The sequence below is a fragment of the Acidimicrobiia bacterium genome (genome assembly GCA_036271555.1).
Classification (GTDB): domain Bacteria; phylum Actinomycetota; class Acidimicrobiia; order IMCC26256; family PALSA-610; genus DATBAK01.
On record DATBAK010000044.1, the window covers coordinates 1 to 44855 of the forward strand.

The following is a 44855-nucleotide window of genomic DNA, read 5'->3' on the forward strand; positions in this document are numbered from 1 at the left end:
CGACCAGACCGCCTTCGGCGAGCCGACGCGTCCAGTAGCCGAGCATCCCGGTGGGAAACGTCCTGCCGCAGACAACAACGCGTGCGTGGCCAGGTGGCGCTGCGAGCTGCGCTTCGACGACAGCGTTCAGCGTGAGATAACCGAGGACGTCCGTCCCATCCCAGCGCTCGTATCCCGGCTCCGCGACAATGCGCGTCGGCTTCGCGTCGGGATGAAGATCCGTCCAGGTCTCCAGCCACTCGATGCGCGTCAGCCCGTGGCCAGCCAATCCCCGCTCCTCGGCGGCGATAAAGTGCGCCGCGAGCACCTCGACGTCCTCGCCGCAAAAACCGAGTGCCGCTAGGCGCGAACGGGCTTCGTCGGGCGTCACTAGCCGACGAGCGGCAACGTGCGCGTGAAGCCGCCGCTGCGGCTTGCGTCGAGCCCTCGAGCGATCTCGAAGATCGCCTCCGAGATCTCCGATGACGGGTCCGATACGACAAGTGGCACACCCGAATCGCCGGCTTCCCGCAAACGCACATCGAGCGGAACGGAGCCGAGCAGCGGCACACCAAGCTCGGTCGCGAGCCGCTCGCCTCCACCGGAGCCGAAGACCTCAGACGTCATGTTCTCGATCACTCCGAGCACGCGCATGCCGGTCTTCTCGGCCATTGACGCCGCGCGCACCGCAACTTCCTGGGCGAGCAGCTGCGGAGTCGTGACAACGACCGCTTCGGCGCGCGGCAGCAGCTGCGCGAGCGACATCGAGACATCGCCGGTTCCTGGCGGCATGTCGACGACGAGGACATCCAACTCGCCCCAGTGCACGTCGGAGAGGAACTGCTCGAGCGCCTTGTGCAGCATCGGGCCGCGCCACACGACGGGTTGGTCCTCACGCGCGAAGAAGCCCATCGAGATGAGCGTCACGCCGTTCGCATCCGGCGGCACGATGACATCGTCGATGACGGTCGGTGGCCGGTCGATGCCGAGCATGCGCGGCATCGAGAAACCCCAGACGTCGGCGTCGACCGCGGCGACCTTGTGGCCCGCCTGCGCGAGCGCGACCGCGAGGTTGGTGGTGACCGACGACTTGCCGACGCCGCCTTTGCCCGACGCGATCGCGATGACGCGCGTGCGGGAGTCGGTGAAGGGGTTCGTGCGTGCGGACCCGTCGGCGGGCGCCCCGCCGCCCTCGGCCCGCAGTCGCTGCGCGAGCGCCTGGCGCTCCTCGTCGGTCATGACCGTGAAATCGAGGTCGACGCCGCCGACGCCATCGAGCGCCTCGACCGCGCCGGTGACCCGGCTCGTGATCTCGTTCCGCAGCGGGCAGCCGGCGACGGTGAGCGCCACCGTGACCTTCACCCGGTCACCCGCGAAGCCGATCCCCCGCACCATGCCCAGGTCGACGATCGAGCGGTGGATCTCCGGATCCTCGACCGGTCGCAGGGCCTCGATGACTTGGGCCTCGGTCGGCATGGGGCGGCTCCGTGGGGGCCCGGGGATTTGCACTACGGACGTAGGTAGAATACCCGCATGCCCCCGGCGGCCCTCAGTCCGGACGAGTTCGGCGCCGCCGTCGCGGCGGTCACCTCGGCCTTCGGCGACCCCACCCGGCGCGACATCTTCGTCCTCGTGCGCGCGCACCCCGCAGGTCTGCGCGCGGCCGAGGTCGCGACCCAGTTCTCCCTCCACCCGAACGTCGCGCGCCACCACCTCGAGAAGCTCGCGTCGGGCGGCTACCTCGTGGTCCAGCTCTCCCGGGGCGAGACCGCGGGCCGGCCGTCGAAGGTCTACCGGGCCGCCGACCTCGACACGCACCTGAACTTCCCGCCCCGCCGCGACGACCTCCTCGGCACCCTGCTCGCCCGGGCGCTCGAACGGCTGCCGCGCGACGAGGCCCAGGCGCTCGCAGAGGAGGTCGGCTACGAGTACGGGCGCGGCCTCGCCGCGAACATGGAGCCCGGCGACGGCCATCGCTCGGTGAAGGCCGCGGTCGCGTCGGTCGCCGACGCGCTCACCGCGCACGGGTTCGCCGCCCACGCCGAAGCGCGCGGCGGATCGCTCACGCTCGTGTCGGAGCACTGCCCGTTCGGCGAGGCCGCGCAGCGCTATCCGCACGTCCTCTGCGCGGTCGACACCGGCATGGTGCGCGGCATGCTCGAAGGTCTGTACGGCGAGACGCAACCCCACATCGAGGAGTCGCGTCCCGACGGCGGCACCCACTGCGTCACCCGCGTGTGACCCGCGCCTACCTCGACCACGCCTCCACCTCGCCGCTGCGCGCAGTCGCGCTGGAGGCGATGCTCCCGTTCCTCGCGGAGCACCACGGCGATCCGGGTCGCCTGCACGCCGAAGGCCGCGCGACGCGCGTTGCGCTCGAGGACGCGCGCGAGCAGGTCGCCGCGTTCGTCGGCGCGCGACCGCGTGAGGTCGTGTTCACGGCGTCGGGGACCGAGGCGATCAACACTGCGATCTTCGGCGCGCTCGCGCGCGGGCGCGAGCAGGGCCGCCAGCACGTGGTCACCACCGCGGTCGAGCACTCGGCGGTGCTCGAAGCGGTGCGCCGCGCGAGCGACGACGTCACCGTGATCGGCGTCGATGCGCGCGGTCGCTTCGACGCGGCCGCCGTCACGGCGGCCGTGCGACCCGACACCGTGCTCGTGTCGCTGCAGCTCGCGAATCACGAAGTCGGCACGATCCAGCCGATCGCGGAGGCCTGTGCTGCCGCGCGTACCCAGGGCGCGCTCGTGCACGTCGACGCGTGCGCGGCCGTCGGTCACCTGCCCTTCGCCTTCTCCGCCCTCGACGCCGACCTCGCGTCGATCACCGCGCACAAGCTCGGGGGTCCGAAGGGCGCGGCGGCACTGCTCGTGCGGCGCGGTCTGCGGCTCGACCCGTTCGTCGTCGGCGGCGCGCAGGAACGGGCGCGGCGCGGCGGTCTGGAGAACGTGGCCGCGCTCGTCGGCTTCGGGGCCGCGTGCGTCGACGTGACCGACCGTCTCCACGACGAAGCCCGCGCCGCGCGCGCGTTGATCGAACGGGCCGCGAGCGTGCTCGACGTCGTCGGCGCGACGCGCTTCGGTGACGTAAGCGAAGCGGGCTCGCTTCCCAACGTCCTCTGCTTCGGCGTCACCGGCGTCGAGGCCGAGCCGATCCTCCTCGCGCTCGACCAGCACGGCGTCGCCGTGCACTCGGGATCGGCGTGCTCGAGCGAGCTGCTCGAGCCGTCGAGCGTGCTCGCGGCGATGGGCGTCGACGCCGAGCACTCGTTGCGGGTGTCGGTCGGATGGAACACGACCGAGGCCGACGTCGACCGCTTCGTCGACGCGCTCCCCGGCATCGTCGACCGCTTCCGCGCCCTCCGCACCGAGGCCTCGTTGTAGTGGTACTGCGTTGTCGGCGTATAGCCGAACAACGCAGTACCACTAACGGGCGCTCGGCTCAGTCCGTGCTCCACTGCGACTCGAGGCGGCGGTCGGGAATCAGCCACACCAGCGCGACGCCGACGAAGATCGCGACGGCGATCCACCGGTCGACGAAGGCGAGCGGGATCGAGAGCGCGTAGGCAACGGGCGACAAACGCCCCTTGAGGTCGCGGCCGATGCGCGCCTGCACCACCGAGTCGGGCCCTTGGTCGCGCACGATCGCGCGCATGAGGATGTAGAACGCGATCGCCGCGCAGAGGAGCACGACCCCGTACGCGGCCGTCGGCACCTTCGCGAGGTGGTGAGCGCCCATCCACTCCGTGAAGTACGGGAACAGTGAGAGCCAGAACAGCAGATGCAGGTTCGCCCAGAGGATCGCGCCATTCACCCGCTTGGTCAGCTGGAGCATGTGGTGGTGGTTGTTCCAGTAGATGCCGAGCATCACGAAGCTCAGCACGTACGTGAAGAACCCCGAGAGCACGGCGTGCAGCGAATCCCACGTCGCGCCATCGGGCTTCTTGAGCTCGAGCACCATCACCGTGATCGCGATCGCGATGACGCCGTCACTGAACGCCTCCAGCCGACCCGTGCTCATCCGGGGATGATACGGAGACTCAGGCGCGCTTCGCCGCGAGCAGGTTCAACGCGGATCCCGCGCGGAACCACTCGATGTGCTCTTCCGACATCGAGTGCGTCGTCGTGATCTCGTCGTTCGTGCCGTCGGTGTGGTGCAAGACGACGGTCACCGGGCGAGCGGGCGCGAGATCGGCGAGCCCGACGACGTCGACGGTGTCGTCGACGCGCACCTTGTCGTAGTCGTCGACATCGGCGAACCACAGCGGGAGGACGCCCTGCTTCTTCAGGTTCGCCTCCGCGATGCGCGCGAACGACCGCGCGATCACCGCGCGTCCGCCCTGCGCGCGCGGCTCCATCGCCGCGTGCTCGCGCGACGAGCCCTCGCCGTAGTTCTCGTCGCCGATCGCGACCCACTGGATGCCGTCGCCGCGGTACGCCTTGGCCAGATCGGGCAGCGGCACGATCGCACCCGCGCTCCCCGCGCGCTCGTCGACGCCCTTGCCCGTATCACCGGGCACGAACGCGTTGTTCGCGCCGATGAACAGGTTCCCGGAGATGTTCGTGAGGTGACCTCGGTAACGCAGCCACGGACCCGCGGGCGAGATGTGGTCGGTCGTGCACTTCCCCACCGCCTTGAGCAGCACACGCAGACCCTGGAGATCCTTGCCGTCCCAGGCCGGGAACGGCTGCAGGAGCTCGAGCCGCTCGGAGTCGGGACGCACGATCACGGCGACCGTCGACGGGTCGCTCGCCGGCGCGAGGAACCCGGACTCGCCGGGGTCGAATCCCTTCGCGGGCAGGTCGTCGGCGTGCGGCGGCTCGAGCTTCACCGCGGTGCCGTCGGGCGCGGTGAGCGTGTCGCGGGTGAAGTCGAAGTCGAGGCGGCCGCCGAGCGCGAGCGCGACCACGGTCTCGGGCGAGCCGATGAACGACAGCGTCGCCGCGTTGCCGTCGTTGCGCGCCGGGAAGTTGCGATTGAACGAGTTGACGATCGTGTTCACCTCGCCCTTCACGATGTCGTCGCGCTGCCACTGCCCGATGCACGGGCCGCACGCGTTCGCGAGCACGGTCCCGCCGATCGCTTCGAGGTCGTCGAGCAGACCGTCGCGTTCGATCGTGGCGCGCACCTGCTCGGAACCGGGCGTGATCATCAACGGCGTCTTCACGCGCAGACCCTTTGCCGACGCCTGACGCGCGACGTGCGCGGCGCGCCCGATGTCCTCGTACGACGAGTTCGTGCACGAGCCGACGAGCGCGGCCGAGATCTCGATCGGGTAACCCTCCTTCTCCGCGGCGGCGCGCACGTCGGAGATCGGACGGTCGAGGTCGGGGCTGTGCGGACCGACGAGGTGCGGCTCGAGCTCGTCGAGATCGATCTCGATGACGCGGTCGTAGAAGCGCTCGGGATCGGCGTCGACCTCGGGGTCGTTGCGCAGGAACTCCGCGACGTGGTCGGCGAGATCCGCGATCTCCTCGCGGCGCGTCGCCTTGAGATAGCGCGCGGCCTGCAGGTCGTAGTGGAACAGCGAGCAGGTCGCGCCGATCTCCGCGCCCATGTTGCAGATCGTCGCCTTGCCCGTCGTCGAGATCGACTCCGCGCCGGGACCGAAGTACTCGACGATCGCGCCGGTGCCGCCCTTCACCGTGAGGATGCCCGCGACCTTGAGGATCACGTCCTTCGACGCGGTCCATCCCGACAGCGAGCCCTTGAGGTGCACGCCGATGAGCTTCGGCACGCTCGTGTTGAACGGCCAGCCCGCCATCACGTCGACCGCGTCGGCGCCACCGACGCCGATCGCGATCATGCCGAGCCCGCCCGCGTTCGGCGTGTGCGAGTCGGTGCCGATCATCATCCCGCCGGGGAACGCGTAGTTCTCGAGCACGACCTGGTGGATGATCCCGGAGCCGGGCTTGTGGAAGCCGATGCCGTACTTGGCCGACACCGAACGCAGGAACTCGTAGACCTCCGAGTTCACGTCGAGCGCGGCCTTGAGGTCGATGTCGGCGCCGACGCGCGCCTGGATGAGATGGTCGCAGTGCACGGTCGTCGGAACCGCGACCGTCGGCATCTTCGCGAGCATGAACTGGAGCAGCGCCATCTGCGCGGTCGCGTCCTGCATCGCGACGCGATCGGGTCGGTAGTCGCCGTACTCCGCACCGCGCCCGAGCCCGATCGTGTTCGGATCGTTGGCGTGTGCGAAGAGCACCTTCTCGGCGAAGGTCACCGGACGCCCGAGCCGTTCGCGCGCGATCGCGACCCGTTCGGGCAGCCGTGCGTACACACCCTCGATGAGACTGGTCGGGGTGCTCGGACCGACGTTCGTTGCTTCAGCCATGACGTCTCCTCACTCTCTGGTCGCGCTCGCTGCGCTCGCCGCTCGTGACGCCTCCGCATCCGACCGTGGCCGCGCCGCTCGCTTCGCTCGTGCGCTCTTGCGAGAGCGACTCTTCATTGCAGGCTACGACCCGTTCACGAGGCGAAGGCCCGGGGCCTCGCTGGTCGCTTCGACGAACGGGAAATCGATCTCGAAGGTCGTGCGGTGCGCGGGATAACGATGCTCGGACACGACGACCGGCATGCCGTCGCGCGCCGTGGTGACGCGCCGACACGCGAGGACCGCGGCGCCGCGCTCCAGCCCGAGCAGCCGCACGTCGTCGTCGCCCGCGAGGTCGGCGCCGATGAGCTGGGTCGCGGAGCCGAGCTGCGTGCCGCGCGCGGCGAGCAGCTCGTAGAACGGCGCGCGCTGCGCGTCGTCGCGGCTCAGCTGCGCGCCGAGCGCGCCCGGCAGCCAGACGGTGACGAGCGCGAATGGTTCGCCGTCGGCGAGCGTGAGCCGGCGCACGCGCAGCACCTCGGCGCCGGCTTCGAGGTGCAGTGCCGCCGCGATCGCCGCGGTCGAGGGCTCGAAGCCGAACTCGAGCACGCGCCGCTCGGCGGTCGCGCCCGAGGCCTCGAGCGCGGCTTCGACCGTCGTGACCCGACCGAGCACCTGGCACACCGGGTCGAGGGCGACGAACCAGCCCGCACCGCGCCGGCTCGTGACCAGTCCCTCGCGGCGCAGCTCCTCGAGCGCCCGGCGGACCGTGACCCGGCTCACGCCGAAGCGCCCACCGAGCTCGGCCTCGCTCTCGAGCGCTCCCCCCGCGCCGTACGCGCCGGCGGCGACCGCGGTGCGCAGATCGGCGGCGACCTCGAGGTACCTCACAACTTGTATCTTATCTGTCTGCCGTTACCCAAGACAAGCTCGCGTCACGGAGGGCGACGCGTGCGAGCCCGACCAAAAACTCAGTGCGGCTGCCAGGCGTCGGGGTCCTTGGCCAGGCGGGCGATCGCGGCGGGGAGCTTGCTCGCCGCGAGGTCGGCCAGGGTCACCGTCTCCAGCACCGCCCGCAGATTGGCACGCAGCGCCACCCAGACCTCCGGGAGCCGGGTCGCCGCGCCCGGATATTCGAGCGCCTCGGGGCGCGTCCCCCGCACCGCCGCGAGCGGGCCCTCGACCGCCCGCAGGACCTCGGCGACGGTGATCTCCGACGCCGGCCGGCCCAGCATCGATCCGCCCTCGGGCCCCCGCAGCGTCCGCACCAGGCCCGACGCGCGCAGCTCGCTCAGGATGTTGTCGAGGAAGTTGCGCGGGATGTCCTGGGAGGCGGCGAGCGCCTCGGCCTTGATCGGATGGTCCGCGGGGGCGGCGGCGAGCTCCGCCATCGCCCGCACCGCGTAGTCCGCCTTCGCCGAGATCCGCACGGCCCAAATCTCCCACGCGGAGGCGCCACCGTGCCGAGCGCGACGGCAGTGGTTCGAGCCGCACCCCTTGACCCACCAAGTCGACTTCTTCTATGTTGTCGATCGTTCTAGTCGACTAAGACCCAGGGACGGGCCTCGTGCATCTCGATCTCGGTATCGCATTCGCCGGACTCATCGTCGGCTTCGTGATCGGACTCACCGGTGTCGGCGGCGGCGCGCTGCTCACGCCGGTGCTCGTGCTCTTCTTCGGCATCACGCCCGCGGCCGCGGTCTCGAGCGACATCGTCGCCTCGCTGATCCTGAAGCCGATCGGCGGATCCGTGCACATGAAGCGCGGCACCGTGAACCTCAAGCTCGTCGGGTGGCTCGCGATCGGTTCCATACCGGGCGCGCTCGCGGGCACGTACACGCTCGGTCACCTGCACGGACCGGGCGTCGACAACTTCATCAAGACGACGCTGGGTTGGGTGCTCGTCACCGCCGCGGTCGCAATGCTCGTGAAGGGTCTCATCGAAGCGCGACGCAAGGTCGAGCCGCTGGCGCCGGGCACGATCGCGCTGCGCGCGGTGCCGACGATCACGATCGGTCTCGTCGGCGGCTTCATCGTCGGCATGACGTCGGTCGGCTCCGGCTCGCTGATGATCGTGCTGTTGATGATCCTCTACCCGCGCATCTCGATGCGCGAGCTCGTCGGCACCGACCTCATCCAGGCGGTGCCGCTCGTCGGCGCGGCCGCGATCGGGACCGCGTTGTGGGGCAACCTGCAGGTCTCGCTCGTCGGCTCGCTGCTGATCGGCGCGATCCCCGCGGTATGGCTCGGCGCGCACGTCTCGTCGAAGGGTGCCGACCGCTTCATCCGGCCCGTCATCGTGCTCGCGATGTCGATCTCGGCGCTGAAGCTGCTCGGTCTCACGAACACCGAGCTCGGCATCGTCGTCGTCGCCGGCACCATCGTGATGCTCGGCGCGTTCGGGTTCATGCGGTTGCGCGCGAACCGCAACGAAGTGCAACGCGCGTCCGACGCGCACTTCGCGACGAGCTGACGCGCGCTACGTCGGCGTCGGCGTCGGCGCGGGTGCGTCGGCGATGGGGATGACCGCGCGCACGGAGTCCGGAAGGTTGCCGGCCGCGAGGTCGGCGAGTGTCACCGAGCCGATCACTGCGTGCATGCCGGCGCGCATCGCGATCCACACGTCGGCGAGCCGTTCCGCGGCGCCGTGGTACGCGAGCTCTTCGAGCGGGACGCGCTGTACCGACGCGAGCGGACCTTCGACCGCGTTCAGGATCTCGGCGACCGTGATCTCCTCCGCGGGACGCGCGAGTCCGTAGCCGCCCTCCGCGCCGCGCTGCGCGATGACGACTCCGGCGACGCGCAGCTCGCGCAGGATGTTCTCGAGGAACTCGAGCGGGATGCCCTGCGCGCGTGCAAGCTCTTCGCCCTTCACGAGCCGGCCCGACGCGGCCGCGAGCTCCGCCGCCGCGCGCACCGCGTAGTCACTCTTCGCCGAGATCTTCACGGTCGTCCCCGCTCTGGGCCCTCGCGGCGGCCGCTTGACCGCGCTCCGTCCATACAATATGTTGTCGATCAACATAGTTGTATATCGGCGGCGGGGTCGAGAACAACCCCTCCGGCCCCGGGAGGTCTTGTTCGTCATGTCCACGTCACGAACCCGGATGCGGGTACTGATTCCCGTCGTTGCGCTCGCGCTGCTCGCGGCGGCCTGCGGCAGCAGCGGCTCGAAGCAGCCGGCCTCGGACAACACCGGCGGCGGGGGCGAGAAGGTCACACTCCGACTCGGCTACTTCGGCAACGTCACGCACGCGCCGGCCATGGTCGGGCTGCAGGGCGGCCAGTTCGCCAAGGCGCTCGGCTCGAACGTCACGCTGAAGACGAGCGTGTTCAGCGCCGGCCCGGCTGCGGTCGAGGCACTGTTCGCCAAGAGCATCGACGCGTCGTTCGTCGGCCCGAACCCGGCGATCAACGCCTACGCCCAGTCGAAGGGCTCGGCGATCCGCATCGTCGCGGGCACCGCGTCGGGCGGCGCGTTCCTCGTCGTCAACAAGGACATCAAGAGCGCGGCCGACCTCAAGGGCAAGAAGATCGGATCGCCGTCGCTCGGCAACACCCAGGACGTGTCGCTGCGCTACTGGCTGAAGCAGAAGGGGCTCTCGACCGACGTCAACGGCGGCGGCGATGTGCACATCGTCCCCGGCCCGGACAACGGCACGGTCGTCACCGAGTTCCAGACCGGCGCGATCGCCGGTGCGTGGATGCCCGAGCCCTACGCCACGAAGATGGTGCAGGCCGGCGGCCACGTGCTCGTGAACGAAGCCGACCTCTGGCCCGGCGGTAAGTACGTCACGACGCTGCTCATCGTGCGCACCGACTTCCTCAAGGCGCACCCCGACGTCGTGACGAGCCTGATCAAGGGCCTCTCGGCGTCGATCGACGAGATCAAGAGCGACCCGTCGACCGCGGCCGGCCTCGTGTCGAAGGGCATCGAGACCGCGACGTCGAAGCCGATCAAGACGAGCCTCGTCACCGACTCCTTCAAGAGCATCCAGTTCACGCTCGACCCGATCGCGTCGAGCCTGCGGAGCGACGTCGACCACGCGGAGGCGCTCGGCATCCTCAAGCAGACCGACCTCACGAGCATCTTCGACCTGACGCTGCTCAACAAGTTCCTCGCGTCCGAGAACCAACCCGCGGTGTCGTCGTGAGCACGGCCGGCGTCGTCGAGCGTCCGAGCGTGAACGGCGCCGCGCCGCAGGTCGACGCGGCGCCGGCCATCCGGATCGACAACGTCTCGAAGGCCTACGGGCACTCGGGCAACGCGGTCGTCGCGCTCGACCGGCTGTCGTTGACGGTCGCGCCGGGCGAGTTCGTGTGCCTCGTGGGCGCGTCGGGATGTGGCAAGAGCACGCTGCTCAACATCGTCGCCGGTCTCGACTCGCCCACGCAGGGCACCGTGTCGGTTGCGCTCGGGCGCCCGGCGTTGATGTTCCAGGAATCGGCGCTGTTCCCGTGGCTGTCGGTGCGCAAGAACATCGAGCTCGCGTTGCAGCTGTCGAAGGTGCCGAAGCGCGAGCGACGGGCCCAGGCCGAGGCGCTGCTCGAGATGGTGCACCTCGGCGGTTTCGCCGACAAGAAGCCGCACGAGCTCTCGGGCGGCATGCGCCAGCGCGGCGCGCTCGCCCGCGCGCTCGCGCAGCGGGCGCAGGTGCTCCTGATGGACGAGCCGTTCGGCGCGCTCGACGCGATGACGCGCGACATCCTCCACGACGAGCTCGACCGGCTCTGGAAGGAGAACGGGCTGTCGGTGCTCTTCGTCACGCACAACGTGCGCGAGGCCGTGCGCCTCGGTGACCGCGTCGTGCTGCTGTCGAGCCGGCCCGGGCGGGTCGTCGCCGAGTTCGACGTCGACATCGAACGCCCCCGCCGCATCGACGCGGCCGAGATCGCGAACGCCGCCGCGACCATCACCGACCGCCTGCGCGAAGAGGTGCGCCGTCATGCAGATTGATCTGCGTCCCGAGACCAAGGGCACGCACCTCGAACGCGAGCTCGCAGGTATCGATGCGCTGGAGCTCTCGGTTCCCGCCGCGCCGAATCACGCGAAGGCGATCTGGTCGGGACTGTGGCCGAAGCTGCTCGCCGTCGCGATCTTCCTCGGTGCGTGGCAGGTCGTGGTGTGGACCCATTGGAAGCCGTCGTACGTGCTCCCGGGTCCGGTGCCGAGCTTCAAGGCGTTCTTCGACAGCCGCACGTTGCTGCGCCGCGCCGCGACCGACACGCTCGAACGTGGTGTCGTCGGCTTCGCGCTCGCGATCGTGATCGGCACCGTCATCGGGATCGCGACCGCGAGCTCGCGCGTGCTGCGATCGGGCATCGGCTCGATGATCACCGGCCTGCAGACGATGCCGTCGATCGCGTGGTTCCCGCTCGCGATCGTGCTCTTCGGCCTCAGCAGCTGGGCGGTGCTGTTCGTCGTGATCCTCGGCGCGGCGCCGTCGATCGCCAACGGTCTGCTCAGCGGTTTCGACAACATCCCGCCGATCCTGCTGCGCGCGGGGCGCGTGCTCGGCGCGCGCGGCTGGTCGTCGCTACGGCACGTCGTGATCCCCGCGTCGCTGCCGAGCTTCGTCGGCGGACTGAAGCAGGGCTGGTCGTTCGCGTGGCGCAGCCTGCTCGCAGGTGAGCTCATCGGCGCGGCGCCGGGATCCCACGCGCTCGGTCAGGTGCTCGACGCCAACCGGAACCTCAACGACTACACGGGCATCATGGCGACGATGATCGCGATCTTCCTCGTCGGCGTGATCCTCGACGCGCTCGTGTTCGGTCAGCTCGACCGCGTCGTGCGCAAGCGCCACGGCCTCATCGACGCGTAATTTCGGGTCGCGCTCGCTGCGCTCGCCGCTCCTGACGCCTCAGCCTCCAAGTCGGGCCGCGCCGCTCGCTTCGCTCACGCGCTCAGGCGGGAACCTCTGAGGTCGCGTGACCGATCAAGACCGCTCGACCTCTTCGACGACGACGGTCTTCATCGTGTCGCCGACCTCGGTCGCCTGCGCGACCTCGATGCCGGAGGTGACGTAGCCGAAGAGGCTGTAGAGCTTGTCGAGCTTGCGCTGGCAGTCGTCGATGCAGATGAAGAACTGCGAGCCGTTCGTGTTCGGTCCCGAGTTCGCCATCGCGACCGCGCCGAGCGTGTACTCGGCCTTCACGGGCTCGTCGGCGAACTTGTAGCCGGGACCACCGCGACCGCTGCCGTCGGGGTCGCCACCCTGGATGACGAACTCGGGCACGACGCGGTGGAACGTGAGACCGTCGTAGAAGCCCTTCCGCGCGAGGCCGACGAAGTTGTTCACCGTGTTCGCGGCGAGCGTCGGGTCGAGCTCCATCACGATGACGCCGCGATTCGTGGTGATCGTGACCTTGTAGTTCTTCGAGCCGTCGATCTGGTACTCGGGCTGGTCGGGCACGCGGATCTCCTCGTTCGGGACGGTCCGGAACTTAACCGGCAGTCGTGGTCGTGGTTGCACCGGCGGGCGCGTTCGCCGCCTGTTGTGCGGCCTGCAGCTCGGTGCGTACCTCGGATACCTCGGGCCCGTTCGGTGCGAGCTGGATGTACTTCTGCAGCAGCGGGATCGCGCCCCTGGGATCGTTCATGAACCGCGAATGCACGAGACCATCGAACGCCCACGCGTCCGCGTACTTCGGACCGACGCGGTGCGCGATCGCGAGCTCGTGCAACGACTCCGCGATGACCTGCTGGTGGTCGCTCGCGTTCGTCACGCCCTCCGAGCTGAGGCCGTAGATCCAGCCGATGTACGTCGGCGGTTCCGGTTGGTTCGGCTCGAGTCGTTCGGCGGCGGTGTATTGCTTCAGGGCGTCGACGAAATCGGTCGACAGCAGCGATCGCGCGTACTGGATGCGCGCGCTGTAGTCGTTCGGATGGTCGATCGTCGCCTGCTTCAGCGTCGCCTCGCTCTGTTGTGCGCTGGTCGTCGGCACGCCGCCGGTCACCGTTTGGCCGGGCGTCCGCTGCGAGATCGTGAGACCGAGCACGACCGCGGCGGCGATGGCGAACGCGACCATCGCGCCGATGATCAGCACGCGGCGACCGGCGGGGACCGACTCCGCCTCGGGCAGCGCATTCACCTGCTCGCCGTCGAGCGCGCGCAGAACCGCGGCGGCGCGCGCGGTGTAGTCGCCGTGGAGACGCGCGTAGGTCTCGTCGTCGACATTGCCGGCGTCGCGCTCGGCCTCGAGGTCCTCGAGCGAGCGGATCAGGAACTCGCGACGCGACTCGAGCTCGTCGCGCGCCTCGACGGTGTCGGTGGCGTCGGTCATGACTGCTCCCGGGCGCGCGCGACGACGGCCTCGTCGGCGCCGGTCGCCGCGAGGCGGGGCTGGCGCGACCAGCGCCGCAGCGCGAAGCCGAGGCCGACCGCGCCGAGGAAGAGCACGACGAGCGGCCCGACCCACACGATGAGGCCGATGCCGTTGCCGTCGGGCGACAGCAGGATGTACTGCGTGTAGTGGTCGACCTCGGCGGCGCGGATCTGCGCGTCGCTCTCCCCCGCCGTGATGCGACGCTTGATGTCGGAGCGGATCGCGACCGCCGCCGTCGACTGACTGTTCGCGACCGACTCGGACTCACACGTCGGGCAGCGCAACTCCGACGCGAGGCGCGCGGCGCGCGCCGACGGCGAGTTGCTCGGCCGCGACCGCGCGAACGTGATCGCGAGCACGACGACGACGAGCACCGCGAGCACGATCCACGGGCCGAACGTCTTGAGGCGACGCGAGTCCATTCCTCAGACTCGCTGCGCGACGGCGAGCATCTCGTCGAGGTCGGCGACGCTGACCGGTGACCGGAACAGCGCACGGACCACACCCTGCGCGTCGACCATGTACGACTCGGGCTGACCGGTCGTACCGAAGTCGATCGACGCCCGCCCCTGCGGGTCGGTGACGAAAGTCCACGGGTCGTGGTGCTGCGAGACGTACTGGCGCGCAGCCGACGCGGTGTCGTCGCGCACGATGCCGATCATCTCGAAGTTCGGATCGGCCTTGTGCTCGGCGTAGAACTGTGCGAGCGCGCTGTGCTCCTGATTGCACGGGATGCACCACGAGTTCCAGAAGTTCACGAGGAAGACCTTGCCTTGCAGACCGGTCGAGCTCACACGCGCGCTGCTGGTGAGCGAGGGCAGGTCGAACTCGGGCACGGGCTTGTCGAGGAGCTTGCCACCCTTGAACGACGGGTCGTTGTGCACCTGACTCGCGAGCAGTACCGCGAACGCGACGAGCATGACGCCGACGCCCAGCGAGATCCACCGCAGCGCGTGCTTCTTCCTCACAGCGCCCATGCGCTCGCGCCTTCGGCTGCACGAGGAGCCGGTCTCCGGGTCACGACGTCACGCCTGCGAGGTCGCCGGTGTTCTCGGGCGCCTCCGGCGGCGCGGCGACCGCCTCGGGCTCGCGCCGCGTCGGGCGGCGGATCGTGCGCTTCTTCATCGGCACGAGCGCGATCGCGGTGCCGAGCCCCATGACGAGGCCACCGATCCAGAGCCAGATCACGAGCGGATTGACCGCGACTCCGATCGTCACCCGCCCTTCCGACGGGTTCGACACGAGCGTCAGGTAGAGGTCGCGCAGGATGCCGGTGTGCACCGACGGCGTGCCGATGCCGCCGTCGACGTTCGGGTACGAGGAGATCGCGGGCTCGTACACACCGAGGCTGTGGCCGCCGTCGAAGACCTGCACGCGCGCCGCGACGGTCGTCTTCTGACCGGTCGCGCTCGTGCTCGAGCCGAGGTACTTCACGCGGTAGCCGGCGACGGTCGCGGTCTCGCCGCGCTGCAGGCTCACCTCGCGACGGGTCGCGTAACCCGACGAGACGCCGAGCGCGATCGCGATGATCACGACGCCCGCGTGGACGATCAAACCGCCGTAGAGGCGCGGGTTGCTCCGCACGGTGTTGACCAGCGCGCGCGGCGGCGCCTCCGCGAACGCCTTGCGGCGCGTGCGCACCGAGAGGAGGAGATTGCGGCCGATCCCCGCGAGCGCGAACGCGCCGAGACCGAACGACACGATCTGCGCGACGCCGTGCGCGCCGAAGAGCAGCGTGACGATCATCGTCGCCACACCGATGTACGCGGGCACGAGCAGGCGGCGGCGCAGCACCTCGCCGCTCGTCGCGCGCCACGGCAGCGCGGGCGCGACCGCCATGAGGAACAGCAGCGCGATGCCGATCGGCACGACAAGTCGGTCGAAGTAGGGCTGCCCGACCGAGAGTTGCCGGTCGGCGATCGCCTCCGCGAGCAGCGGGAACACCGTGCCCATCAGCACGACGAACGCGAAGCCGGTGAAGAGCAGGTTGTTGGCGAGGAACGCGGCCTCGCGCGACACCGGCGAGTCGATACGGCCGGGCGCGTGCAGCTTGTCGGCGCGCCACGCGATGAGCCCGAGACCGACGGCGACGACGACGCCGAGGAACCCGAGCAGCGACGGCCCGATGTTCGACTGCGAGAACGCGTGCACCGAGTTGATGACGCCCGAGCGCGTGAGGAACGTGCCGAGGATCGTGAGCGAGAACGTCGCGATCACGAGTGAGAGGTTCCAGACTCGCAGCATCCCGCGTCGTTCCTGCACCATGAGCGAGTGGATGAAGGCGGTCGCCGTCAACCACGGCATGAACGACGCGTTCTCGACCGGGTCCCACGACCAGTAGCCACCCCAACCGAGCACCTCGTAGCTCCACCACGCGCCGAGCACGATCCCGATCGTGAGGCAGCCCCACGCGATGAGCGTCGAGCGGCGCACGTCGGCGAGCCAGCCCTCACCGAAGCGGCCGGTGACGAGCGCGCCGACCGCGAACATGAACGGCACGGTCATGCCGACATAGCCCGCGTAGAGGATCGGCGGGTGGAACGCCATGATCACGTTGTTCTGCAGCAGCGGGTTCGGTCCCGCGCCGTTCGCGGGCACGAGCCCCGACATCACGCGGAACGGGTTCGCAGGCCCGAGCATCAACCCGAAGAAGAAGAGCGCGACGCAGTAGCCGGTGATCGTGGCCCACGCGACGAGCGGGTCGGTACCGCGCTTGCGGAAGAGGATCGTCACGACGACGAGGTAGGTCGAGAGGATCAGCGACCACAGCAGGATCGACCCCTCGAGCGCGCCCCACAACGCGGTGATCGTGAACAGCCGTGGCGTCGCGTTGGCGACGTTGTCGGCGACGTACTTGAGCGTGTAGTCGTGGGTGTTGAGCGCCCACTCCATCACCGCGCACGCAACGACCGACCCACCCGCGATGCCGAACACGTAGCGCCGACCGACCGCGATGAGGCGTGCGCTCTCGGCGCGGATGCCGGCGACGAGCGTGACGATGCCGAGCAGGCACGACGCACCGCCGACGCTCAGCGCCGCGTAGCCGAGCGACGCCCTCACGTGGACGCCTGCGCCGGGCAGCTCTTGTTCTTCGCCTCCGCCGCCTCGTCGGCCGCCTTCTGCTTGGCCGAATACTCGGCGCCGTGGCGGATCAAGAGCTGGTCACCAACGAAGGTCGTGCCGCTCCAGTGCCCGTCGACGACGACGGGCGCACAGTCCTTGAACAGCGCCGGCGGGCTGCCGTCGAGGTCGACCTGCGCGTGCGCAGCGCCATCGAACATCACGAACCGCACGCCGGTGTCGCCGAGCTTCTTGATCGTCCCGCGCTGCACCTGCCCGGCCATACGGAAGGTCTTCGTGCCCTCCTGCGAGCGGTGCGCGACCGCGTAGCCAACCGGGCGCAGATACACGATGTTCGACGCGAGTCCGCCGATGAGCAGCCACGCGACGATCGCGACGCACACGACCGTGGCGACGACGTAGCGGGCGCGGACCGTGCGGCGCGGTTTCGGCGCGACGACCTGCGGGTCGTCGTCGGTGAGCGTCATCCGTGTCCCGCGCCCTCGGTGGGCTCGACCGTCCGCCGCGCGCGCCGCAGCCGCGTGAGCAACCAGGCCGCGTACCCACCGACGACGGCGGCCGTGAGCCCGTATCCCGCGCCGACGTAGCCCCAGTAGTTCGGCATCAGACGGTCTCCATCTGGATCCCGGCGTGCGCGTCGACGCCCTCTTGCGCGAGCCGCTCCGCGATCGCCTGCGCGATCTCGCGCTCCTCGAGGCCCTCCTCGAGCTCGAGCAACGACATGCGCCGCACGACGAGGTACGCGTAGAGCAGCGTGAACGCGGCGACCGAGATGAGCAACGTCGTCGCCATCGAGCCGTGGATCTCGACGTGCATCTTGTTGTTGAACACGGTCCCCTGCTGGTGCAGCGTCGTGAACCAGTTCACCGAGAAGTGCACGACCGGCACGTCGACGAACGCAACGAGCGCGGCGATCGCGCTCCGCTTCGCGCGCTGGTCGGGGCTCCCGCCGGCACGGCGCAGCGTGAGGTAGCCGAGGTAGAGGAAGAAGAGGATCGCGGTCGTCGTCAGGCGCGCGTCCCACGCCCACCATGCGCCCCAGATCGGCTTGGCCCAGATCGACCCGACCGCGAGGCACAGCCCGGTGAAGAGCACGCCGACCTCGGCCGAGGCGCCGGCGAGCAGATCCCACGTGATCGAGCGCGTCCTCGGAAGGAGATAGAGGATCGACGCGATCGCGGTGACCCCGAACGCGAGGTACGCGACCCACGCCGACGGCACGTGGAGATAGAGCAGGCGTTGCGCGTCGCCCTGGTTCACGTCCGGCGGTGCGACGACGAGCGCCATCACCGCGGTCACGCCGAGCGCGGCGACGACCGCTCCCCCGAACCACGGCACCTTTCTCATGCGGCTTCGACCTCCGGCGCTCGAGCCGGACGGCGAGCCAACGCGCAGAGCCCGACCGCGCCTTCGGTCTGCGCCTGGCTCTTCATGAATCCTCCAGCAGCGACCCGAAGGTCAGCACACCCATCGTGACGTACAGGACCGCGAACACGGCCAGAAGCTGGACCCACGGCCAGGCCTGCGAGGTCGTGCCGTCGAGCGCGGTCTCGAACGCCCGGGTTCCACCGATCATGACCGGTGCGAGGACCGGCAGGAGGAGGAGCGGGATCAACGTCTCCCGCTGCCGCAGGCCACCGGCCAGCGCGCCGTAGACGGTACCGGCCGCGGCGATGCCGGCGGTCGCGGCCACCGCCGCGGGGATCAGCGCGATCAGCCCGACCACCGACACGTCGTAGAGCAGGAACACGCCGAAGGCGAGCACGACCTCGAGCGCGAGCAGCTGCACCGCGATCGCGGCGGCCTTGCCGAGGAACACGGCCGCCGCGTCGATGCCCGCGAGGCGGAGGCCGTCGAGCGCCCCGTTCTCGGTCTCGACGGTGAACGCCCGCGAGATCGCGAGCAGCGCCGACAGGAGGACGGTCACCCAGAACAGGCCCGGCGCGACGCGCGGCAACAGGCCCCTGCTCGGGTCGAGCGCGAAGGCGAAGAGGAGCAGCACGATCGTCCCGAACGCCGCGATCTGCTGCATGGCGACGCGCGATCGCATCTCGATGCGCAGGTCCTTGCCCATGACGAGGGCGCTCTCGCGCCAGAACTCGCTCACGCTTCCCGCTCCTGGCGCCGACGGCGCCGGGGCGCTCGGGCCCCGCTCGCTTGGATCGGCATGCGGACGCGGCGCTCGCCGGTTCGGGCTCGCTCGCTCACACGGCCGCCTGCGCGGCGCCGGAATCCGGCACCGCGTGGAGTGGCGCGCTCGTCGGGATCGCGCGTCCCGCGACGATGCGGACCTCGCGTGTCGAGATCGCACGGGCGCGGCCGAGCTCGTGCGACGCGATCACCACGGTGCGACCCTCGGCGGGTGCGGCCGCGATCACGCCGTCGAGCAGCTCACGGCCGCCGGCGTCGAGACCGGCGTGCGGCTCGTCGAGGAGGAGCAGGCGCGGGTCGCGCGCGAGCGCGATCGCGACCGCGAGCCGGCGCTGTTGCCCGGCCGACAACCGCCGGTGCACGACCCCCGCGACACGGGTCAGCTCGAGCCGGGCGAGCGCCTCGTCGGCGGCCGCGACGGGCCGGCGCGCGGCGCGCGCCGCGAACCGCGCGTTCTCGGCCGTGGTCAGGTCGTCGTAACAGAACGTCTGGTGGCCGACGAGCGCCACGTCGCGCCGGACGCCACGGCGGTCCTGCGCGAGGTCGTGCCCGAGGACGGTCGCGGCGCCCGACCGCAGCGGCAGCAGCCCCGCGAGCAGGCGCAGCAGCGTTGACTTCCCGGCGCCGTTCGGGCCCGAGAGCAGGACGATCTCACCCTCGTCGACGTCGAGATCTGCGCCGGCGAGTGCGGGAAACCGGTCCAGCAGGCACACGGCCGAACGGATGCACACGACGGGCAACGCGGCCCTCCGGGGCCTGGGGGCAATACCGCACGAGTGTACGAACGCGTACGCCGGGGCGGCGAACCGCCGGAGCCCCGACCTGGTCCGGAACGCGCACGACGCGCCGATATCCTCGATTTGATGCGCAGGACGGCCGCCAGCGTCGGGCGGATGCTGGTGACGGTTGGGGTGCTGATCCTGCTGTTCGTGGCGTACCAGCTCTGGGGCACGGGCTACTTCACCCAGCGGGCGCAGCGCGACCTGCGCCACCAGTTCGAGCAGGAGCTGAACGACAACCCGACCGTCGGCAGCAGCACGACGAGCGCACCCCCGTCGACGACGGGCGTCGCGCCCACGACGACCGCACCGGCCACGACCGCTGCGAAGGTCGTGCAGGTGCTCCAGGAGGGCGGGCCGGCCGCCCGGATCCGGATCCCGAAGATCGGCGTCAACGACATCGTCGTGCAGGGCACCGCACGTGACGACCTCGCGAAGGGTCCCGGCCACTACCCCGCGACGCCGTTGCCGGGCCAGATCGGAAACGTCGCGATCGCGGGCCACCGCACGACCCACTCGAAGCCCTTCTACAACCTGAACGAGCTGGTGCCCGGCGACGACATCATCATCGACACCCTCGGCTACGGCACGTACACGTACCGCATGTACGAGCAGCTGATCGTGCCGCCGAGCGACGTGAGCGTGGTCGCGCCCACGAGCGACGCCGAGCTCACGCTGACGACCTGCAACCCGCGCTACTCCGCGCGCCAGCGCCTGGTGGTGAAGGCGCGGCTCGTCGTCAACCGCAGCGCGCCCGCGCGCGTGTCGGTGCCCGTGAAGGTCGTCTCGCCGGTGCGGAGCTCGGGCGACAAGAAGACGTCGCTCGCCGACAGCCTCTCGGGCGACATCTCGTCGCGCACGCCGACGTTCATCTGGGGAACGCTCACGGTGCTGCTCGGGCTGCTGTGGTGGTGGCTCTATCGCCGCTTCCGCCACCCGCTCACGTGGCTCGGTGGCGTGCTGCCGTTCCTCGTGGTGCTGATCGCGTTCTACGTGTACCTCGAACGGCTCCTGCCCGCGAACTTCTAGTGGCGGAGCAGGCGCGCGGTCGGCAACGAACCGCGGAGTCGCTCCGTGCCGGGACGAGCGAGAATGCGACCATGCGGTCGGAGCAGGCGCGCGGTCGGCAACGAACTGCGGAGTCGCTCCGTGCCGGGACGAGCAAGCATGCGACCATGCGGTCGGAGCAGGCGCGCGGTCGGCAACGAACCGCGGAGTCGCTCCGTGCCGGGACGAGCAAGCATGCGACCATGCGGTCGTGATCGCGTTCGAGGACGTCGAGATCGCGCAGCGCCGGCTGGCACCGTTCGTTCACCGAACGCCGGTGATGACGTCGCACTCGCTCGACGAGTGGCTCGACACGAACGCGTTCCTGAAGTGCGAGCATCTGCAGCGTTGCGGCGCGTTCAAGTACCGCGGCGCGACGAACGCAGTGCAGTCGCTGGCTCCCAACGTCGCGGCGCGCGGCGTCGCCGCACACTCGTCCGGCAACCACGGCGCCGCGCTCGCGCTCGCGGCCCGCACGCGCGGCATCCCCGCGCACATCGTCGTGCCGCGCACCGCGACGCGCACCAAGCGCGACGCGATCGCGGCCTACGGCGCGCACGTCGTGCTGTGCGAACCGACGCTCGCGGCGCGCGAAGCGGGTGTCGCCGCCGTGATCGCGGAGACGGGCGCGGTCGAGATCCATCCGTTCGACCACGACGACGTGATCGCGGGCGCGGGCACCGCCGCACTCGAGCTCGTCGACGACGTGCCGGGCCTCGACATCGTGATCGCACCGGTCGGCGGCGGCGGTCTGCTGTCGGGCACCGCGATCGCGGCCCATGGACGCCGCCCCGAGCTGCGCGTGATCGGCGCGGAGCCGGCTGCGGCCGACGACGCGGCGCGTTCGCTGCAAGGCGGCGCGATCGTGCCGCCCGACCCGCCCGCGACGATCGCCGACGGGCTGCTCACGGGGCTCTCGGCACGGACGTTCGCGGTGCTGTCGGAGCACGTCGAGACGATCGTCACCGTGAGCGAGGCCGAGATCGTCGCCGCGATGGACGTCGTCTGGCAGCGCACGAAGCAGCTCATCGAGCCGAGCGCGGCGGTCGCGGTCGCGGCGGTGCGGGAGGGCGACTACGCGGGTGCGCGCGTCGGCATCATCCTCAGCGGCGGCAACGCCGATCTCGCACTCGCGGCAGGTTGAAGGCGGGCGTCAGCCGTCGCTCCCGCCTTCGTCGCCTCGACCGCGCTCCCACTCCTCGAGCATCCGGTCGAGCTCCGCGGAACGGCGGTCGGTGATGACGCGCTGCGCGGCGTCACGCGGGGTCTCGGGCTCGGGCGGCGCGTGACGGCGTGGACGACGCGGCGCCTGCGGTTGCGTCGCGCTCATCTCGCGCGGCGGACGTCCGAGGAACACCCAGCACAGCGCACCGATGATGAAGAGGACCACGACGATGCCGATCCACAAGATCTTCGGCAGGTTCCGCACCCGGTTCTGATCGACCGTGATCACGTCGTACAGCGCCCACAGCCAGAACAGCAGGAAGCCGACGAAGAGCAGATCCATGCGGCGAGAATAGGCGCGAGCGCCCAGCCGGCGAACGGCTCGCGCGTGCCGGATGGGGCGATTCGACCCGGTTCAGCGGCCTTCGAAGCGCGGTGTCCGCTTCTCGGCGAACGCCGCCATGCCCTCCTCGAGGTCGTGCGACGAGAACGCCGCCGCTTCGAGGGCGCTGACCTCCGCGACGGCCTCGGCGCCGAGCGCGGCCTGCGCGGCAACGAGGTTCAGCGCCCGCTTGTGGCCCTGCACCGTCAGCGGCGCGAGCGCCGCGATCTCGGTCGCGAGCTCGCGTGCCGCGGCGATCGGATCGTCGGCGGTGCGTTGCACGAGCCCGATCATCGTCGCTTCGGCCGCGTGCACGCTGCGTCCCGTCAGCAGGAAGTCGCGCGCCGCGCCCTGACCGACGAGCACCGCGAGGCGCGTGATGTTCGTCGGGCTCAGCAGGATGCCGAGGTTGCCGCCGGGAATCGCGAGTCGCGCGCGCGGGCCGGCGATGCGCAGGTCGCACGCGACCGCGAGCTGCATGCCCGCGCCGATCGCGGGACCGTGGATCGCCGCGATCACCGGCGCCGGGTAATCGACGATCGCGTCGAGCACGAGCTCGAACGCGGGACGGAACGTGTCGGCCCCGCGGCCGCCGCCGTCGGCGAAGCGCGTGCCGAGATCGGCACCCGCGCAGAACGCGGTGCCCGCACCGCCGATGACGACGGCGCGGAGACCGGCATGCTCCGTGAGCGCGACGCGCAGCTGTTCGCAGTGCTCGGCGTCGAGCGCGTTGCGGCGCTCGACCCGGTCGATCGTGGCGACGCCGACGCGCCCGTCGACCTCGAAGCGGATCACGCGCTCACGACTCGTCGATGAGCGCGATCAGGTCGCCTTCCTGCACGGTCTGGTTCGGCTCGACGTGCAGCTCACGGATCACGCCGGGCACCTCGGCCACGACGGGGATCTCCATCTTCATCGACTCGAGGATCACGATCTCGTCGCCCTCGGCGATCATCTGACCCTCGTCGACGACCACCTTCCAAACGCTGGCGGTGATCTCCGCTCGAACCTCGTGCACGATTCAGGACGCTACCCGCGAACCGCAATTCGCTCCCACCTCGCAGACCGGAGGCCGAGCTTGCGAGGCCGACCAGAGAGCTCAAACCGGCAGGACGCCGTGCTTGCGCCAGGGGCGGTCGACGCGCTTGCCGGCGGCCACGCGCAGGCCGCGCGCGATCGCGGCGCGCGTGTCGGCGGGGTCGATCACGTCGTCGAGCTGCGCGTGGCCCGCGGCGACGTACGGATCGATGTTGGCGCGGATCTCCTCGGCGAGCTCGAGCCGCTTCTGCGCGCGCTCCTCCTCGGGCACCGCCTCGAGCGTGCGGCGGTGGATGATCGCGACCGCGCCGTCGGGTCCCATCACCGCGATCTCCGCGGTCGGCCACGCGACGATGTAGTCGGCCTCGTACGCGAGCCCGTTCATCACGAAGTAGCCGGCGCCGTAGCTCTTGCGCATCACGACGCTGACCTTCGGCACCGTCGCCTCCGACACCGCGAAGAGCATCTTGGCCCCGTGCCGGATGATCCCCTGCTTCTCGACCGCGGAGCCGACGATGAAGCCGGGCACGTCGTGCAGGAACACGAGCGGGATGTTGAACGCGTCGCACAGCCACACGAAGCGCGCGGCCTTGTCGGCCGCGTTCACGTCGAGCGCGCCGCCGAGCACCATCGGCTGGTTCGCGACGACGCCGACCGGCCCGCCACCGATGCGCGCGAACCCGGTCACGATGTTCTTCGCCCACTCGGGTTTCATCCAGAGCACGTCGCCGTCGTCGGCGATCGCGGTGACGACCTTGCGGACGTCGTACGCGCGCCGCGGCGCGGTCGGCACGATGTCGTAGAGCTCCTCCACGCGGCGGTCGACGGGGTCGGTGCACTCACGCACGGGCGGCGACTCGCGGTTGTGCTGCGGGAAGAACGAGAGGTAACGGCGCACGGTCGCGAGGCACTCGCGGTCGTCGGCGACCTCGAGATCGGCGACACCCGAGATCTTCGTGTGCACGCCCGAGCCGCCCATCTCGTCCTCGGTGACGTCCTCGCCGACCGCGGCCTTCACGAGATGACGGCCGCCGAGCGCCATCGACGACGTGCCCTTCACCATCGGCACGAAGTCGGCGAGCGCGGGGATGTACGCGGTGCCTGCGGCGCAGTGCCCGAGCATCGCCGCGACCATCGGCACGACACCGCTCATCGCGACCTGCTCGCGGAACAGGTCGCCGGTGCCCGCGAACGACGAGCCACTCGTGGCCTGAATCCGCGCGCCCGCGGAGTCGAGCAGCCACACCATCGGCATGCGCTTGCCGACCGCGTGCGCGCGCAAGCGTTTGATCTTCTCCTCGCCGACGCGCCCCATCGAGCCGGCCATCACGGTGAAGTCGTACGCCGCGACCGCGATCGGACGACCGTCGATCATGCCGATGCCCGTGACCGCGCCGTCGGCCGCGAGGTAGCGGTCACCGAGCCCCGCGTCCATGTGATCGGCGAGCAATCCGTACTCCACCCACGAGCCGGGATCGAGGAGGAGTTCGAGGCGCTCGCGCACGGTGAGCTTGCCGAGCGAGTGCTGCCGCTCGACGCGGTCGGCGCCGCCCATTCCCTCGGCGCGCGTCTTGCGCTGCACGAGGTCGTCGACGAGCGGCCCCCACTCGTGCTTGTTGGTCGCGCTCGCGCCCTCGGGAGTCGTGCTCAACGGCCTTTCCACTCCGGTTTGCGCTTCTCCGCGAACGCGGCGACACCCTCGGCCGCGTCCTCGGAGCTCGTCGTGACCGTGAGCATCGTCTGGAGGTACGCGAGCGCGGCGTCGGAATCCGGCTGTTCGAGCACGCGGTAGAAGGAATCGCGACCCCAGCGCATGATCAGCGGCGACTTCGACGCGAGCGTCGCCGCGAGCTCGTCGACCGCGCCGTCGAGCGCGTCGACGGACACGACGCGCGTCACGATGCCGAGGCGCTCAGCTTCGCGCGCGTCGACGCGGCGGCCCGTCATCATGAGCTCGAGCACGCGCTTTGGCGGCAGCGTGCGCAGCAACGGCACGGTGATCATGTACGGCCAGAGCCCGACGTCGATCTCCGGGGTGCCGAAGATCGCGTCGTCGGCGGCGACGATGAGGTCGCACGCGCACGCGAGTCCGAACCCGCCCGCGAGCGCGTAGCCGCGGACGCGCGCGATCGTCGGCTTGCCGAGGCCGTACATCGTCCGGAACAGCTCGGCCAGCAGACCACGAGCGTCGTGCGCCGCGGCGGGACCGGCGTTGTCGGCGATGCCGCCGAGATCCGCGCCCGCGCAGAACGCGCGATCGCCGGCGCCGGTGAGCACGACGACGTGCACATCGCCGTCGTCACGCGCGCGCCGCATCGAGTCGAGCAGGCCCTGCATCACCCCGAACGACATCGCGTTGCGGCGCTCGGGTCGGTCGATCGTGACCCGGGCGATCGCCCCGTCGACCTCGTAGCGAACCTCGGTCATCGGCGCGCATCGTACGGTCACCGTCCCCGAGACGCGAACAGCAGGAGCGGAGCGAGCACGCGACCTGCCCACTCCCATGCCGCGTCACGGAGCGGCGAGCGTCTGCGGGCCGGGTATCCCGGCCCGCAGCGAGCGCGACCACAAAGATGGCTCCGTGTCGTTCCTCGGGCTCGTGGTGCTCGTCGCGGCGATCGTCCCCCTCGTCACCGGCGGCAGCTACCGCCGGCTTGCCGACGCGCCCTGGCGCGGGGGCGGACTGCTCGCGCTCGGCCTCGGCCTCCAACTGCTCCTCGACACCGGCCTCGTCCCGAAGTCGGCGTGGCACAGCGTCGGCTTCGGCATCCTCGTCGCGTCGTACGTCGTGCTCGTCGGCTTCTGCGGGGGCAACATGCTCGTGCGGGGCATGGCCGTCGTGCTCATCGGCGTCGCGCTGAACGGCTTCGTCATCACGATCGACCAGGGCATGCCGGTGAAGATCCCGCCGGACTGGCAGACGTCGAGCCCGGTCGGCGCGACCGTGAAGCACCATCCGCGCGCAGCGGGCGACCACCTGCTCGCGCTCACCGACGTCATCGTGCTGCGCAAGCTCGACGCGGTGATCTCCTTCGGCGACCTCATCATCGCCTTCGGCCTCATCGACGTGACGTACTGGGCGAGCCGGCGCACCCGGCGGGCGCGCACCGGTACACCACTCGCCGAGAAGCACGCCGACGCGACCCCGGTCGTGCGCGAGGTGCTCGAGCTCCCGGCCCTCCCGACACCGACACCGACACCGACACCGACATCGCCGACACCGACACCCGCACCGGCACCGGCGCGGCGACCCGATCGGACGCGACCGCCGCGCCCCGTGCGCGTCCGTCAGCCCGCGCGTGTGCCGGCCGAATCGGCTGCGCCTCCCGAACCGGAATCGGAGCCGGCCACCCGCTCAGGCGCGGGCGGCTCGATGTCGGCGATCAAGGAGGCGCTCGAGCGCCTCGAGCGCCCGTAGGTTGTAGACGTACCCGGGGCTCGAATACAGGGCCTCGAGCGCGGCGCCGGAACGGTCGGCGTCGCCTCCGGTCAGATCGTCGAACGCACTCGCGACCTTCAGGGTCTGACTGGCGATCGCGACGGGCGCGTTCGACCCCCGCGTCTCGCGCGCGCCGCGCGGCTCGCCGGCGACGATCTCGGCGGCCGACTGCAACGGCTCGATGCCGCGCATGAGCGCGGCGGTGACCGCGGCGACCTCGCCGGCGTCGGCGCGGGTGCCCGGGGCCGGCTCGTCGAGCGTGACCTGACCGATGTGGTGCAGCCGCGCCGCGGTCTCGAGCGTCTGGAGGTGCGCGTCGTCGAGGTCGAGCTCGCGTCCGATCGCGGTCGCGAGCTCCGTGACGCGTTCGGCGTGACCGTCGGGCACGAGTCCGCCGAGCTCGGGAGCCATCGCGAGCGCCTCGATCGTCTGGCGATAGGTCCGGTTGATCGACGCGAGCCGGTCGAACGAGTACCACGTCGCGAGCAACGGGATCGAGAAGAGCAGCGGACCCCAGACGCCGAGGTCGCCGCGCCCGTTGACGCCGCTGTAGCCGATCGCCATCAGCACCGTGCACGATCCCAGCGCGGTCCACGCGACGTTTCCGCTGCCGACCAGCCCGCTGTGGCGGTGGGTGACGAAGCGCAAGAGCTCGTCGACGAGCAGCGCGGCGACGACCGTGACGACGAGCGCGCCGAGTACCGCGCCGAGGTGTGCGCGCGCACCGAAGAGGTGGCGCGCGACTCGGAAGGCACCGAGCGCGCCGGCGGCGACGAGGACGCGCCAGACGCCGATCGCCACGCGCGACGCGAGCGCACGTGGTTCCTCGCGCACCACGACTGCGACCAGCTCGGCGCCGAGCACGAGCGCGACGACCGCGAGTGGCGGGAAGCAGGTGACGATGACGACGAGCACCGCGTACGACAGCGGCAGGCCGGTTCCGTCGCCCAGTCGCAGCAGCAGCAGCTCACCGAGCACGACGCCCGCGGCGAGCAGGATCGCGCCCGCGGCCGTCGAGTGCGGCTGCGCGATGCGCACGGTCACCGAGGCGACGATGCTGCCGGCGCCGGCGACGCCGACGCGATCGCGCGTGTTCATCGCGCCCGCTCGCCCGCGTCGTCGAGCAGGTCGCCGAGGCCCGCCGATCCGAGGCCGGCGCGCGGCGGTGCGACCTCCCAGTCGGGTTGCGGCGTGACGGCTTCGACCGGACGCACGACGCCGCGTCGCTCGAGCACGCGGATGAGCGCGGCCGTGCACTCGGGGTGGAACTGCGTGCCCGACTTGTCGAGGAGCTCCGCGATCGCGACCTCGGTCGGCAGCGCGAGACGATACGAGCGCGTCGACGTCATCGCGTCGAACGCGTCGGCGACCATCACGATGTAGGGCTCGATCGGATGCTTCGCGTGATCGGGTTGGTACACGGTGTGCGAACTCAGCGACGACTGCGCGACCGGCGCGAGGAAGTCGATGTGCGAGAGCATCTGCGCGGAGACGGCTTCGTGCATCCGCACGCGGGCGAACTCTTCCGCCGTCAGCTTGCCCGGCTTGTTCAGGAGATGGTTCGGCACGACGAGCTTGCCGATGTCGTGCATGAGCGCGGCGAAGCGCAGTCGTTCGAGGCGCGCGGGCGTGAAGCGCAGCTCCTCACCGATCAGCCGCGCGTACTCGGCGACCCGTTCGGCGTGGCCCGCGGTGTAGCGGTCCTTGGCCTCCAGCGCGCGCACGAGCATCTGCACGGTGTCCTCGTTCGCCGCCTTCACGTCGAGGTACGACGCGAACGTGTCGCGCGCGACGAGGATGGGGACGACGAGGAGCACGACGACGGCGGGACCGACGTCGAGGTACAGCCGGCCGAGGCAGACACCGACGAACGCGAACGGAACCGCCTGCGCGAGCGAGGGCCCGAGGCCGTGCGCGAGCTCGCGTACGGGTCGACCTTCTTCGACGACGTACGAAGCGGCGAGCAACGTCCAGTTGATCAGCACGAATGCGATCGTCGCGGGTACCGCGGCGACCAGCGCGGCGGGCATCTCGGTCGCGGGCCAGTGCGGCATCGCGTCGAACACGAGCGCCGACGCGGCGTACGCGAGCGCGAAGACGCCCGCGTTGAACGCGATCCAGCCCCGTTTCCCCCGCCGCAGGTTCGGCAGGTACAGCGCGCTCGACACGCCGACGAGCAGCGGACCGAGGAGCGAGCCGTCGTGCGCGAACACGACGATCGCGGCCGTGCAGATCATGAGGCTCGCGCTCACGGCGACGCCGTTCGGCAGCACCACGCCGCGATGCTCGCTGAAGACCATGAGCGCGCCGAAGAGCACGAGCGGGAGCGCCGCCGGCGCGGGACGCAGCAGCGCGCACACGACCGCCGCGACGATCCCCGCACCGAGCACCGCCGCGGTGAGCCCGCGCAGCTGCGAGGGGAAGGTCGACACTGAGCTCTTCTCGGGTTGCAACGTTGCCTCCGGAGGGAGGCGGCAGGGCCTCGACGGGCGGTTGCCGGCTCAGCGACGCGACCAATTCGCGCCGCCGGCGAGCAGCACTGCCATGAGACTCGAAGCCATGACCGTCAAGCGGACTTTGGTCCTCTTCACCAGGTACCTCCCGAATTCGTTCGGCGTCCCGCCGCTTCGCTGTTCCGGCGGACTGCTTCGCTTCGCTGAGGTGGTGAGTCGTTCGTCCGCCCGGCTCGAGACCCTGCCGTCTGCTTCCGGACGCGTGCGTTCCCTGGCTGCTGCCTCCCCTGACTCCCCGAGCCGGCTGGTCGGGTGAGTCACATCAGTCTCACCAGCAACAGGACGGGACGCAAGGGGCGAACCGACACATTGGCGCAGCGCGCGAACCCGCCCACGGAGGGCGAGCCGCAGTGGTGATCCGCCGGCCGAATGCCGCGCTCCGCCGCCGGACCGGCCGTAGTGTCGCCACGATGGGTGACGACGCGGACGCCGACGCGGGCACGCTCGACACCGATGGCCCCGAGCCACTCGACCTGATCGCCTTCGAGCGCGAGCTGTGTCGGCTCCCGGACGTGTCGGTGGCCCGGCTCGTGGCCGACGACGTGGGCCGCATCATCGAGGCCCACATCATCGCGGCGCCGACGAAACACCCGAAGCAGATCGTGCGCGACGTGCAGTCGGTGCTGCTCGCCGAGTTCGGCGTCGAGCTCGACCGCAAGGTCGTCTCGGTCGTGCAGCTGGGCGACGCGGATCTCGGCGGGGCGCCCGGCGACGACCGCAGCGGCCCGGCGCGGCCGTCGATCGTGTCGATCCAGGGCGAGACCAACGGGCTGCGGAGCCTCGTGCGGGTGACGCTCGGCGACGGCGACGGCGAGGCCATCGGCAGCGCGCAGGGCTCGATCGCGACGACCGCACGCCACCGGTTGGTCGCCGACGCGACCATCGACGCGCTGCGCCGGCTCGATCCCGCGGCCGAGTGCCTCGATGTCGAGCACGCGCAGGTCGTGCGCGTCGGCGCGTCCGACGTCGCGGTCGTCACCATCGTCTTCGTCGTTCCGCCGAACGAGCAGGTCGTGTCGGGATCGGCGATCGTGCGCGCCAACCACGACGCCGACGCGGTCGCGCGGGCGGTGTTGGACGCCACCAACCGGCGGCTCCCGCACTTCGATTCATAATTTCTGGTCGGGCTCGCAGGCGGCGCCCTCCCCGACGCCTCCGCCCCACGCCGAGGTCGCGCGGCTCGCTCCGCTCACGCGCTGTGACAGGCACGCCGGTCCGCGGCGCCCTGCGAAACGTGGGGAGCGAAGGAAATAACGTCGCGACCCGTGGCTCCCGTCGCGACGATCATCTCGTTCCGCCTCGGCGGCGACGACGGCGTCGCGGTGGAGGCGCGCAAGTGGTCGGACGCGCTCGACGGCTTGGGCTTCGACGTGCGCAGGGTCGCGGGCGAGCTGCGCGGCACGATCGAGGCCGACGATGTCGTGATCCCCGACCTCGGGATCGGCGGCGGTGAGCCGGCTCGCGCCGACGTCGCGGCGGCGATCGCCGGCAGCGACCTCGTCGTCGCCGAGAACATCTGCTCGCTGCCGATGAACGCGAAGGCATCGCTCGCCGTGGCGGACGCGCTCGTCTCACACCGCGGCCGGGTCGTCTTCCACCATCACGATCTGCCCTGGCAGCGCACGACGTTCCGCGATCTGGAGGCCGTGCTGCCGCCGCGCGTCGAAGGCGCGCTGCACGTCACGATCAACCACCGCTCCCGGCGCGAGCTCGAAGCGCGCGGCTTCGCCGGCGCGGTGACGATCCACAACCACTTCGATCTCGACGCGGAGCCGGCCGACGCGCAACGCGAGTCGGTGCGCACCACGCTCGGCTTCGGCCCCGACGACCTCGTGCTGTTCCATCCCGCGCGCGCGATCCCGCGCAAGAACGTGCCCGGCGGTGTGCGCTATGCCGCGCAACTCCAGCGCGTGCTGCCGGATCGGCGCGTGCGGTACTGGCTGTCGGGTCCCGCGGAGGACGGGTACGAGGACACGCTCGCGCGCGTACGCGAACGCAGCACGGTGCCGATGACGCTCGGCCGCGTCGAGCGCGCCGCCGACGCGTACGCGGCGTGCGACGTGGTGGTGCTCCCGTCGACCTGGGAGGGCTTCGGCAACCCGACGATCGAGACGATCGCGGCGCGCCGCCCGCTCGTCGTGCACCGGTATCCCGTGCTCGGCGAGATCACCGCGTACGGGCTGCGCTACTTCGACCTCGACGACGCGGCGCCGCTCGCACGCTTCGTCCGCGCGCCCGACTCGGGGCTCCTCGATGCGAACCTGCGCCGCGCGCGCGCCAACTTCTCGCTCGTCGATCTCCCGGCCGCGATCGAAGCCGCGTTCGTCGCGCACGGATGGCGGGCGTGGTGAACGAGGATCCGGTCCTGCGGCGCCGGGCGCGCGTCGCGAAGCTCGTGCAGATCGCGCAGCGCGCCGGTTACGGCTGCCTGCTCGCGGCGATGGTCGTCTTCGGCATTGCGGCCGCGACGAGCTTTCCCCACTGGGCGGTCACGACGTGCGTGGCCGCGCTCATTGCCGCGTGCGTGATCCTGCCGGTGCCGATCGTCCTCGGCTACGGCGTGCGCGCCGCGCAGCGCGACGAGGACCGGGCCGCCCGCGGGCTGCCCCCACGCCGCGGCCACTGACCTCGCCGGTCGCACTCGCTGCGCTCGCCGCTCCGGCCGCCTCAGCCTCCGGGTCGGACCCGAATCCGCCGGCGTCGCGCCGCGACCCGTCCGTTCCCGCGCCGGCGAACCGCAGCCGTACCATCGCCGCATGCGCTACCGGCGGTTCGGAAAGAGCGACCTCATCGTCTCCGAGGTCGGCCTCGGCACCTGGACGTTCGCAAGCGACTGGTGGGGCAAGGTCGACGATGCCGACGCGGTGATCGCGGCCGCGCTCGACGCGGGCGTCACGTTCATCGACACCGCGCCGGTCTACGGCGCGGACGGCATCGGCGAATCGATGCTCGCACCGTGGCTCGGCAAGCGCCGCGACGAGCTCGTCCTGACGACGAAGTGCGGCTACGACCTGCGCGCCGAGCGCAAGGGCGGCGGGCAGAACGAGCGCGCGCAGGACTGGAAGCCGACCGCGGTGCGCACCCAGCTCGAGGACTCGCTGCGCCGCCTGGGCACCGACTACGTCGACCTGTACCAGCTGCACAACGCGCGCATCGACCCGATCCTCGACGACGACCTCTGGGCCGAGCTCGAGGAGCTGCGCGGCGAAGGCAAGGTGCGCGAGCTCGGCGTCGCGCTCGGGCCCGCGATCGGTTGGATCGACGAAGGCGTGCGCGCCGTCGACGACCGGACGATCGTGTCGCTGCAGACCGTCTTCAACATCATCGAGCAGGAGCCCGGACTCACGTTCGCGAAGCGACCGCGTGTCGCGGCCGGCGAGTGCGGACTCATCTCGCGCGTGCCGCACGCGTCCGACACGCTCACCGGCAAGGTCACGCCCGACACCAAGTTCGAGCTGCCGGACCATCGCGCGCACCGCAACCGCGACAACATGCTCGACAACTTCGAGAAGGTCGACACGCTGTCGTTCCTGTGGGCGCCGGAGACGGGTCGCACGATCGGTCAGGCCGCGATGGCCGGCATCCTCGCGAACCCCGCGTTCACGACCGTGTTGCCGACGGTCGTGAGCGTCGACGAGATCGAGGAGTACGCGGCGGCGTCGGAGCTCCCGCTCACCGACGACGAGCGGCGCGCGACCGACGAGCTGTTCGCGCGCAACTTCGACCACGAAGATCGCTACGTGATGCCGATGAAGTCGAGCATCGGTAGCTGACCGAGCGTGATCCACCACCGCCGGGGTCTCCCCGACGACTGGGACGCGATCGCGCGTGAGCACCTCGGCGCGTGGGACGACTTCTCGCGCGACGAGCAGGAGCGGCTCGCCGGCATCGCCGACTGGCTGCTTCACCACAAGGACTGGGAGGCCGCGCACGGCTTCGCACTCGACGACGCGATGCGTACGACGATCGCGATCGAAGCCGCGGAGCTCGGACTCGAGCTCGACACCGGCTTCTACAGAGAGGTCGGCGCGATCGTGGTCCATCCGCGCACATTCGTGAACCGCGCGCCGCACGCGGGCCCGGCGGGAACCGTGAGCGAGGAGCTCGTCCCCGTGCTCGGTGAGGCGCACGACGCGCGTGGCGCGGTGCTCGTCGCGTGGGACTCGGTGCGCGACGCCGCGCGCAATCCTGGGCGCGGGCGAAACGTGGTGTTCCACGAGTTCGCCCACAAGTTCGACATGCTCGATGGCAGCCTCGACGGCACGCCGCCGCTCGCGAGGAAGGACCTGCTCGCGCGCTGGGTCGCGGCGTGCACCGACGCGTACACAGCGCTGCGCCAGGGCCGATCTCGCGACCCGATCGATGCCTACGGCGGCACGAACCCGGCCGAGTTCTTCGCCGTGGCGACCGAGACGTTCTTCGACGCGAGCATCGCGCTCGAGCGTGAAGAGCTCGCGGTGTACGAGGTGCTGCGCGACTTCTACCGCCAGGACCCAGCCGAGCGCGCGCGGCGCGCCGTCAATCCTCCGCGGTGACCAAACAGAATTCGTTGCCTTCGGGGTCGCGCAGCACCTGGTAGCTGCCGTTCGACTCCGCGACGACACCGCCGACGGTCGTCGCACCGAGCGCGACCGCGGACGCGGTCGAGTCGACGAGCTCGTCGACGAGCAGGTCGACGTGCACGCGATTCTTCGTCACCTTGCTCTCGGGGACGGGCTGGAACGCGACGCGCGCGCCGTTGGGCGTGCGCGCGAGCGCGACCCACGTGGCGTCCCGGTACGCGACACCGACCCCGAGCAGCTCACCCCAGAACTGGGCGAGGCGCTCAGGGTCGGCGCAGTCGAACACGATCGTCGAGAGAACCGGAGTCGCTCCCGTCACGCGTCAGGAGCGGCGAGCGCAGCGAGCGCGACCGTCATCAGCGGCCTCGGCGGGCGGCGCGTGCGTCGCGGGCCCGGCGGGCCTGGTCGGCTTCGCGACGCAGCTCGGTCGATCGCGTCTTGGCGTACAGGAGGGCGAGCATGTCCTTACTTCCTTGCATTCGGGGGGACTTCGGTGGGTGACACCGCCATGGAGGTTACACCGGTGTCGCGCTCCATTGCAACCGGTAAACGGCGTACGATGGTGTCGTGAGTCGCACCCCGGATCCGGTGCTCCCGAGCGAGCTCGAGCTGCCGCTCGCCTTCGTGAACACGCTCGACGTCGAGGACGCCGTCGACCGCTTCGGCAGCCCGGCCGCGCTGCGTTCGTGGCTCATCGATCGGGGCCTGATCGGGTCGGATGCCCGGGTCACCCGGCGGGACCTCGGGCTCGCGATCGAGCTGCGGGACGCGCTGCGGCACGCCTTGATCGCCCATGCGGGGATCGACTCGTCGACGCACGAGGTTGCCGGCGTCAACCGCACGCTCGCCCGCTTCCCCGTCGGCGTACGGGTCGACGAGACCGGCTCGCCGCAGCTCGAGCCGCGCGGGGCCGGCGTCGCGGGCGCGCTCGGAAGGGTCGTGTGCGACATGAACGCGGCGCAGAGTCGCGGCACGTGGGACCGACTCAAGCTCTGCCCGGCGGAGGACTGCTTGTGGGCGTTCTTCGACGCGTCGAAGAATCGCTCGCGCCGCTGGTGCTCGATGAACGTGTGCGGCAACCGCACGAAGACCCGCGAGTACCGACGTCGCCGCGCCGCGCATGCTCACGCGGCCGAAGGCACGAGCGGAGCGAGCGTCGAGGTTCGCCGGCGGGTGCCCGAATCGACGACCCGGGAGGGAGCCGGCGAAGAAGCGAGCGAATAAGGTCCGGTCCATGCGCCTGCCGGCCGAGCAACGCCGCCGCCAGCTTCTCGACGTCGCCCTCGACATCTTCGCGGCGCGCGGGTTCCACGCGACGTCGATGGACGAGGTCGCGACGGCCGCGGGCGTCACGAAGCCGGTGCTGTACCAGCACTTTCCGTCGAAACGGGCGCTGTACGTCGAGTTGCTCGAGGACGTCGGCACCCAGCTCCTCACGCAGCTCGCCAGCGCGACCGACCGCGCGACGACCGGACGGCAGCGCGTCGAAGAGGGATTCGGCGCGTACTTCCGCTTCGTCGACGAGAACCGCAGCGCGTTCCGGTTGCTGTTCGGCGCGTCGGTGCGCAACGACCCCGAGTTCTCGGCGGTCGCCGATCGCTTCATCGACCGCGCGGTCGGCGCGATCTCGACGCTCATCCAGATCCCCGTCTCCGGCGAGCACCGGCTGCTCCTCGCGAACGCGCTCGTCGGGATCGCGGAGGCGACGAGCCGGCGTTCGCTCGCGCGCGGTGAAGGTGTCGACTCGGCGCGGCTGGCGGCCTGGATCGCCGAGTTCGCGTGGTTCGGCCTCCGCGGCGTGCGCGCCGGCGACGACGTCGCGTCGTCGATGCCCGCGCCCCGCTAGTTCGCTCGAACCTTCGCCCGCTGCACCCCGGGTCGCGGACTCGCACGCTCGCGCTCGCGCGTTCCGCGGCGTGAGTAGTGAGCCGGGACCGGGCCTAACGCTTCAGGCGGATGCCGCGCACCGCGTGGTCGGGGCCCTTCTCGAGCACGAGGCGCGCGCGTGAGCGCGTCGGCTCGATGTTCTCACGCAGGTTCACCGCGTTGATCTCGCGCCAGATCGCGTCCGCGACCGAGCTCGCCTGCTGCTCGTCGAGCGCGGCGAAGTGGTGGAAGAACGACTCCTCGTCGGCGAACGCGGTCTCGCGCAACGTGAGGAAGCGTTCGCGGTACCAGCGGCGGATGTCGTCCTCCGCGGCGTCGACATAGATCGAGAAGTCGAAGAAGTCGGACACGAAGCGCTCCTCGGGGCGAGCGCGCGTCGACGGCACCTGGAGCACGTTGAGCCCTTCGACGATGACGATGTCGGGCGAGCACACGACGATCTCGTCGCCTTCGACCACGTCGTAGACGAGATGCGAGTACACGGGCGCGACGACGCGCCGCTCCCCCGCCTTCAGGTCGGCGAGGAACCGCATGAGCGCACGCAGGTCGTAGCTCTCGGGGAAGCCCTTGCGCGCGCCGAGGCCGCGCGCGTCGAGCACGGCGTTCGACAGGAGGAAGCCGTCGGTCGGGATGAGGTCGACGCGCGGGTGATCGGGCCAGCGCGCGAGCAACGCCCGGAGCACGCGCGCGATCGTGCTCTTGCCGACCGCGACGCTGCCCGCGATTCCGATGATGAACGGGACGCGATCGGCGTGGCGTCCGAGGAAGCGGTTCGTGACCGCGAACAGGTCGCGCGACGCGGCGACCGAGAGGTTCAGCAGCCGCGACAGCGGCAGGTAGATGTCGACGACCTCTTCGATCGGCATGCGCTCGACAACGCCGCGCAGCTCGTCGAGGTCGGCGTCGTCGAGCGTGAGCGGCGTCGCGGATCGCAACGCGCGCCACTCGTCCCGGTTGAACTCGAGGTACGAACGCGACTCGCCGGTCACGGGATCGGGGGCCATGGCGAGTGAGCGTAAACCGGCGCCGCAACGGGCGTTTCGCGGGCGATTCCATCCGCATGGGGTTTCCGCGCCGTACACGAGGCATGCACGACGTTCAGCGGTTCGAGATGACGACGCACGATCGTTCGTCGTCGGTGCCGCCGGGCTGACGCCGCGCGTCGCATCGGAAACCTCCCAGGGATCGTGCCGTCGTCGCGCGCCGACGAAGGCACGGCTCGGTTCGACGCGTCCCCCAACCCCCATTGAAGGGAATCAACACATGAACGTCCGCAGAGCTCTTCTCGCGTCGCTGGCAGCCGGTGCGCTGTCGGGTGGCGCGTTGTTCGCGGTGGCGGCACCGGCCGGCGCCGCGACCGCGTCCTACGAAGCCAACCTCGCGTCAGTCAACAACTCGGGCGCGTCGGGCACGTTGATGCTCACGCTCAACGGCGACCAGGCCACGATCACCGAGCAGGCCAGCGGGCTTGCGGCGACGTTCTCGAACGCGCCGTACCCGCACGTGCAGCACATCCACATCAACGGTGCGGGCACGTGCCCGACGACCGCGGCCGACACGAACGGCGACGGCGTGATCAGCACGACCGAAGGCGCGCCGGCGTACGGACCCATCGGCACGACCCTCTCGACGAGCGGCCCGACGACGCCCGCCGCGGGCACGACGCTGAACATCGCGCCGAGCGGCGCGACGATCAACTACAGCCGCACGTTCACCCTCGACGCCGCGACGGTCGCCGCGATCCAGGCGAACAAGGCCGTCATCGTCGTGCACGGACTCGACCCGAGCACGCTGACGACGAAGGCTCAGGGTGAGAAGAGCGACCTCGTCCCGTCGTTGCCGCTCGCCGCGACGTCGCCCGCGCTGTGCGGCGTGCTCGCGGTGTCGCAGACCGCCGCCGGGAACGGTGGCGTGGCGACCGGTGCGGGCGGCACGTCCGGCACCGAGGACACCGGCCTGTTGATCCTGGGCGGGTCGATGATCGCCGGTGCGGCGATCGTGTTCGGCAGCCGGCGCTACGCGCTCAAGAGCAACTAGTCGCCGGCTCGATCGGAGACTCGATCATGTTGTCGAAGCTCCGCGGATTGCGGCCGTCGCGTCATGCGGCGGCCGCAATCGCGCTGGTGTTGCTGATCGGAGGAATCGTGGTCATCGGTGTTGCGGTCCACGCGCAGCGTTCTGCGCCACAGCCGTCGAAGCGCGCCGCGGGTTCACTCGTCGACCTTCCGACGACGACGTCGATGCCGCGCCGAGCGACGACGACACCGACGGCATCCGCGCCCACGACGACGGTGCCCGCCGTGCACGCGCTCGCGCCGTCGGTGCCGACCGCCATCACCGTCCCGAGCATCGGGGTGCACAGCTCGCTCGTCCAACTCGATCAGAACGCCGACGGGAGCGTGCAGGTACCGACGAGCTTCCACGTCGCGGGCTGGTACCGGCGCAGCGTCACGCCCGGGCAGATCGGTCCGACGATCATCCTCGGCCACGTCGACTCGAAGGCCGGGCCCGGCATCTTCTACCGGCTCGGCGCGCTCCATCCGGGCGATCGCGTCACGGTGAACCGCGCCGACGGATCCGTCGTCACCTTCGAGATCACCGGCGTGCGCGAGTACCTGAAGACCCAGTTCCCGACGCTCGCCGTGTACGCCGACACGCCGGTGCCGACGATCCGGCTCGTCACGTGCGGCGGCACCTTCGACCGCGCGACGGGGCACTACCTCTCGAACATCGTCGCGTACGGGCGGGTCGTATGACCCCGCGACGCGCGCTCGTCGCAATGACAACCGTCGCCGCGCTCGCGCTCGCGGGTTGCGGCAGTACGGCATCGTCGTCGAGCGCGCCTTCGTCGCACGCGACACCGGCGTCGGCATCGGCAGGCGGCCCGTCGGCCCAGACCCGCATGATCTGCGCGACCGAAGCGCAGCACGACCTCGCGGCGACGCTCGGACTGCAGGCGGCGAACGTGTCGACGCCGACGTGGCGCGCGGACGTGTACTCGTGCGCGTACCGCTACGCGAACGGATCGTTCACGCTCTCGGTGCACCAAGCGGCCGACACCCGCGCCGCGCACTCGACGTTCACCGCGCTCGGCGCGCAGCTCACGCGCCGCACCGCGCTGGAAGGCCTCGGGGACGACGCGGTCACGACGGCGAACGGCTCGGTCCTCGTGCAGAAGGACGACGACGTGCTGCTCGTCGACATCCGCGCGCTGGCATCGCGATTCGGCGTGCCGCCCGACACGCGCGCCAACGCGGCGATCAGCATCGCCGCGACGATCATGGGCTGCTGGACGGGATCATGAACACACCACGGATCAAGGCCCTCATCGCCGCGGTCGGACTCACGATCGCCGTCGCCGCCTGCGGGTCCGGTGCGGGGTCGTCGTCGTCCGCGCCTTCACCGAGCAGCACCGCGACGACCGTCATGCCGGTTTCGCCGACGACCGGCCGCGACGCGGGCGCGGCCGCCACGATCACGATTCACAACTTCAGCTTCGGCGCGCCGGTGACCGTGACGGCGGGCGCCACCGTCACCGTGCACAACTCCGACTCCACGACCCACTCGCTCTCCGCCGACGACGGGAGCTTCGACGCCGGCGCCAACGTCCCCGCGGGCCAGACCCACACGTTCACGGCCCCCACGAAACCGGGACGCTACGCATTCCACTGCAACTTCCACGCCGAGATGCACGGCACGCTGATCGTCACCTCGAAGGCGGCGTGAACACGCAGAACTCGTTGCCCTCGGGATCCACGAGAACAACCCACTCGCGGTCGTCGGCCTTGGGCAGCACGACGCGTGCGCCGAGCGCGACGAGCTCGTCGACGGTGCCGAACACGTCGATGTGCATGCGGTTCTTCACGGTCTTGGGCTCGGGCACGGGCACGATCCAGATGAGCGGTCCGGTGCCCGTCGGGTCGACGATCGGGACCGGCCACTCGCGGGGCCGCACCCAATCGGGTTCCTCGGGATCGACCGCTTCGACCCGCCGCTCGTAGCCGAGGGCGGTGCACCACCAGTCGGCGAGCGCCTGGTGATCGCCGGCGTCGAGACACAGATCCTTGAACCGTGCGGCCATGCCCCGGACGCTACGCCCGCCCCGACCTGGGCTTTCGCGGATCTGATCGAGAACGGTGACGCGCGCGCGTCACCGGGATCGATCAGTTCGCCGGAACTTCGCGCCCCTACAGTGCCCGCCGTGAAGCTCGGGGATGTCGCCAACGCGGGCGCGCAGGAACACGGCAAGCCGCTCGACGGCGTGCGGGTGCTCGCGGCCGAGCAGATGCAGGCGCTCCCGTACGCGACGCAGATGCTGGCCCGCCTCGGCGCCGAGGTCGTGAAGGTCGAGCACCCGGTGCACGGCGAGTCGGGCCGCGGCTCGACGCCCGCGATGACCGACCCGGAAGGCCGCGCGGTCGGCGCCACGTACCTGCGGAACAACCTCGGCAAGCGCAGCGTCGGACTCGACCTGAAGTCGGCCGACGGCCGCGCGCTGTTCCTCGATCTCGTCGCCAACTTCGACGTGGTCGCCGAGAACTTCAAGGCCGGGACGATGGACCGGATGGGCCTCGGCTACGACGTGATCGCGGCCCGCTACCCGCGCGCGATCTACGTGTCGATCTCGGGCTTCGGCAACTCGGTCGAGACGCCGTACCGCGACTGGCCCGCGTACGCGTCGATCGTCGAGGCGATGTCGGGCATCTACGACTACAAGAACCCTGACTCACCGCCGGTGACGATCCCCGTCGGCGCGCTCGGCGACATTTCGTCCGCCCTCTACGCCGTCATCGGCATCCTCGCCGCGCTCCGCCATCGCGAGCACACCGGTCGCGGGCAGTACGTCGACATCGCGATGCTCGACGCGATGGTCGCGATGACCGACGTCGTCACGAACTTCTGGTCGATGGGCGTGCGCCCGGAGCCGGGCAAAGGGCTGGAGCTGATCTGCGAGGGCTTCCGTGCGTCCGACGGCTACGTCGTGATGCAGGTGGTACGCGAGCACCAGTTCGAGAAGCTCGCCGACCTCGTCGGCAAGCCCGAGTGGAAGACCGATCCGCGCTTCGCGACGCGCGCGGGATGGATGCCGAACCTCGAGACCGAGATCCGTCCGGGCATCGAGGCATGGACGTCGACGCGCACGAAGCTCGACGCGACACACGAGCTCACCGCCGCGGGCATCGTCGCGGGACCGAGCAATCACGCATCCGACGTGATCGCCGACCCGCACGTCGCGGCGCGCCACATGCTCGTGGAGGTGCCGCGCACCGACGACGGTCCCGACGTGCTCGTGCCCGGAAACCCGGTGAAGCTCTCGAACGTCGCCGAGGGGCCGGAGACGCGCGTGCCGTGGGTGGGCGAGCACACCGACGCGGTGCTGCAGGCAGAGCTCGGCCTCGCCGCCGCCGAGATCGAGCGGCTGCGCGCCGCCGGCGTGGTGACCTGACCCGCGGTTGAGCCGATCCGGCCGGACGGGCGTGGCGGCGTGACCCACCCGTAACATCGGCGTCCGTATGGACTTCGACTTCACCCCCGAGCAGCAGGCCTTCGCCGACGAGGTGGATCGCTTCCTCGACGAGCACGACGATCCCGACGTCTTCGACCTGACGCGAGAGAACATGGCGCAGATCGTCGACACGCCCAAGCGGCGCGCCTTCATGCGCACCATGGGCCAGCGGGGCTTCCTCGGCATGACGTGGCCGAAGGAGTTCGGCGGCACCGAGGGCGAGGGCGTCTACGAGTATCTGCTGAACGAACGGCTCGCCGGTCGCGGAGGCCCGCAGATCGGCAAGGGCGTCGGCATCATCGGCAAGACGCTGATCGCGCACGGCAACGACTTCCTCAAGCAGAAGTTCCTGCCGATGATCCTCAACAACGACGTCGAGTTCGCGGTCGGCTACAGCGAGCCCAACGCAGGCTCCGACGCCGCGTCGATGCGGCTCAAGGCCGAGCGCGCCGAACGCGACGGCCAGAGCGGTTGGGTGCTCAACGGTCAGAAGACGTGGACGACGTCCGCGCACTTCGCCGAGTGGTACTGGCTCGGCACCCGCACCGACCCGAACGACAAGCACCGCGGCATCACGTTGATGCTCGTGCCGCTCGACCAGCCCGGCGTCGAGATCCGCGCGATCTGGACGATGGGCGACGAGCGCACGAACGAGGTGTTCATCGACGACGTGTTCGTGCCCGACGAGTACGTCGTCGGCGAGGTCGGCCGTGGGTTCCAGTACATCTCACAGGCGCTCGATCTCGAGCGCTTCACGATGTTCACGATCTCGCCAATGCAGCAGCGGCTCGACCTGCTCTGCGACTACGTGCGCGACACGGTGCGCGACGGCAAGCCGCTGCGCGACGATCCGGTCATCCGTCAGCGCCTCGCGCGACTGATGACCGAGATGGAAGTGGCGCGCGTGCTCGGGCTGCGGGTCGTCGACGCGTCGATGAAGGCCGAGACGGTTCCGGGCGCGCCGCCGCCGACCGTCGAGTCGTCGCAGTACAAGCTCTACGCGACCGGACTCTCGCAGCGGCTCGCCGACGCCGCGATGGACATCGGCGGGCCCGGCAGCCAGCTGCGCGTGAAGACGAAGGACGCGCCGATGGAGGGCCGCTCCGAGTCGACGTATCGGTACACGGTGATCGACACGATCGGCGGTGGCGCGTCGGAGATCCAGAAGAACGTCATCGCCCGCCGCGGTCTCGGGCTCCCGAAGAACTTCTAGGTCTCGGTGTCGGACTCGATGCTCGGCGGCATCACCGTGCTCGACCTCGCGACCGTCGGTCCTGCGGCGCGCACCTCGCGCTGGCTCGCCGACTACGGCGCGCGCGTCGTGAAGATCGGCGCGCCACCCGCCCAGCACGGCGTGCAGATCACGCCTCCGTTCTATGCGTACGCGGGACATCGCGGCATGCAACGCGCGCTGCTCGACCTCAAGACGCCGGCGGGTGTCGACGCGTTCCTGCGGCTCGCGGCGAACGCCGACGTCGTGATCGAGAGCTTCCGCCCCGGCGTGATGGATCGACTCGGCATCGGCTACGACGCCGTGAAGACCGTGAGCCCGCGTGTCGTCTACTGCTCGACCACCGGCTACGGGCAGGACGGGCCGCACGCGCAGTGGGCCGGTCACGACCTCAACTACCTCGGTATGGGCGGCTACCTCGACTGCACCGGTCGCGATCCGAGCGGTGGTCCCGCGCTGCCCGGCGCGACGATCGGCGACGGCGCGGGCGGCGGCATGCACGCGGTGATCGCGATCCTCGCCGCGCTCGTTCAGCGCGCCGCGACCGGTGAGGGCGCGTACCTCGATGTCGCGGTCGCCGACGGAGTGGTCGCGCTGATGTCGCTCGCGATCGACGAGTACCTCGCGACCGGCGAGGTGCCGGGCCCGCGACACGGGCTGCTCACCGGTCGCTTCGCGTGTTACGACGTCTACGAGTGCCGCGACGGACGCTGGCTGACGGTCGCCGCGATCGAGCCGCGGTTCTGGGCGAACCTCTGCCGCGCGCTCGGTTGCGAGCAGTGGAGCGCGCACCAGACCGACGACGATGCGCAAGACACGATCCGCGCCGACCTGCGCGCCGCGTTCGCGCAGCGCGATCGCGACGAGTGGGTGAAGGCGCTCGGACCGGCCGACACGTGCGTCGCGCCCGTCTCGTCGATTCCCGAGGTCGCAACCGATCCGCACCTGACCGCGCGCCACGTCTTCGTCGACGCCGAGCGGGTGAGCGGTCAGCCGGACCACGAGACAGAGCTCCGTGCCGACCGGAGTGAGGACGCGACCGTGCGATCGCGCGACGACGGCGACTCGTTGCGGCAGGTCGGCTGGGTGCTCGCGGGCATGGACCGCGGACAACAGTCGGTCGTGCGCGAGCCGACGGTGAGCGATACCGACGCGCTGCTCGTCGACGCCGGACTCGACGCCGCGACCGTCGCACAACTTCGCAGCGAAGGAGTGATCGCGTGAGCAGGCAGTGGTCGACCGCCGGAGACGCGGCCGAAGGCGCGAGCGGAGCGAGCGTCGAGGCTCGCCCGCGCGCGTGCCAGCCGGCGAGCCGAAGCGGCGTCGGCGAAGGAGCGAGCGCATGAGTACCGATCTGCCCGCCGACGTCGAGGCCCTGATCGGCGTCGTGCAGTACGAGGAACGCGGCGAGTTCCCGGTGGAGCGGGGCTACATCTGGACGACGTGCGCGTCGGTCGAGAACGGGAATCCACTGTTCTGGGACGATGCCGTCGCGCGGGAGATCACCGACGGCCCGATCGCGCCGCCGACGATGCTCTCGGTGTGGTTCCGCCCCCATCACTGGGCGCCGAACCGCGACGAGCCCGGGCTCCCGCTGCAGGTGCACTTCGACCTGAAGGCGCGCTTCGAGCTCCCGGAAGCGGTGATGAGCGACAACACGATCGTGTTCCACGAACCGGTGCGACCCGGCGACGTGATCACGAGCCGCCAGATCCTGCGCTCGGTCAGCGCGCCGAAGACGACGAAGCTCGGTACCGGCCGCTTCTGGATCATCGACGTCGAGTACCTGAACCAGCGGGACGAGATCGTCGGAGTGGAGTCGTACACCGGCTTCGGCTATCGGAGGAACGCATGACGACCGCGACGCGCGCCCGCCGGCTCACCGACGTGAAGGTCGGTGACGTGCTGCCCGACCTCGCGTATCCCGTCACCGCGACGACGGTCGTGCTCGGCGCGCTCGCGAGCCGCGACTGGCGACCGATGCACCACGACCACGACTTCGCCGTGAACCGCAACGGCACCCAGGACATCTTCCTCAACACGCCGAACCAGGCCGCGTGGTTCGAGCGCTACCTCACCGACTGGAGCGGCGCGACCGGCCGGCTCGGGCGCGTGAAGTTCCGCATGAAGGGATCGGTGTTTCCCGGCGACACGATGGTGCTGCGCGGCACCGTCGACGACGTGACGACCGACGACGCGGGATGCGGCTGGGCCAGCGTGAGCATGACGCTGTCGGTCGACGACGACGTGAAGACCGAGTGCACCGCGCGCATCGCGCTGCCGGTCTCGGAATCCGACAACCCCTGGACGCGACGCGGCGACGCGTGGCGACCGTAGAGAGGACGAGCGCACGATGGATCTCGACCGCACACCCGAGCAGGAGATGCTCGCCGAGCTCGTGCGCGGCGTCTGCGCGACCTACGCACCGGTCGACACCGTGCGCGCGCTCGAGGACGA

Annotated in this window: 52 protein-coding genes; 25 read left to right on the forward strand and 27 right to left on the reverse strand. The window is 70.6% G+C overall.

Translation table 11 applies throughout. The features are described 5' to 3' along the window. Positions 1 to 370: Ldh family oxidoreductase (locus VH914_11460; GenBank protein ID HEX4491814.1), on the reverse strand; the 370-nt coding region annotated here is incomplete at its 3' end. Beyond that, positions 370 to 1455 carry an Mrp/NBP35 family ATP-binding protein gene (locus tag VH914_11465; protein ID HEX4491815.1) on the reverse strand — a complete coding sequence of 362 codons (1086 nt, stop codon included), beginning with the start codon at positions 1453 to 1455 and terminating at the stop codon, positions 370 to 372. The genes VH914_11465 and VH914_11460, both read right to left, overlap by 1 nt. Before the next feature lie 57 nt (positions 1456 to 1512). Here VH914_11465 and VH914_11470 point away from each other — a divergent pair, with 57 nt between their 5' ends. Together VH914_11470 and VH914_11475 are read left to right on the forward strand one after the other, a co-directional pair. After that, on the forward strand, positions 1513 to 2220 hold the full coding sequence (locus VH914_11470) for a helix-turn-helix domain-containing protein (protein HEX4491816.1): 708 nt from the start codon (positions 1513 to 1515) through the stop codon (positions 2218 to 2220). Then, entirely contained in the window at positions 2217 to 3362 is a 1146-nt protein-coding gene (locus VH914_11475; protein ID HEX4491817.1) for a cysteine desulfurase family protein, read from the forward strand. Before VH914_11470 ends, VH914_11475 begins: the two co-directional genes overlap by 4 nt. Positions 3363 to 3420: 58 nt before the next feature. Here the strand turns inward: VH914_11475 and VH914_11480 are convergent, their stop codons facing one another. The 4 genes from VH914_11480 to VH914_11495 all read right to left on the reverse strand — a co-directional run bounded on the left by VH914_11480 (position 3421) and on the right by VH914_11495 (position 7725). Continuing rightward, on the reverse strand, positions 3421 to 3999 hold the full coding sequence (locus VH914_11480; protein ID HEX4491818.1) for a TMEM175 family protein: 579 nt from the start codon (positions 3997 to 3999) through the stop codon (positions 3421 to 3423). Positions 4000 to 4018: 19 nt separating this feature from the next. Beyond that, on the reverse strand, positions 4019 to 6316 hold the full coding sequence (locus VH914_11485) for an aconitate hydratase (GenBank protein ID HEX4491819.1): 2298 nt from the start codon (positions 6314 to 6316) through the stop codon (positions 4019 to 4021). Between the two features lie 123 nt (positions 6317 to 6439). Further along, positions 6440 to 7186: a GntR family transcriptional regulator gene (locus VH914_11490; GenBank protein ID HEX4491820.1), complete on the reverse strand. Its 747-nt coding sequence runs from the start codon at positions 7184 to 7186 to the stop codon at positions 6440 to 6442. An 80-nt stretch (positions 7187 to 7266) separates the two neighbouring features. Continuing rightward, positions 7267 to 7725: an Rrf2 family transcriptional regulator gene (locus VH914_11495; protein HEX4491821.1), complete on the reverse strand. Its 459-nt coding sequence runs from the start codon at positions 7723 to 7725 to the stop codon at positions 7267 to 7269. Positions 7726 to 7862: 137 nt separating this feature from the next. On the opposite strand from VH914_11495, the gene VH914_11500 reads away from it, so the two are divergent. Then, complete coding sequence (locus VH914_11500) at positions 7863 to 8768, forward strand: sulfite exporter TauE/SafE family protein (protein HEX4491822.1); 906 nt, start codon at positions 7863 to 7865, stop codon at positions 8766 to 8768. 6 nt (positions 8769 to 8774) lie between these two features. Here the strand turns inward: VH914_11500 and VH914_11505 are convergent, their stop codons facing one another. Then, positions 8775 to 9242, reverse strand: coding sequence for an Rrf2 family transcriptional regulator (locus VH914_11505; GenBank protein HEX4491823.1), 468 nt, complete (start codon positions 9240 to 9242; stop codon positions 8775 to 8777). A gap of 157 nt (positions 9243 to 9399) precedes the next feature. On the opposite strand from VH914_11505, the gene VH914_11510 reads away from it, so the two are divergent. From VH914_11510 to VH914_11520, 3 genes are read left to right on the forward strand one after another with little or no spacing between them, the layout of a single operon-like run. Next, positions 9400 to 10446: an ABC transporter substrate-binding protein gene (locus VH914_11510; GenBank protein ID HEX4491824.1), complete on the forward strand. Its 1047-nt coding sequence runs from the start codon at positions 9400 to 9402 to the stop codon at positions 10444 to 10446. 29 nt (positions 10447 to 10475) lie between these two features. After that, entirely contained in the window at positions 10476 to 11249 is a 774-nt protein-coding gene (locus VH914_11515) for an ABC transporter ATP-binding protein (GenBank protein HEX4491825.1), read from the forward strand. Then, entirely contained in the window at positions 11239 to 12114 is an 876-nt protein-coding gene (locus VH914_11520; protein HEX4491826.1) for an ABC transporter permease, read from the forward strand. Before VH914_11515 ends, VH914_11520 begins: the two co-directional genes overlap by 11 nt. 114 nt (positions 12115 to 12228) lie before the next feature. On the opposite strand, the gene VH914_11525 is transcribed toward VH914_11520, so the two are convergent. The 10 genes from VH914_11525 to VH914_11570 form a co-directional block, all read right to left on the reverse strand. Beyond that, positions 12229 to 12705, reverse strand: a complete 477-nt coding sequence (locus VH914_11525; GenBank protein ID HEX4491827.1) for a peptidylprolyl isomerase — start codon at positions 12703 to 12705, stop codon at positions 12229 to 12231. Positions 12706 to 12736: 31 nt separating this feature from the next. Continuing rightward, on the reverse strand, positions 12737 to 13576 hold the full coding sequence (locus tag VH914_11530; GenBank protein ID HEX4491828.1) for a hypothetical protein: 840 nt from the start codon (positions 13574 to 13576) through the stop codon (positions 12737 to 12739). Then, entirely contained in the window at positions 13573 to 14040 is a 468-nt protein-coding gene (locus VH914_11535; GenBank protein HEX4491829.1) for a cytochrome c-type biogenesis protein, read from the reverse strand. Before VH914_11535 ends, VH914_11530 begins: the two co-directional genes overlap by 4 nt. Positions 14041 to 14043: 3 nt before the next feature. Continuing rightward, positions 14044 to 14595, reverse strand: a complete 552-nt coding sequence (locus VH914_11540) for a redoxin family protein (protein ID HEX4491830.1) — start codon at positions 14593 to 14595, stop codon at positions 14044 to 14046. Between the two features lie 40 nt (positions 14596 to 14635). Next, positions 14636 to 16678, reverse strand: a complete 2043-nt coding sequence (locus VH914_11545; GenBank protein ID HEX4491831.1) for a heme lyase CcmF/NrfE family subunit — start codon at positions 16676 to 16678, stop codon at positions 14636 to 14638. Then, positions 16675 to 17166, reverse strand: a complete 492-nt coding sequence (locus VH914_11550) for a cytochrome c maturation protein CcmE (GenBank protein HEX4491832.1) — start codon at positions 17164 to 17166, stop codon at positions 16675 to 16677. Before VH914_11550 ends, VH914_11545 begins: the two co-directional genes overlap by 4 nt. After that, a complete protein-coding gene (gene ccmD, locus VH914_11555) occupies positions 17163 to 17303 on the reverse strand; it encodes a heme exporter protein CcmD (protein ID HEX4491833.1) in 141 nt (46 codons plus the stop codon). The genes VH914_11550 and ccmD overlap by 4 nt, the downstream gene beginning before the upstream one ends. Continuing rightward, positions 17303 to 18046, reverse strand: coding sequence for a cytochrome c biogenesis protein CcsA (ccsA, locus tag VH914_11560; protein ID HEX4491834.1), 744 nt, complete (start codon positions 18044 to 18046; stop codon positions 17303 to 17305). Before ccsA ends, ccmD begins: the two co-directional genes overlap by 1 nt. Positions 18047 to 18128: 82 nt before the next feature. Next, a complete protein-coding gene (locus VH914_11565; GenBank protein ID HEX4491835.1) occupies positions 18129 to 18806 on the reverse strand; it encodes a heme exporter protein CcmB in 678 nt (225 codons plus the stop codon). A 97-nt stretch (positions 18807 to 18903) separates the two neighbouring features. Then, positions 18904 to 19563, reverse strand: a complete 660-nt coding sequence (locus VH914_11570; protein HEX4491836.1) for an ATP-binding cassette domain-containing protein — start codon at positions 19561 to 19563, stop codon at positions 18904 to 18906. Positions 19564 to 19713: 150 nt separating this feature from the next. On the opposite strand from VH914_11570, the gene VH914_11575 reads away from it, so the two are divergent. Both VH914_11575 and VH914_11580 read left to right on the forward strand, forming a co-directional pair. After that, positions 19714 to 20658, forward strand: a complete 945-nt coding sequence (locus tag VH914_11575) for a class E sortase (GenBank protein HEX4491837.1) — start codon at positions 19714 to 19716, stop codon at positions 20656 to 20658. Between the two features lie 229 nt (positions 20659 to 20887). Next, positions 20888 to 21820, forward strand: a complete 933-nt coding sequence (locus tag VH914_11580; GenBank protein ID HEX4491838.1) for a pyridoxal-phosphate dependent enzyme — start codon at positions 20888 to 20890, stop codon at positions 21818 to 21820. 9 nt (positions 21821 to 21829) lie between these two features. Here VH914_11580 and VH914_11585 read toward each other — a convergent pair whose 3' ends face one another. From VH914_11585 to VH914_11605, 5 genes are all read right to left on the reverse strand, one after another. Further along, a complete protein-coding gene (locus tag VH914_11585) occupies positions 21830 to 22183 on the reverse strand; it encodes a PLD nuclease N-terminal domain-containing protein (GenBank protein ID HEX4491839.1) in 354 nt (117 codons plus the stop codon). Positions 22184 to 22255: 72 nt separating this feature from the next. After that, positions 22256 to 23017 (reverse strand): enoyl-CoA hydratase-related protein, encoded by a 762-nt coding sequence (locus tag VH914_11590; GenBank protein ID HEX4491840.1) that lies wholly within the window; start codon positions 23015 to 23017, stop codon positions 22256 to 22258. Between the two features lie 4 nt (positions 23018 to 23021). Beyond that, on the reverse strand, positions 23022 to 23243 hold the full coding sequence (locus VH914_11595; protein HEX4491841.1) for a biotin/lipoyl-binding carrier protein: 222 nt from the start codon (positions 23241 to 23243) through the stop codon (positions 23022 to 23024). A gap of 78 nt (positions 23244 to 23321) precedes the next feature. Then, positions 23322 to 24911, reverse strand: a complete 1590-nt coding sequence (locus VH914_11600; protein ID HEX4491842.1) for an acyl-CoA carboxylase subunit beta — start codon at positions 24909 to 24911, stop codon at positions 23322 to 23324. Next, positions 24908 to 25687 (reverse strand): enoyl-CoA hydratase-related protein, encoded by a 780-nt coding sequence (locus VH914_11605; GenBank protein ID HEX4491843.1) that lies wholly within the window; start codon positions 25685 to 25687, stop codon positions 24908 to 24910. The genes VH914_11600 and VH914_11605 overlap by 4 nt, the downstream gene beginning before the upstream one ends. Before the next feature lie 154 nt (positions 25688 to 25841). Between VH914_11605 and VH914_11610 the strand changes: the two genes are divergently transcribed. After that, positions 25842 to 26678 (forward strand): DUF5317 family protein, encoded by an 837-nt coding sequence (locus VH914_11610; GenBank protein HEX4491844.1) that lies wholly within the window; start codon positions 25842 to 25844, stop codon positions 26676 to 26678. On the opposite strand, the gene VH914_11615 is transcribed toward VH914_11610, so the two are convergent. Further along, the gene (locus tag VH914_11615; GenBank protein HEX4491845.1) at positions 26616 to 27797 is read right to left on the reverse strand and encodes an HD domain-containing phosphohydrolase; all 1182 of its coding nucleotides are present in this window, start codon (positions 27795 to 27797) and stop codon (positions 26616 to 26618) included. The genes VH914_11610 and VH914_11615 overlap by 63 nt on opposite strands. Next, positions 27794 to 29131: an HD domain-containing phosphohydrolase gene (locus tag VH914_11620; GenBank protein ID HEX4491846.1), complete on the reverse strand. Its 1338-nt coding sequence runs from the start codon at positions 29129 to 29131 to the stop codon at positions 27794 to 27796. The genes VH914_11615 and VH914_11620 overlap by 4 nt, the downstream gene beginning before the upstream one ends. Positions 29132 to 29622: 491 nt before the next feature. Here VH914_11620 and VH914_11625 point away from each other — a divergent pair, with 491 nt between their 5' ends. The 5 genes from VH914_11625 to VH914_11645 all read left to right on the forward strand — a co-directional run bounded on the left by VH914_11625 (position 29623) and on the right by VH914_11645 (position 33747). Beyond that, a complete protein-coding gene (locus VH914_11625) occupies positions 29623 to 30327 on the forward strand; it encodes a hypothetical protein (GenBank protein ID HEX4491847.1) in 705 nt (234 codons plus the stop codon). 150 nt (positions 30328 to 30477) lie between these two features. Continuing rightward, entirely contained in the window at positions 30478 to 31563 is a 1086-nt protein-coding gene (locus VH914_11630; GenBank protein ID HEX4491848.1) for a glycosyltransferase family 4 protein, read from the forward strand. Further along, positions 31557 to 31838: a hypothetical protein gene (locus VH914_11635; GenBank protein ID HEX4491849.1), complete on the forward strand. Its 282-nt coding sequence runs from the start codon at positions 31557 to 31559 to the stop codon at positions 31836 to 31838. Before VH914_11630 ends, VH914_11635 begins: the two co-directional genes overlap by 7 nt. A 130-nt stretch (positions 31839 to 31968) precedes the next feature. Next, positions 31969 to 32985, forward strand: coding sequence for an aldo/keto reductase (locus VH914_11640; protein HEX4491850.1), 1017 nt, complete (start codon positions 31969 to 31971; stop codon positions 32983 to 32985). 6 nt (positions 32986 to 32991) lie between these two features. Then, positions 32992 to 33747 (forward strand): M90 family metallopeptidase, encoded by a 756-nt coding sequence (locus tag VH914_11645; protein HEX4491851.1) that lies wholly within the window; start codon positions 32992 to 32994, stop codon positions 33745 to 33747. Here the strand turns inward: VH914_11645 and VH914_11650 are convergent. Continuing rightward, positions 33731 to 34093, reverse strand: coding sequence for a VOC family protein (locus tag VH914_11650; protein HEX4491852.1), 363 nt, complete (start codon positions 34091 to 34093; stop codon positions 33731 to 33733). The two genes, VH914_11645 and VH914_11650, sit on opposite strands and share 17 nt — an antisense overlap. Before the next feature lie 248 nt (positions 34094 to 34341). Between VH914_11650 and VH914_11655 the strand changes: the two genes are divergently transcribed. Together VH914_11655 and VH914_11660 are read left to right on the forward strand one after the other, a co-directional pair. Further along, on the forward strand, positions 34342 to 34998 hold the full coding sequence (locus tag VH914_11655; protein HEX4491853.1) for a CGNR zinc finger domain-containing protein: 657 nt from the start codon (positions 34342 to 34344) through the stop codon (positions 34996 to 34998). Between the two features lie 10 nt (positions 34999 to 35008). Then, the gene (locus VH914_11660) at positions 35009 to 35620 is read left to right on the forward strand and encodes a TetR/AcrR family transcriptional regulator (protein HEX4491854.1); all 612 of its coding nucleotides are present in this window, start codon (positions 35009 to 35011) and stop codon (positions 35618 to 35620) included. Positions 35621 to 35714: 94 nt separating this feature from the next. Here VH914_11660 and coaA read toward each other — a convergent pair whose 3' ends face one another. Next, positions 35715 to 36665 carry a type I pantothenate kinase gene (gene coaA / locus VH914_11665; GenBank protein HEX4491855.1) on the reverse strand — a complete coding sequence of 317 codons (951 nt, stop codon included), beginning with the start codon at positions 36663 to 36665 and terminating at the stop codon, positions 35715 to 35717. A 259-nt stretch (positions 36666 to 36924) separates the two neighbouring features. Between coaA and VH914_11670 the strand changes: the two genes are divergently transcribed. From VH914_11670 to VH914_11685, 4 genes are read left to right on the forward strand one after another with little or no spacing between them, the layout of a single operon-like run. Continuing rightward, a complete protein-coding gene (locus VH914_11670; GenBank protein HEX4491856.1) occupies positions 36925 to 37698 on the forward strand; it encodes a hypothetical protein in 774 nt (257 codons plus the stop codon). 26 nt (positions 37699 to 37724) lie between these two features. Next, a complete protein-coding gene (locus tag VH914_11675; protein ID HEX4491857.1) occupies positions 37725 to 38417 on the forward strand; it encodes a class F sortase in 693 nt (230 codons plus the stop codon). Positions 38418 to 38440: 23 nt separating this feature from the next. After that, the gene (locus VH914_11680) at positions 38441 to 38965 is read left to right on the forward strand and encodes a hypothetical protein (GenBank protein HEX4491858.1); all 525 of its coding nucleotides are present in this window, start codon (positions 38441 to 38443) and stop codon (positions 38963 to 38965) included. Next, positions 38962 to 39387, forward strand: a complete 426-nt coding sequence (locus VH914_11685; protein HEX4491859.1) for a cupredoxin domain-containing protein — start codon at positions 38962 to 38964, stop codon at positions 39385 to 39387. The genes VH914_11680 and VH914_11685 overlap by 4 nt, the downstream gene beginning before the upstream one ends. Here the strand turns inward: VH914_11685 and VH914_11690 are convergent. Further along, positions 39368 to 39742 carry a VOC family protein gene (locus VH914_11690; protein ID HEX4491860.1) on the reverse strand — a complete coding sequence of 125 codons (375 nt, stop codon included), beginning with the start codon at positions 39740 to 39742 and terminating at the stop codon, positions 39368 to 39370. The genes VH914_11685 and VH914_11690 overlap by 20 nt on opposite strands. A 120-nt stretch (positions 39743 to 39862) precedes the next feature. On the opposite strand from VH914_11690, the gene VH914_11695 reads away from it, so the two are divergent. The 5 genes from VH914_11695 to VH914_11715 all read left to right on the forward strand — a co-directional run bounded on the left by VH914_11695 (position 39863) and on the right by VH914_11715 (position 44735). Beyond that, positions 39863 to 41107 (forward strand): CaiB/BaiF CoA-transferase family protein, encoded by a 1245-nt coding sequence (locus tag VH914_11695; protein ID HEX4491861.1) that lies wholly within the window; start codon positions 39863 to 39865, stop codon positions 41105 to 41107. Positions 41108 to 41174: 67 nt separating this feature from the next. After that, positions 41175 to 42380: an acyl-CoA dehydrogenase family protein gene (locus tag VH914_11700; GenBank protein ID HEX4491862.1), complete on the forward strand. Its 1206-nt coding sequence runs from the start codon at positions 41175 to 41177 to the stop codon at positions 42378 to 42380. Positions 42381 to 42386: 6 nt separating this feature from the next. Beyond that, positions 42387 to 43622, forward strand: a complete 1236-nt coding sequence (locus VH914_11705; protein HEX4491863.1) for a CaiB/BaiF CoA-transferase family protein — start codon at positions 42387 to 42389, stop codon at positions 43620 to 43622. 118 nt (positions 43623 to 43740) lie between these two features. Then, a complete protein-coding gene (locus VH914_11710; protein ID HEX4491864.1) occupies positions 43741 to 44253 on the forward strand; it encodes a MaoC family dehydratase N-terminal domain-containing protein in 513 nt (170 codons plus the stop codon). Then, positions 44250 to 44735, forward strand: coding sequence for a MaoC/PaaZ C-terminal domain-containing protein (locus VH914_11715; protein HEX4491865.1), 486 nt, complete (start codon positions 44250 to 44252; stop codon positions 44733 to 44735). Before VH914_11710 ends, VH914_11715 begins: the two co-directional genes overlap by 4 nt. Positions 44736 to 44855 lie beyond the last annotated feature (120 nt).

Coding starts and splice junctions, on each gene's coding strand:
- coaA (HEX4491855.1), bottom strand. CDS start 36,665: ATGGCCCCCGATCCCGTGACCGGCGAGTCGCGTTCGTACCTCGAGTTC.
- VH914_11660 (HEX4491854.1), top strand. CDS start 35,009: ATGCGCCTGCCGGCCGAGCAACGCCGCCGCCAGCTTCTCGACGTCGCC.
- VH914_11550 (HEX4491832.1), bottom strand. CDS start 17,166: ATGACGCTCACCGACGACGACCCGCAGGTCGTCGCGCCGAAACCGCGC.
- VH914_11575 (HEX4491837.1), top strand. CDS start 19,714: ATGCGCAGGACGGCCGCCAGCGTCGGGCGGATGCTGGTGACGGTTGGG.
- VH914_11690 (HEX4491860.1), bottom strand. CDS start 39,742: ATGGCCGCACGGTTCAAGGATCTGTGTCTCGACGCCGGCGATCACCAG.
- VH914_11675 (HEX4491857.1), top strand. CDS start 37,725: ATGTTGTCGAAGCTCCGCGGATTGCGGCCGTCGCGTCATGCGGCGGCC.
- VH914_11510 (HEX4491824.1), top strand. CDS start 9,400: ATGCGGGTACTGATTCCCGTCGTTGCGCTCGCGCTGCTCGCGGCGGCC.
- VH914_11540 (HEX4491830.1), bottom strand. CDS start 14,595: ATGGGCGCTGTGAGGAAGAAGCACGCGCTGCGGTGGATCTCGCTGGGC.
- VH914_11605 (HEX4491843.1), bottom strand. CDS start 25,687: ATGACCGAGGTTCGCTACGAGGTCGACGGGGCGATCGCCCGGGTCACG.
- ccsA (HEX4491834.1), bottom strand. CDS start 18,046: ATGAGAAAGGTGCCGTGGTTCGGGGGAGCGGTCGTCGCCGCGCTCGGC.
- VH914_11465 (HEX4491815.1), bottom strand. CDS start 1,455: ATGCCGACCGAGGCCCAAGTCATCGAGGCCCTGCGACCGGTCGAGGAT.
- VH914_11520 (HEX4491826.1), top strand. CDS start 11,239: ATGCAGATTGATCTGCGTCCCGAGACCAAGGGCACGCACCTCGAACGC.
- VH914_11470 (HEX4491816.1), top strand. CDS start 1,513: ATGCCCCCGGCGGCCCTCAGTCCGGACGAGTTCGGCGCCGCCGTCGCG.
- VH914_11585 (HEX4491839.1), bottom strand. CDS start 22,183: ATGGATCTGCTCTTCGTCGGCTTCCTGCTGTTCTGGCTGTGGGCGCTG.
- VH914_11685 (HEX4491859.1), top strand. CDS start 38,962: ATGAACACACCACGGATCAAGGCCCTCATCGCCGCGGTCGGACTCACG.
- VH914_11715 (HEX4491865.1), top strand. CDS start 44,250: ATGACGACCGCGACGCGCGCCCGCCGGCTCACCGACGTGAAGGTCGGT.
- VH914_11640 (HEX4491850.1), top strand. CDS start 31,969: ATGCGCTACCGGCGGTTCGGAAAGAGCGACCTCATCGTCTCCGAGGTC.
- VH914_11670 (HEX4491856.1), top strand. CDS start 36,925: ATGAACGTCCGCAGAGCTCTTCTCGCGTCGCTGGCAGCCGGTGCGCTG.
- VH914_11485 (HEX4491819.1), bottom strand. CDS start 6,316: ATGGCTGAAGCAACGAACGTCGGTCCGAGCACCCCGACCAGTCTCATC.
- VH914_11680 (HEX4491858.1), top strand. CDS start 38,441: ATGACAACCGTCGCCGCGCTCGCGCTCGCGGGTTGCGGCAGTACGGCA.
- ccmD (HEX4491833.1), bottom strand. CDS start 17,303: ATGCCGAACTACTGGGGCTACGTCGGCGCGGGATACGGGCTCACGGCC.
- VH914_11480 (HEX4491818.1), bottom strand. CDS start 3,999: ATGAGCACGGGTCGGCTGGAGGCGTTCAGTGACGGCGTCATCGCGATC.
- VH914_11625 (HEX4491847.1), top strand. CDS start 29,623: ATGGGTGACGACGCGGACGCCGACGCGGGCACGCTCGACACCGATGGC.
- VH914_11615 (HEX4491845.1), bottom strand. CDS start 27,797: ATGAACACGCGCGATCGCGTCGGCGTCGCCGGCGCCGGCAGCATCGTC.
- VH914_11710 (HEX4491864.1), top strand. CDS start 43,741: ATGAGTACCGATCTGCCCGCCGACGTCGAGGCCCTGATCGGCGTCGTG.
- VH914_11530 (HEX4491828.1), bottom strand. CDS start 13,576: ATGACCGACGCCACCGACACCGTCGAGGCGCGCGACGAGCTCGAGTCG.
- VH914_11535 (HEX4491829.1), bottom strand. CDS start 14,040: ATGGACTCGCGTCGCCTCAAGACGTTCGGCCCGTGGATCGTGCTCGCG.
- VH914_11700 (HEX4491862.1), top strand. CDS start 41,175: ATGGACTTCGACTTCACCCCCGAGCAGCAGGCCTTCGCCGACGAGGTG.